This is a genomic window from Sinorhizobium medicae (assembly GCF_007827695.1).
In the GTDB taxonomy this organism is placed as follows: domain Bacteria; phylum Pseudomonadota; class Alphaproteobacteria; order Rhizobiales; family Rhizobiaceae; genus Sinorhizobium; species Sinorhizobium medicae.
On record NZ_VITA01000014.1, the window covers coordinates 1 to 57,671 of the forward strand.

At 59.6% G+C, this 57,671-nt stretch carries 44 protein-coding genes and 5 pseudogenes; 24 read left to right on the forward strand and 25 right to left on the reverse strand.

The features are described 5' to 3' along the window. Positions 1-1,170: 1,170 nt before the first annotated feature. Together FB009_RS21855 and FB009_RS21860 are read right to left on the reverse strand one after the other, a co-directional pair. A complete protein-coding gene (locus FB009_RS21855; RefSeq protein WP_186447674.1) occupies positions 1,171-1,539 on the reverse strand; it encodes a hypothetical protein in 369 nt (122 codons plus the stop codon). A gap of 447 nt (positions 1,540-1,986) precedes the next feature. Then, positions 1,987-2,610, reverse strand: a complete 624-nt coding sequence (locus tag FB009_RS21860; protein WP_231234286.1) for a Crp/Fnr family transcriptional regulator — start codon at positions 2,608-2,610, stop codon at positions 1,987-1,989. Positions 2,611-2,888: 278 nt separating this feature from the next. Between FB009_RS21860 and FB009_RS21865 the strand changes: the two genes are divergently transcribed. The 3 genes from FB009_RS21865 (at position 2,889) to FB009_RS21875 (ending at position 5,977) form a co-directional block, all read left to right on the forward strand. Further along, positions 2,889-3,236: a hypothetical protein gene (locus FB009_RS21865; RefSeq protein WP_011970527.1), complete on the forward strand. Its 348-nt coding sequence runs from the start codon at positions 2,889-2,891 to the stop codon at positions 3,234-3,236. Positions 3,237-3,466: 230 nt separating this feature from the next. Further along, positions 3,467-3,889: a c-type cytochrome gene (locus FB009_RS21870; RefSeq protein ID WP_164820980.1), complete on the forward strand. Its 423-nt coding sequence runs from the start codon at positions 3,467-3,469 to the stop codon at positions 3,887-3,889. 588 nt (positions 3,890-4,477) lie between these two features. Then, a complete protein-coding gene (locus FB009_RS21875) occupies positions 4,478-5,977 on the forward strand; it encodes a gluzincin family metallopeptidase (protein WP_011970525.1) in 1,500 nt (499 codons plus the stop codon). 451 nt (positions 5,978-6,428) lie between these two features. Here the strand turns inward: FB009_RS21875 and FB009_RS21880 are convergent, their stop codons facing one another. Next, complete coding sequence (locus FB009_RS21880) at positions 6,429-9,596, reverse strand: AAA family ATPase (protein WP_011970524.1); 3,168 nt, start codon at positions 9,594-9,596, stop codon at positions 6,429-6,431. Between the two features lie 237 nt (positions 9,597-9,833). Here FB009_RS21880 and FB009_RS21885 point away from each other — a divergent pair, with 237 nt between their 5' ends. Together FB009_RS21885 and FB009_RS21890 are read left to right on the forward strand one after the other, a co-directional pair. Next, entirely contained in the window at positions 9,834-10,415 is a 582-nt protein-coding gene (locus FB009_RS21885) for a hypothetical protein (RefSeq protein ID WP_011970523.1), read from the forward strand. A gap of 33 nt (positions 10,416-10,448) precedes the next feature. Beyond that, positions 10,449-12,329 (forward strand): hypothetical protein, encoded by a 1,881-nt coding sequence (locus FB009_RS21890; protein WP_011970522.1) that lies wholly within the window; start codon positions 10,449-10,451, stop codon positions 12,327-12,329. Between the two features lie 199 nt (positions 12,330-12,528). Here the strand turns inward: FB009_RS21890 and FB009_RS21900 are convergent, their stop codons facing one another. The 5 genes from FB009_RS21900 to FB009_RS21920 all read right to left on the reverse strand — a co-directional run bounded on the left by FB009_RS21900 (position 12,529) and on the right by FB009_RS21920 (position 22,942). Then, positions 12,529-14,826: a glycosyltransferase family 4 protein gene (locus FB009_RS21900; protein WP_011970521.1), complete on the reverse strand. Its 2,298-nt coding sequence runs from the start codon at positions 14,824-14,826 to the stop codon at positions 12,529-12,531. Then, a complete protein-coding gene (locus FB009_RS21905) occupies positions 14,823-18,065 on the reverse strand; it encodes a glycosyltransferase (protein ID WP_127581985.1) in 3,243 nt (1,080 codons plus the stop codon). The genes FB009_RS21900 and FB009_RS21905 overlap by 4 nt, the downstream gene beginning before the upstream one ends. Next, positions 18,062-20,413, reverse strand: coding sequence for a UDP-galactopyranose mutase (gene glf / locus FB009_RS21910; RefSeq protein ID WP_127581982.1), 2,352 nt, complete (start codon positions 20,411-20,413; stop codon positions 18,062-18,064). Before glf ends, FB009_RS21905 begins: the two co-directional genes overlap by 4 nt. A gap of 74 nt (positions 20,414-20,487) precedes the next feature. Continuing rightward, complete coding sequence (locus tag FB009_RS21915; RefSeq protein ID WP_127581979.1) at positions 20,488-21,648, reverse strand: glycosyltransferase; 1,161 nt, start codon at positions 21,646-21,648, stop codon at positions 20,488-20,490. Positions 21,649-22,027: 379 nt separating this feature from the next. After that, positions 22,028-22,942 (reverse strand): hypothetical protein, encoded by a 915-nt coding sequence (locus tag FB009_RS21920; protein WP_011970517.1) that lies wholly within the window; start codon positions 22,940-22,942, stop codon positions 22,028-22,030. 183 nt (positions 22,943-23,125) lie between these two features. Between FB009_RS21920 and FB009_RS21925 the strand changes: the two are divergent. Beyond that, a pseudogene (locus tag FB009_RS21925) lies at positions 23,126-23,989 on the forward strand (transposase); the annotation flags it as partial. Then, a pseudogene (locus FB009_RS21930) lies at positions 23,911-24,185 on the forward strand (type IV secretory system conjugative DNA transfer family protein); the annotation flags it as partial. The pseudogenes FB009_RS21925 and FB009_RS21930, both read left to right, overlap by 79 nt. Here the strand turns inward: FB009_RS21930 and FB009_RS21935 are convergent. The 6 genes from FB009_RS21935 to FB009_RS21965 form a co-directional block, all read right to left on the reverse strand. Then, on the reverse strand, positions 24,170-25,258 hold the full coding sequence (locus FB009_RS21935) for a HipA domain-containing protein (RefSeq protein ID WP_011970516.1): 1,089 nt from the start codon (positions 25,256-25,258) through the stop codon (positions 24,170-24,172). The pseudogene FB009_RS21930 and the gene FB009_RS21935 sit on opposite strands and share 16 nt — an antisense overlap. 119 nt (positions 25,259-25,377) lie before the next feature. Then, positions 25,378-25,650, reverse strand: a complete 273-nt coding sequence (locus tag FB009_RS21940; protein ID WP_011970515.1) for a helix-turn-helix domain-containing protein — start codon at positions 25,648-25,650, stop codon at positions 25,378-25,380. Between the two features lie 495 nt (positions 25,651-26,145). Further along, on the reverse strand, positions 26,146-26,307 hold the full coding sequence (locus FB009_RS21950; protein WP_234887792.1) for a hypothetical protein: 162 nt from the start codon (positions 26,305-26,307) through the stop codon (positions 26,146-26,148). A gap of 1,030 nt (positions 26,308-27,337) precedes the next feature. Then, a complete protein-coding gene (locus tag FB009_RS21955) occupies positions 27,338-27,928 on the reverse strand; it encodes a hypothetical protein (RefSeq protein WP_011970513.1) in 591 nt (196 codons plus the stop codon). 248 nt (positions 27,929-28,176) lie between these two features. Next, complete coding sequence (locus tag FB009_RS21960; RefSeq protein WP_011970512.1) at positions 28,177-28,632, reverse strand: transposase; 456 nt, start codon at positions 28,630-28,632, stop codon at positions 28,177-28,179. 277 nt (positions 28,633-28,909) lie between these two features. Continuing rightward, a complete protein-coding gene (locus tag FB009_RS21965) occupies positions 28,910-29,524 on the reverse strand; it encodes a hypothetical protein (protein WP_011970511.1) in 615 nt (204 codons plus the stop codon). Between the two features lie 273 nt (positions 29,525-29,797). Between FB009_RS21965 and FB009_RS21970 the strand changes: the two are divergent. Together FB009_RS21970 and FB009_RS21975 are read left to right on the forward strand one after the other, a co-directional pair. After that, positions 29,798-30,248: pseudogene (locus FB009_RS21970) on the forward strand (MucR family transcriptional regulator). A 10-nt stretch (positions 30,249-30,258) separates the two neighbouring features. Then, positions 30,259-32,316 (forward strand): putative bifunctional diguanylate cyclase/phosphodiesterase, encoded by a 2,058-nt coding sequence (locus FB009_RS21975; protein ID WP_011970510.1) that lies wholly within the window; start codon positions 30,259-30,261, stop codon positions 32,314-32,316. A 245-nt stretch (positions 32,317-32,561) separates the two neighbouring features. Here the strand turns inward: FB009_RS21975 and FB009_RS32795 are convergent. Both FB009_RS32795 and FB009_RS32800 read right to left on the reverse strand, forming a co-directional pair. Further along, positions 32,562-32,885, reverse strand: a pseudogene (locus FB009_RS32795) (PIN domain-containing protein); the annotation flags it as partial. Then, complete coding sequence (locus FB009_RS32800) at positions 32,882-33,169, reverse strand: FitA-like ribbon-helix-helix domain-containing protein (protein WP_101799467.1); 288 nt, start codon at positions 33,167-33,169, stop codon at positions 32,882-32,884. The pseudogene FB009_RS32795 and the gene FB009_RS32800, both read right to left, overlap by 4 nt. On the opposite strand from FB009_RS32800, the pseudogene FB009_RS33230 reads away from it, so the two are divergent. From FB009_RS33230 to FB009_RS22000, 3 genes and pseudogenes are all read left to right on the forward strand, one after another. Next, positions 33,123-33,375 (forward strand): annotated as a pseudogene (locus FB009_RS33230) (GAF domain-containing protein); the annotation flags it as partial. The gene FB009_RS32800 and the pseudogene FB009_RS33230 overlap by 47 nt on opposite strands. 530 nt (positions 33,376-33,905) lie before the next feature. Beyond that, positions 33,906-35,009, forward strand: a complete 1,104-nt coding sequence (locus FB009_RS21995) for an HlyD family secretion protein (RefSeq protein ID WP_011970506.1) — start codon at positions 33,906-33,908, stop codon at positions 35,007-35,009. Further along, positions 34,999-36,027 (forward strand): DUF2955 domain-containing protein, encoded by a 1,029-nt coding sequence (locus tag FB009_RS22000; protein ID WP_011970505.1) that lies wholly within the window; start codon positions 34,999-35,001, stop codon positions 36,025-36,027. Before FB009_RS21995 ends, FB009_RS22000 begins: the two co-directional genes overlap by 11 nt. A 1,005-nt stretch (positions 36,028-37,032) precedes the next feature. Here the strand turns inward: FB009_RS22000 and FB009_RS22005 are convergent. The 4 genes from FB009_RS22005 to FB009_RS22020 all read right to left on the reverse strand — a co-directional run bounded on the left by FB009_RS22005 (position 37,033) and on the right by FB009_RS22020 (position 42,205). Beyond that, positions 37,033-38,121, reverse strand: a complete 1,089-nt coding sequence (locus FB009_RS22005) for an AI-2E family transporter (protein WP_011970504.1) — start codon at positions 38,119-38,121, stop codon at positions 37,033-37,035. A gap of 107 nt (positions 38,122-38,228) precedes the next feature. Beyond that, on the reverse strand, positions 38,229-38,768 hold the full coding sequence (locus tag FB009_RS22010) for a potassium channel family protein (protein ID WP_018010760.1): 540 nt from the start codon (positions 38,766-38,768) through the stop codon (positions 38,229-38,231). Between the two features lie 480 nt (positions 38,769-39,248). Further along, entirely contained in the window at positions 39,249-40,472 is a 1,224-nt protein-coding gene (locus FB009_RS22015; protein ID WP_011970502.1) for an acyl-CoA dehydrogenase family protein, read from the reverse strand. 98 nt (positions 40,473-40,570) lie between these two features. After that, on the reverse strand, positions 40,571-42,205 hold the full coding sequence (locus tag FB009_RS22020; protein ID WP_011970501.1) for an ABC transporter substrate-binding protein: 1,635 nt from the start codon (positions 42,203-42,205) through the stop codon (positions 40,571-40,573). Positions 42,206-42,582: 377 nt separating this feature from the next. Here FB009_RS22020 and FB009_RS33685 point away from each other — a divergent pair, with 377 nt between their 5' ends. From FB009_RS33685 to FB009_RS33240, 5 genes are read left to right on the forward strand one after another with little or no spacing between them, the layout of a single operon-like run. Next, positions 42,583-43,020, forward strand: a complete 438-nt coding sequence (locus tag FB009_RS33685; RefSeq protein WP_234838678.1) for an LLM class flavin-dependent oxidoreductase — start codon at positions 42,583-42,585, stop codon at positions 43,018-43,020. After that, complete coding sequence (locus tag FB009_RS33690; protein WP_234838677.1) at positions 43,017-43,772, forward strand: LLM class flavin-dependent oxidoreductase; 756 nt, start codon at positions 43,017-43,019, stop codon at positions 43,770-43,772. The genes FB009_RS33685 and FB009_RS33690 overlap by 4 nt, the downstream gene beginning before the upstream one ends. 28 nt (positions 43,773-43,800) lie before the next feature. After that, positions 43,801-44,175: an amidohydrolase family protein gene (locus FB009_RS32805; RefSeq protein ID WP_101798878.1), complete on the forward strand. Its 375-nt coding sequence runs from the start codon at positions 43,801-43,803 to the stop codon at positions 44,173-44,175. Beyond that, on the forward strand, positions 44,175-44,384 hold the full coding sequence (locus tag FB009_RS33235) for a hypothetical protein (protein ID WP_234705099.1): 210 nt from the start codon (positions 44,175-44,177) through the stop codon (positions 44,382-44,384). Before FB009_RS32805 ends, FB009_RS33235 begins: the two co-directional genes overlap by 1 nt. Beyond that, positions 44,351-44,584 (forward strand): amidohydrolase family protein, encoded by a 234-nt coding sequence (locus FB009_RS33240; RefSeq protein WP_234705098.1) that lies wholly within the window; start codon positions 44,351-44,353, stop codon positions 44,582-44,584. Before FB009_RS33235 ends, FB009_RS33240 begins: the two co-directional genes overlap by 34 nt. 78 nt (positions 44,585-44,662) lie before the next feature. Here the strand turns inward: FB009_RS33240 and FB009_RS22040 are convergent, their stop codons facing one another. The 5 genes from FB009_RS22040 to FB009_RS22060 are packed head-to-tail and all read right to left on the reverse strand — an operon-like array spanning position 44,663 to position 49,649. Further along, positions 44,663-45,724: an aldo/keto reductase gene (locus tag FB009_RS22040; RefSeq protein ID WP_011970500.1), complete on the reverse strand. Its 1,062-nt coding sequence runs from the start codon at positions 45,722-45,724 to the stop codon at positions 44,663-44,665. A gap of 14 nt (positions 45,725-45,738) precedes the next feature. Then, positions 45,739-46,683, reverse strand: a complete 945-nt coding sequence (locus FB009_RS22045) for an ABC transporter ATP-binding protein (RefSeq protein WP_011970499.1) — start codon at positions 46,681-46,683, stop codon at positions 45,739-45,741. Further along, on the reverse strand, positions 46,661-47,662 hold the full coding sequence (locus FB009_RS22050) for an ABC transporter ATP-binding protein (protein WP_011970498.1): 1,002 nt from the start codon (positions 47,660-47,662) through the stop codon (positions 46,661-46,663). The genes FB009_RS22045 and FB009_RS22050 overlap by 23 nt, the downstream gene beginning before the upstream one ends. 2 nt (positions 47,663-47,664) lie before the next feature. Continuing rightward, a complete protein-coding gene (locus tag FB009_RS22055; protein ID WP_011970497.1) occupies positions 47,665-48,663 on the reverse strand; it encodes an ABC transporter permease in 999 nt (332 codons plus the stop codon). Further along, positions 48,663-49,649 (reverse strand): ABC transporter permease, encoded by a 987-nt coding sequence (locus FB009_RS22060; RefSeq protein WP_011970496.1) that lies wholly within the window; start codon positions 49,647-49,649, stop codon positions 48,663-48,665. Before FB009_RS22060 ends, FB009_RS22055 begins: the two co-directional genes overlap by 1 nt. Before the next feature lie 298 nt (positions 49,650-49,947). Between FB009_RS22060 and FB009_RS22065 the strand changes: the two genes are divergently transcribed. From FB009_RS22065 to FB009_RS22095, 7 genes are read left to right on the forward strand one after another with little or no spacing between them, the layout of a single operon-like run. Further along, positions 49,948-50,988 (forward strand): ABC transporter substrate-binding protein, encoded by a 1,041-nt coding sequence (locus tag FB009_RS22065; RefSeq protein WP_101798876.1) that lies wholly within the window; start codon positions 49,948-49,950, stop codon positions 50,986-50,988. A gap of 13 nt (positions 50,989-51,001) precedes the next feature. After that, a complete protein-coding gene (locus tag FB009_RS22070) occupies positions 51,002-52,234 on the forward strand; it encodes an acyl-CoA dehydrogenase family protein (protein ID WP_011970494.1) in 1,233 nt (410 codons plus the stop codon). 10 nt (positions 52,235-52,244) lie between these two features. Then, entirely contained in the window at positions 52,245-53,279 is a 1,035-nt protein-coding gene (locus tag FB009_RS22075; protein ID WP_011970493.1) for an ABC transporter substrate-binding protein, read from the forward strand. Next, entirely contained in the window at positions 53,276-54,154 is an 879-nt protein-coding gene (locus FB009_RS22080; RefSeq protein ID WP_011970492.1) for an NmrA family NAD(P)-binding protein, read from the forward strand. Before FB009_RS22075 ends, FB009_RS22080 begins: the two co-directional genes overlap by 4 nt. After that, positions 54,151-55,401, forward strand: a complete 1,251-nt coding sequence (locus FB009_RS22085) for an FAD-dependent oxidoreductase (RefSeq protein WP_011970491.1) — start codon at positions 54,151-54,153, stop codon at positions 55,399-55,401. The genes FB009_RS22080 and FB009_RS22085 overlap by 4 nt, the downstream gene beginning before the upstream one ends. A 17-nt stretch (positions 55,402-55,418) precedes the next feature. Then, the gene (locus tag FB009_RS22090) at positions 55,419-56,069 is read left to right on the forward strand and encodes an NAD(P)-dependent oxidoreductase (protein WP_011970490.1); all 651 of its coding nucleotides are present in this window, start codon (positions 55,419-55,421) and stop codon (positions 56,067-56,069) included. 15 nt (positions 56,070-56,084) lie between these two features. Next, a complete protein-coding gene (locus FB009_RS22095) occupies positions 56,085-57,386 on the forward strand; it encodes an NtaA/DmoA family FMN-dependent monooxygenase (protein WP_011970489.1) in 1,302 nt (433 codons plus the stop codon). Positions 57,387-57,671 lie beyond the last annotated feature (285 nt).

A 57,671-nucleotide genomic window follows, 5' to 3' on the forward strand; every position in this document is an offset into this window, starting at 1 on the left:
ACCCGGGAGCAAAATGAATGAGGCACCGTGGTAACATCGGGGAGCATCGTTAGGTGCGGCAATACGTGATCTCAGCCAGATTGTCGCTCTACACCCCTGAGCAACCGTCGCGATCGAAGGAACGATACCTGAGGCGCATGATGTCACTGACGACACACTGTAGGGTGACGTTTGCTAGAGGTCACTATGCAATGCGCCGAGCCGGAAGTGCGCGAAAAGTCCTGCTCCGGTGTTCTTTGCCGTTGATTGATAACAAACGGCAGCCAGGCTGCGTCGGGGCTGACTCTTAAGAGGTTAGCCTTGATCGTCTCGAAACGGCTTGTTTCCCGCTTTACTACAATCTTTTAGGACGAAAGAAGCCCGGATCGTTGCGACCTGGGCTGAATCAATGTTCAAACTGTATTCTGATTGCAATATCAAACATCGACGCCGCAATACTTCTCCCCCTTCACCAATACAGGAAGCTCTAAGGGCGATTCAGGAAAGATCGGTCGTTGCAACAAGTATGTTACCCATAAGCGGTAGGAAAACAACCAAGATTAACGGGCTTCATGATTAATCATACTTATCTGATCTGATCTGATCTGATCTGATCTGGGCTGGAGATGGAGCCCTGTCGCAACCTCACGGCTCCAGTGTCGTTTACTGCGTGCCTATTGTCGCTGCCGCTTGACGCGCTTTCTGAAGGCTCCCGGCTTATCTCGGCCCGGAGCTTGAACAGACGATGGAGGGATCGGCTTCGGGGCGCAGTGCGTCTGAAATCATGGCCGCGTCGAGATTATGCGCCCCTTGCGTTGCTATGCGGCGACTAGGCTTGTAAAGTTGCCATCGCCTGAGAAGATCACGAGATGATCGGCGGTTACACCAACTCGAGGCGTCGAGGCTGGCGGCCTGCTCAAGGTTGGGGAAAATGCCTTCGACAAGTAAGCGGGGCTTGGTCGAGCCAAGCGGCCCGACCAGCCAATTGCTGCGTCTACACCCTTCAAGGTGCAGCCTAGTCGCTCATGATGCCGGCGTGCAGCGACGCGGTTACCGGGTGAAGCGTTATGCAAGGTGTCATAACTTTATCACGCTGCAGGTCTCGCAAACTTCACCTATGTGAGCGCTCAGCGTCGCCTCCGATCCGTACGAATACTGCGGAGATCGTGTTCTCGCTAGAGCGTGAGACGCCTACGCTGAAAGGCCGCATTCAAGCTCATTTGGCTGAGCACAATTTTGAGAGTTCATATCGCTTGGGCGCTTGAGAAAACTCGTCCAAATGCAAACTGAGGTCTTCGGAGACGCGTTTTCGATAGTTGCCCGCTGGCAGTCTTCGTCGCCGCAAGCGGTACCACTATCGCCCTGTTTTACACTAGCCGCTATCGCGGCTGGCCCGCAGCGGCCCGGTTCAGGAAAGGATACCTGCCCGGTGGATATCTGCTGCGTAGTCCACTTTTCGTTGTCGATAGCCTTTTCATCAAACGTATCGCCGAGAGTTTGCCCCATTGCAGTTCCGGCAAGCACAGTGAGCGATACCGCCACTATTGAAATCTTGATCATGTGTCCCTCCGAAACAAAGATCATCAGTACGGAACATTTGCTTGCTAATTCCGGGTCTCTCTCGAGAGCTAGGGATCGCGCTCCTGTTCTAAAGTTACGCTGCCCGCCAGCCTCCATCGGTCGTATTCGTGTATGGTTATCAGCCTTTACTTACCACGATCTCCTGAAGTTAGCACGGTTGCAGAACGTGTTGGTTACAGTTTGTGATCCGCAAACAAGTAGGCGTTCAATTTTCTCGTAGGTATTAGTTGGGATCACCTCCCGCATGAGCGTCAAGCGTCCCGCCGCCTCCGCGTGTGAGGATGCAGGCAATCCGAGGCGCCCTCATCCGTTCTGCCGGCCACCTTTCCCCGCCTGTGGAGCTGCTCAGCTTATAGCCACGGAACTCTTTCGAGCGGAACAAAGGTGGAGATGTGAACGCCGAAAGCAATGCACTTTGCGACGACGTCACGATTTTTCCCGACGAGAAAAGACCTGCTCCTCCTCATCTCCGGCGAGCAATTCCAGAGCAGTAAGGTCGCACAGCAGGAGCCTGCGTCCGCATCTCTCTATGAGGCCCCCCTTAGCGAGGACGCTCATCTCCCGAGAGACCGCCTCCCGGTGTGTGCTAATTGATGCCGCCAACTCGAAATGGGTGGGCGCCGGGTCAATGAATACTCGGCTGGTGGATTCATCCCGATCGTCCGCACGGCGGAGCAATTCGAGAATGAGACGCCTGCGCACCACTAAGGTGCTGAACTCGTAAACCCGGTCGGTCATATGCCTTATGCCCGACGAGAGGTGTTCGAGCAGGGCCCAGGAAAAATCCGGGTGGTCGGTGACCAGCCTTCGGAAGGCCGGCGCCGGCAATCTTGCTGCACGGGTTGCCTCAAGAGCCACGACACTGGCCGATCGCGCCTTCCCATCGATTGCAGACACTTCCCCGATGATGTCGCCGGGGCCGCGGTCGCCATAGAAGATCTCGCGGCCGTTTTCGGAAAAAAGGGTTACGCGGGCGCGCCCCTCCAGTATGAAGAAGACGTCACGCCCGCTTTCGCCATGCGCGACGATCAGTTCGCCAGGAGTATACAAGCGAACAATCCAATGCTTGAACAAGGCAGCGACGGCTGCTTCACCCAGCCTCGAAAGAAAATTAGGCGAACGCGTCATGGCCGTCGCTTCCGTTCGGACAAATCTACTCCCTTGACGGCAAAAGAAAATACGGACGACCCATCACGACCAGTGGCGCACCGCCTCGTTTAGCCAATTGCGTTACTGAACCTGTGCGAATTCTCACAGACGGCACCCGCCCCCGCCTCCTATTATTGGGGCATGGTCTTATTGGGACCTTTTGGCTGGGGAGAAAAACCATGTACAGATACAAAGTCCTCGCGGCGCTATGCGTAATGGCAGGCAACGCCTCCGCTGATGAACTCAAGGCCTTGCAAGGGGAAAGCATCGATCTCGGCGCTTATCACGGCGTCGTCTACTACACCGAAGGCGATAGGGGTTATCAAGTGGTCACCACGATCGCCGAGAATGCGTCGGGCTCGCCCGTGCGGTGCGAGGCAACGCTCGATGAGGGCCAAAGCCTCACGATTTCGACTCCGGGCGGTTTGAACGAGCCCAGCGAGGCTCTCGAAATCTCGCGTGCCGGCGGCAGGCTCCTCGTGACCAGGATCGATACCGCCCCGAAACTTGTTCGTGCCGGCCAGTGATTTTACGGCCCAAGAGATTGACAACTCGACTCCGGCAATGGTTGGGCGTAGGCAATTCCAGGCCCGGGGGAGTATGCGCGGGATCCTTGATGCCGTTGTGATACCGGCGCCGTACGCAAGAACTACAGGATCCTTTTGGCCGGTCTGGTAGCCTCATGCGGCCCGAGCAGCGACTCCGGCCGTGCCCATCTGGAGATGCCGGGCGAGCAGCCGGCATACGCCTATCTACGATGACAAAGCAAGCATCTATCTGCCGAAGGCTGTTCGCCGTGGTCGCCTGTGGCTTCGCGGTCGGTTCCTGGGAAACTTTGCAGGAGACTTCAGCCGCCGACAAGTTCTACAGGGTCATCGACGGCAAGGCCGATGGACCGACCTACAACGGGTACCGGCGTTATCATGCCAGCTGCAGCCATTGCCACGGCCCCGATGGGGTGGGTTCGACCTTCGCGTCCTCTCTCATCGACCGGCCCCGCGATATCGAGGAGTTCAGGCGCGTCGTCCGGAACGGCCAGAGCAGTAGCGGCACCTCGGTCATGAAGGGGTTCGCTGACGATCCCAATTTCGCTCTTTATATCGATGACATCTACGCCTATCTGCAGGCCCGCGCCGAAGGCGCTCTCGGCCGCGGGCGGCCAAAGAGATTGGAGCCGTAGAACCCGGGACGCCATGGTAGCTTGATGAGCCCAACGAGTAAAAGGCGCATCCGCGCTTCCATCTATCGTCCAGATGCACGATCTACGGATGCTGGCGTAGAAGAGGTATTCGCTCAAAGCCTACCGGCAGGCCGGTTATACCAGGAAGATGGGGGCAGGCGATTCAGCCTTCCGGGCGCGGTTTGTCAGGTCTAGTATGTAGGCGCAACAGGATTGGCATAACCCGCCAAACAGGCGAGAAACGGATCGTCCGCTGGCAAGCTGCTCCGCTTAGGGGGGCGAAGCCGCTTCCCCGTCGCCTGCCCGGTACGCGCCAGCGAGCGGGCAATGTCGATGATGTGGTCACGGCCGGCGGTCGGGCCGTCCCGATCCGGGAGTCGACGTCACTCGCCCGGACAGTGGGACTGTCATCGTCCAGAATAGCGATTGGAAGGCATGGAGCAATGGATTAACGAGGGAAGTGCCTGACCTCCATGCCCACGCGTTGGTACCCGCCGTGAACGCGTCGCCGGGAGGCGCTCATACCGAACCTTCTGCGCCGAATAGTTATGATTCAGATCAAATGCGACATTTGGAAAGGGCATCCGCATGACTGAAACGCCCGCGAAATCCAAAAGAGCTCTGACGAAGCGGGCGACCGCTACCGCGAAGACCAAGACCCGAAAGAAGAATGTGCCTTCCCCCCCTGCGGCGGTGGGCTCATGGGAGGACGATCCCGCAACGGCCGTGGGTCTGACGGTGCCGACACCAGATCTATCCAAGCTTCCCCTCGCGTTCTCGTTTCCAGCAGGAGGGCCGCCGCCAGCCATCTACGCACAAGGGACGTCTCAGTTCCGCTACTGGGCCACGGCAGCCGCGTTGAGGCGAGGCGCCGACTATTGGGCGAACCGGGTACCGTTGACGCAATGGTACGGGGGCCCGAATCTCAACGTCGTGCTCGACATGGGATTCGGTCTCGACGCCAACTACGACCGGACTGCGTTGAATTTCTTCCACGGTCCGGGTGTGACAGGAACGGTATTCACCTGCGAAAGTCCCGACGTAAGCTGTCACGAGGTGGGACACGCCGTGCTTGACGCGTTCAAGCCCGGGCTGTGGGGCGCCGCCAGCAAGGAGGTCTCGGCCTTTCATGAGTCCTTCGGCGACATCAGCGCCTTGATGTCGGCCATCCAGATTCCGTCACTGCGCACCGCGATCCTTTCCGGCAGTGGCGGAAACCTTTACACGACGTCGCGTCTCTCAAGGCTCGCGGAGCAGTTTGGGAGCGCTCTCCGCGCGCAGGATCCCGGCCTGGCCGAGGCGGACTGTCTTCGCAATGCGGTCAACTCCTTCAATTATCAGGACCCGACGACGCTCCCGAGTACAGCCCCCATGTATCAGCTCTCTTCGGAGCCGCACTCCTTCTCGCGTATTTTTACGGGCGCCTTCTTCGAGATTCTCGGGGTTTCGCTCGCCGCCAAGGCGGCCATTCCAGGGGGACCAACAGAGGCGGAACTGCTCGCCGTCGCCGACGACCTTGCCGGATTTCTCGTTCAAGGTGTCAAGTGTTCTCCAATCGTCCCCAATTGGTACGCCCAGGTCGCAGCAAACATGGTGGTCGCTACCCAGACGGACCCGACCTACGCGTCGATCGCCAAGGGCGTGTTCGTAGGGAGGAGCATCCTTTCCCTGCACTCCGTGTCGTCGCTCCCAATGATGTCGAATGTCAAGTCGCTCGCCGCGGCGGCGAAATCGGCGACCGCCGCGCTAGAGCCCCTCCCGTTGGTCGCGCTGCCGGCGTCCCATCATGGCATCGATGGCGTCCTCTTCGTGGAGGCCGCTGCCGAGCCGCTCAATAGTATTGTGAGCGCCGCCGACTTCAAAGCTGAGCCGATCGACCCCCCAAGCGCAATTGCGGCGGCCAAGGCCTTTGTCGACGATCTCTTCATGCGTGGCCAGATCGACTACGGCGCGGTCGTAGACCCGGAACGCCGGCTAGTGCGCAACCACAAAACTAAGACCCACGCGCTCGTCAAGGTCGACGGGGGCGCGCGTCTTGAGCGCCGACTTTTCAGCTGCGGCCTCTGTGCGCGCGGCGTCATTCACTAGAAGGGATAGGCTGGATAAAGCAGAACGAAAAACCCGCCAGACAAAACCGTCGTTGTGGCCAATGACGCGTCCAAGGTGTTCAAAAGGAATCGTCGAGGGGCAAGCAGTGGCGCCCACGCCCCGACGGAAAGCTTCCGCCGCGCGCCGCATCCTCCTCGGCAGCACCCCGAAGGCCTGCCGTTCCTCAAGCGGATGCGCTTCAGCCCCTTCTAGTCACTACAACTCAGACATCGCACTTGCGACCCGATGGGCGGGAGAGCCATCCGTGGAGCAAAGCGAATTGTCGTCTGAACAGGTCGTGGGCCGCTCTCCCCTCGACCCGATCCTCATCGTTTGGCCGGCACGAGATCGATCAATTTCTCAGCGAGCCGGTCGGGTTGACCGTTTGGTAGTCGCCAGCCTGGAAATTGCTTCTGGCGCCGGGGCAGACCGTAGCCCGATGTTACATCCTTTAACCACGCGGCAGCTCCGACGAAAGCAAATCAAGCGACTGCTTGGCCCTCGCCTCCCATGCCTTGGCCCCTTGCTCGCGCGCAAAAGAGATGGCCTCCTGAAACGATTCTTTCGCATCAGAGAGCCGCTGCGTCTGCCTTAGAAGTTCTCCCCGCAGACGAAGCAACTCGGACGTGTAGTAGTGCTCACCAGTACGCGCCGCGAGCTTGAGTGCCTGATCGAGGACCGCCGTTGCCTCGTCAGCCCGTCCCATTCGAAGGTAGCTATCGGCGAGCACGCCTAGATAGCATGTCTTATCGACCTCCTGCTGTCCCATATTGTCGCATATGTGCTTCATCTGCGCGAGGCCGGAGGCGTCTTGGCGACTTGCCACCTTGGCCCACCCGGAAAAGAACGAAGCAAAGTTCAGCCAAAGCTGGAATCCGTTGCGCTTCGCGAGCGGCACGAGGTCGTCCACCAGCCTCTGGAGCGTTGCTACATCCTGACGAAGAGACATCAGTATGCAGCCGTTACCCAGACAGGCAGCGAGGCGGTAGTCCGTTTGTCGGCGGGTCTCCGTTTCGGCCGCGTGAAACAACTCCATGGCCGCGTCGGCATCCCCCAAGATTTGCAGCGTCCACGAGAGATAAAGCATCGACATACTTGGAAAGTCGCTTCCGACCTCGTCGGCATGCTCGCGGTTTTCGAGAGCCTCCAGGAACACCTCTCGCGCCTGCGAAAATCTGCCGCGCGCGAAGGCGCACATGCCTCCGAACTGCAGTCCGAGCACGAGGGCCTTGATGTTGCCATCCCTGCGGCCAATCTCCTTAAGCCGGTTGCTCGCCCATTCCGCGTCCGAGAACCGGGCTGAGTTGAACGAAGTTCCGAACAAGCCGTCCAGGGCCCGAATCGCCGCCTCTGAGTCTCCGGTCGCCTCGCTGAGCCGCATGACATTCCGGTATGCGTCGCTGCCGTCCTCGGTGATATATCCATATGCCGCGTAGAGAACGTCGCCCCTTTCGAGTTCGAGGGTCAGCTCTCTGCTGTCGCGCATCTTCGAGGGCGGCATCCTGCGGACACATTCGATACCTTTCGCGAACATGTTCGCAGCCTCGACCTTTGCCCACGTCGCCCCAAGCTTCCGGCCCGCCCTGAGCCAGTAGTCGGCGGCGAGTTCGAACTGCGTCGCCTCGTCATAATGCTGCGCGAGGATCTCGGGATGCTCCACTACCATTGTCGGCTGGACGACCTCGATTGCCTTGGCGACGAGGGCATGAAGCTCTCGCCGCCTGTCCCGAAGCAGTGCCCCGCGGGCGGCCTCCTGCAGCAGACTGTGAGAGAAGGAGTACCGGGGCCAGTTGCTGAAGGGCTGCGGCGCGACGAGGCCGACGGCGACAAGTCGTTCGATCTGCGGCCGCAGCATCTCGCTCGAGAGACCGACAACATGGGCGAGCGTCTTCAGGTCGAATTCTCGGCCGATTACAGCGGCAGTCTGCGCGACCGTCTTCACGGCGCCGAGCTTGTCGAGACGGGACATGAGCGCGGACTGGAGGGAGACGGGGACGTCGACGTCGCACTCGGCCTTCGCCCCTGACCGTCCCGACGTATAGGGAGCAAGCATGAGGGCGGATCGGGCGAGTTCCTCAAGATAGAGGGGAACACCTTCGGCCTTGCTGAGAAGCGTCGCGACGACGCTGGAAGACAGATGGCCCCCTTCGACGACGTTCTGGACGAACTCGCCAGCCTCCTCGCGGGAGAACCGCTCGAGTGCAAGATGCGCCGCGACGGCGTTGTCGAAGCCAGCCTTCGTCTGCTTCTCGCGCGAGGTCACCAGGAGGAGCACTGAAAATTGCGCGACGTCGTGCGCAAGCGTCTGGAGGAGCTTGCCGGAGGACGGGTCGATCCACTGCTCGTCCTCCACGAAGAGCATCAGGGGTCCGGCGCTCGACAATTGCCGGAGCCAGCCCGAAAACACTTGGCTAATCACGGCTTCCTGCTGAGAGGAGGCAAGCCTGGACGGTTCATAGTCCGGTTCGACTGTCAGAAGGCGTGTGAAGATCGGATACGAGACCGACAAAGGGATGGTGCTCGACGACAGAGCGGCCCGAAGCCTATCAGACGACAGCAGCGCGTCCTCGGTAATTCCAACCTCCTGCTTGAACAGCCTTAGAAACGGATAGAGTGCGCTGTTGGCGAAGGCGGGGGCGCACTGCGCAACAAGCGCCTTCACTCCGGGAAAACTCCTCCCAACCTCGAAGAGCAGCCGCGACTTCCCTATCCCCGGCTCGCCGCTTATCAACGCGACGCGACCATGGCGGTCGGCTCGCACCGCGTCCCAGAGGGCCTCGACTGCCTGCAGTTCGCTCCTCCTTCCCACCAGCGGCGTCGATCGGAGTTCGCCCGCGAAGCGGTATTCTCTTGCGATTGGCTTGAGGGCGCGCCGGACGTGGACGGGATCGCTGAAGCCCTTCAGCGTCTTTTCGCCAATGTCGGCGTAAGCGAAGGCGCTTGCCGTCGCCCGGAACGTGTTCTCATCGACGAAGATTCCGTTTGGCTCGGCGATGGCCTGAAGTCGTTGGGCGAGATTCGGGACATGGCCGAATGCCACCGTCGAAATTCCGGCAGGCGCACCCTCGATGTCGCCCACGACTACTAGGCCGCTGGCAACCCCAATCCTCACCCCCAAGCGCGAACTGTCCGGCGTCTCTATCTGTGGCACCGCTGCCACGATGTCGAACGCCAAATGTACCGCGCGCTCCGCGTCGTTCTCCTCCGCTGCCGGAAAACCGAACAGGACCTGGAGCGCGTCGCCGACATAGTTCGCGACGAAGCCCCCATGGGTCTTTGCAAGCGCGCTGCATCGCGAGAGGAATGTCTGCGTGAGCTGGCTGACGTCTTCGGGGTCGAGCCTGGAGGCATACTCGGTCGAACCAACCATGTCGCCAATAAGGATCGTGAGCTGGCGGCGTTCGACTGGAGTCGGATCACTCCCTTGGGGCCGCACCGACCGGCCGAGCGCAGCGATGGCGGCGAGCAGCTTGCGGCGTGGGCCCAACGGGATGCCCAGCTCGCGCAGATCCTGCTCTGATAGCAGCGCAAGCGTGTCGAAATCGATCTGCGCGTCTGCGAATTTGCCCGCCAAGTGCTGCAATCCGATCTCGGCCAGCCATGTCGTGACGTCACTCATCGCCGGACCCGTCCAGTTAAAATCGAGCCGCACCTCAACTTGCGCATTTCTTCGGTTCAAGCTACTCTACTAGCCGACGTCATTCAACAACTTGAGTTTAGTCTGAGCGCGGTCCACATGGCGTGGCCGCGTATACTTGCAATGCTGCGAGAACGTCTGGTGCGGTCCGTTGGTAGTGCATTGAATGGCGTAAGGGGTCGGACCGGGCCCCCGGTGGGCAGCACGGAGGGGGTCAACATGAAAACATCCGGGATTTTCGGGGCTGCGGCCGTTTTCTTATTGCTTGCGGCATCGCCCGCATTCGCGGCCAATGAGTGCCCCGGGGCTAGCCAGATGCCCTGGAGGGACTACCGCGGCGGGTCATTAGTCGCGCCCACGCCGGAGGAACGGCACGACGTGATAGACCTGCTCTCCCAATATGCATGGACGATGGACAACCGCGATTTCAACGGACTGGCCGCTTTGTTCGTAGACACGGGGCAATACTTTCACTGCGATCCGGGCGATGTGAATGCCGTGCTCGCTATCTCGGCAGGATCGCTGGCCAAGCAATTCCAGACGATGTTCGCTAATCTCGCAGCTACGAACTCCATCGCCACCCGCCTGCTTAGCAACATCCTGATTGGGAAGAGGGAAGACGGCACCTTCGAGGTTGCTTTGACGGTCCAAGTGACAATTCAGACGATCGGGGTCAGCGCGGCACAACTCGACTACATGGCCAAGATATACGCGACTATAAAAAAAGACGGAGATCTGATGAAGTTCCTCACCCTCAAGGTCGCTCCGTTCCAGTCCGGCATACAGGCCAGCGCGCGTTGACCATCTGCGCGGCGGCAAACGAGGGAAGGCAACGTGGGGCGTCTCGTCCATCTCGCCGTAGCGATTGTGGTTGCTCTTTCTCTGCCGGATGGCTGGGAGGTCCCCACTCTGCGGGAGCTGCACGCCGGTCACATCGAGGAAGCCGCCCCCTACTTAATCCCCGACCCAAAAGCCGCAACGGCCGGTAACCGAACCGTGTCACCATACGACCTTCTTCTTCGGTGGAACGGCGACGTTTTGTGGGCTCCGGCGACGGCGAGCACCAATCCGGTGACGAAATTCGGCGACGAAACCAGATCGGTGTTCGGCCCCATGCCGGACGGGGTCTGCACGGGGCCGAACTCGAGGCCGATCGGTCTCGAGGTTGACGGAAACACCATAGGGCTTGAACCAAATGCCTCCAAGGCAGGCGCTCCGCTTGAATTTTCTCACCGTGACGTCGAAGGTCGCCTGGTGAAGTGGACGACTACCATCGAGCGGTGCGACAAGCCTTCGCTCGCAGGGGACGTGACTTTCTGCGCCATGAACTCGCGGGTCGGCCGGGTCGCGCGTGGCCATGTACAATGGCTGTTCCTGTGTCGGAAGTCATCCGAGAGCCTGGAAATCGAGGCGGATTCCTACTGGACAAAAACGGATCCACGGTTCTCCCGGTACAGCGCGATCGGATTCAACGACGTCACGGGTGAAATCGCATTTCTTGACGGCCGGAAGGACCGTTCCGTTTTCGACTGGAGAGGGCGCTTCCCCCCACCCGGCGGAGCGTCCTACGGCGACTTCGTCGCGCGGCGCGCTGCTGAGGACCTGTACGACGGAGGCGCCAAGGTCGATTGCGTACTCTGTCATGACAACAAGAAGCCCACCATTATCGATCCGCACATGCAACAGGCGAGGGTCGGCTTTTTCGAGGGCAGACACGATCCGCGCGCCGTGTTCAGTATGAGCAACTTCCTTCCGGGGCGCATCGCGAGGCAGGACCTGCCATTTCGCGTAATCGGTTCGGGATATGCGGCCGTTCATGCCGGCACGCTACTTGACGCCAGGTCCATCTTGATCGACGGCCATCCGTGCTCGGGCTGCCACAGCCTCACCTCCCTGGAATCGGGGCGCCGCTTCGCCGCCGACGCAACTGGAAAGACGCCTGTCATTCCGAACGCGACGGCGATGCAGAGCGCGGCGCTCTTCGCGCAAAAGGTAGCGCTTGGGCTCGTACAGAACCATAGGACCGAATGGGCCTCCGCGTCTGGAGCGGGCAGGATCAGTCCGTGGATGACACCCGAGCATGGTGGCAACCTATGGAAAGGCGTGCGAGCGCTAAATGACGAAGAATGGTTGCGTCTCAGCCTGTGCGCATGGGGCCTCGGGGGAAGCGAATGTAGATACAGGCCGCTGTTCACGCAGTGCCCGCCCCCGGGCGGTGGCGGTGACACCTTCGTGCCAACAGACCTTTCGGCCGACGTACTTTCCCACCTCGCCACTAAGAGCGGGGCCCAAAAGGTCTTGCGCCTTTCCTGGAAATACCTGAACGGTTACGGCTACGTGCCGGCCCGCGATGACGTACGCTTCAACGTGGCATTCGCGACGACGGACATCCCGCTGGACCGCGGCCCACCGGCCCAGCAGGAATATCCTATGATCGACGAGGCAAAGGAAATGGGCTTCGTCGCAGCGGCAGGAGGCGTCGGCCGCTCAGGATTGGCGACGCTCCTGAAAGACGTTTCGTTCGCCGGACATAAAAAATGGACAGATCCCGTGCCGTCCAACAAGGCGCGATTGTATTGGGTGGATATCCCGGCGGCATGCGGGAAACGATATCTTTTCAGAATTTTGCCCAAGCGGTTCTGCTTCGACAATTCGGGTGTCCGGTTCAGTGAGGCAGAATACCTCCTTCACAAGGACATTGATTGCAGCAGATAGTCCAGACGAGCTTGCTATCACGTCACAGCCTCTTGCCAGGCTTGGATCTCGGTCTTGCGGAGCGCATCAATGCGCGGCTGGCGGTGCCTCCGAAGGACCCTACGCCCGATCCCAAGACTGGCACCGTGAATCACCCGGAAATTGCGGCGTGCTCGCGAGCGAATTGGGGCGCGGGGCAGCTTGCCTCGGAATCTGCAGCTTAGAACTTCGGCGTGGATTGTCGCGGATTGTTTTTGACGCCCGGGACAAGTTCAAGTCTGCGCTGAATCTCTCGCAAAGCACGAGCAAGAGGTGCATATTCTGCACGTCCATCACCCGAAGTCTGCGCCGCAAACAGACCGTTTTCACAAGGCCGCTCGTCATCCCAGCCGAGATGAGAGATAATTGGATAAAGGCATATGCCCTCTACGGGTACTCCGGCGTCCATAGCGGCTCTGACTTCGGCGTAAACATAGGTTATCCAATCGGCGCGTCGTTCCGCCTCTATCCCCGTTTCCGCGAGAAAGAGCGGTTTACCATATCGCGCATATGTTTCGATCAGAATTGTCCTGAGCGGCTTGTAGAGCGGATGATCAATGTCGATCGGCGGCCCGCCGTGGATCCATTGATTGTTATGGTAGTAGTTCACGCCAATGATATCGAGGAACTTATCAGCACCGCCAATCTGCGGCCAGAGCCGTCCAGCAAGTAGATCCCAGCCCTGAAACTGGGATTGACGGTGGCCCTCAGCAGCGCGCCGCTCCCAAGGGCGCGACGGATCGGCGATAACATTGATCACCGGATCGCAGTGGACAAAGCGCGCTCTCGGATCCACTGCAAGAATGGCTTCCATTGCCTCGATAGAAGCACGCGCCAGCTGAACCTTTAATTCGAAGCCACGCCCATTGGCAAAAGGATTGAGGTAGCCGGCGTCGCCGCCGCCCCACGAGAAGAACGAGATTTCGTTGACGGGCGAGTAAAATGGCACGGCGTCGCTTTCCTGCCGTACGACACTTGCCGCAGCACCCGCAAAGCGCGCGAAACGTGTCACAAAATCCGGAGACCAGATGTCAATGTCGTCGGGCCAGCCATAATGCAACAGATCCCAGACCACCTGCGTCCTGGTCTCCTTCGCTGCCCTGAGCATCCACAGGAAACTTGACCAGTCGTACTTCCGGGGGAGCGTCTCGATCCGATGCCAGCGCAATCCGTCGCGCACGGTGCGGATCGCATGGCGAGCTAGCTGCGCATAGTCTTCCGCGGCATAGACATCATGCCCAGTCGCGGCGAGCACATCCAGGCGTTTTCCGGTAATTTCGCCCTCGCGTGGACGCAAGCGATGCGTGGAACACTCGAAACCGCCCTGAAGAAAGGACTGGAATATGCCCGCGGGGCCCGACTTCCGCCTCTCGTCAACAACCTCCTGGATGACGCTTTCCCACTGGGGTACTACGGCCGCCACACTGTAGTGAGTTTCCACCTTTGAACGCAGAGCCTGTCCGAGCTTTCTGCGCAAATCGGCTGACACGATCAGCTTCTTCATCGCCGCCGCGACCGCGACCGGGTCGCTATAGGGCACGAATATGCCAGAAACCCCATCATCGATCTGCTGCAAGGCGCCGTTGTCAGGCGTCGCGATAACAGGCAGGCAGGCCGCGCCCGCCTCCGCTATCACATGCGGCATACCTTCGCCCTTCGACAGCCAGATGAAAATGTCGAAAGCCGACAGAAGCGCGTGAATATCCTTCCGGTCCCCAAGAAAAGTCAGCACATCGCCCAGCCCGCACGAAGCGACTAGCGACTGCAGCTGCACGGCATAGTCCGGCATAAACGCGTCTGGACCACCGACGATCACGAACCGCGCAGACTCATTTTCCGCATGCACGATTGCCGCTGCTTCGATGAAATCCTCAACTTTTTTCTTTGGATCGAGCCGCCCCACCCAGCCGATAAGAACTGTATTTTCTGCCACACCAAGCGACGCACGCGTTGCGGCGCGCTGGGTATCGTCGAACTCCGTCAGATCGACCATCGAGGGGATTTCGATCGCATCTTCTCCGCGCCCCGGCATGACCGAGGCAGCGGCGTCGCGTATAGATCGGCATACGCCGACATAGCGGCTAGTGAAATGCTTCGGCCCTGCCAGCGCTTCGGACACAAGTCCGCCATGCTCGATCAGCGGCGGTCGCAGATGGACACGCTCCAACGCCGGGTAAATATCTGCAACATTCTGACACGCGACCACGACGTCATATCCCGGTATCTTATTTGCAAGATAGGAAACCGTGTCGTCGAAGGAGAGATCGTACGGCGTCGTATCCACGTCGACGCCCAGGGCCGTCAATTGTTCATGCGTCTGGCTAGGCATGTTGGGCTTATGGAAACAGGCGACAACATCTATCCGGTAGCGAACTCGATTGAGACTGCGAGCCAGAAGGCGGACCTCCGTCTCCTCGCCCCCGACCACCAGCCATGCGAAGACGAACAGAATACGGAGTGGTGGCTCAAGCGGCCTCATCCGCTGACCTTGAAGACGATCTGCAGGAATTCCGGCCGGTTCTCCACCAGATCAGCGAGGAATTTTGGCCCATCGTCGAATGGAACGACATGCGTGATCATATGCTCGCGAATGAGAGCTCCGTAGATTTTTAAGAGCTGGACCGTTTCCTCGGCAAGCCGGCGCCTGTTCCACAGCGGCGCCAGTCCTCTGGGTACGCGGTTAATCTGTGCGCAGCGGATGTTGAGGCCATTGTGATGAAACTCTTCGCCTAGCCGCAGCCGCTCGGCGCCGCCCTGATAGAATGCGAGATCAATGACCGTGCCCTGCGGGCGCAGTGCCTTCAGCGCGACGTGGAGGCTCCACGGATGCGCCCGTGTCTGAAACACGACATCGGCGCCGCGATCACTTCCGCCGTTATGCCATCGCGTTTTCGCGTGCTGCCAGACCTCATCCTCGGTCATCGCAATCAAACCCATGCCCCGCGCCTTGTTCCGCCGAAACGCCGAAGGATCGGCAACGACGATTTCCAAGGCCCCCGCCTTCTGCGCAAAAAGCGCCGTCATCAATCCAACCGTGCCTCCTCCGAGCACGACCACGTGACGCCCCGCAACGCCCACTCCGAGACAGGATACATTGCTCCCCAGAGCGTCCGCATCCGCATGTAGAATGCCGTTGGCCGCGATAGGGCCCATTTGCGCTACGAAGACGCCAAGAACGGGATCGATTTCGGCTGGCAAGGGCACCAGCAAGTCGAGGAATGGATCGGCAGTATGGCCGCTTTTGTGCGCGTAGGTCGCGGCAACGACATCCCCTTCCTTGAAGCCTGCAGCCTTCGACTCCGAGACGCGCGCCACTTCCATGTATCCCAGAAAAGGCACCGGGTAGTGAAGATCCGGCTCGTTCTCGAAGAACACGCCACGCTCGCTATCGAAACGGGAGTGGAAGTAAGGATTAGTGTTCTTCATGAAGGTAAGTTCGGTGCCGGCGGAAAAGCCGGTAAAGAGCGTTTCCAACCGGACATGGCCGTCAGCGGGCGGACCCTCTTGATAGTCGAAGAAGAATGCTTTTCCGGGCCCTTCAATGCCAAGAGAGCGAATGGCACGGTGGCCTGGGGATAATCCCTGAGAGGCTTCGGACGACGGTGGATACTGCAGCGTCGTCACAGCGTTGCGGACTATGGCAGGCGGATCGAGCTTTATCGGCTCGCCGCTGCGCGCCGAGGAAGCGACCGCCAGCGCGAGCCGGTGCGTCGCCAGCGCATCCGCGTAGGCACAGCGAATGTTATTATTTCCCCCGCGCACGGCGTCGACAAAATCGCGATCTTCTCGCCAGACGGGATCGCCCTGGGCATGCCGCACTGGTCGACCAGCACCCACATCGATCATGATGTCATGGTCGGTCAGCTCGATCGCAAGTCGGTCGGCGAAGATGTTCAGTCCGACCCTGTGGCTCCAGCCGAGAAGACATGTCGAGGAGATGTTGCCGATAACGCCCGATTGGAAGGTGAGGCTCGCAGTGGTCACCGCCGGCACATCGAGGCCTGGAAATTCGGGGCGGTCTTTGAAGCCGACGCGGCCATAAACGTCGGTGACTTCACCAATGAGGTATCGCGCCAGATCAATGATGTGGGTCGCCTGCTCAACCATCTGGCCGCCTGAGCGGTCGTTCTTCCACCACCATTGCGGCGGTGGCGTCTGGTCCAGCCAATAGCCCGAAAGAAGTTGAGCTGGATTTTCGGCCAGAAGCCGGCGCGCCTCCTCTACTGTATCGAGATTGCGCCAATGATAACCGACAGCCGTGATCAGCTTTGCGGCTTCAATCGCGGCACAGAGTTCCTCCGCCAGCTCGATATCGAGCGTAATGGGCTTCTCGACAAAGAACGGGATGCCACGCGCGATCAGATCCCGTTCGGCGTCGCCATGGGCAAAGGGGGGAATGCAGATATAGACCGCATCCAGCGCCTCTTTCTCCAGCATCGCACTGTGGCTCTCGAACGCCTTCGCACCGAACCGCGACGCGGCATGCTCGGCGCGTGCGAAGTCCGGGTCTGCAAAAGCAACGAGCGCCACGTCCTCGAAACCGGCGAAAATATCAAGATGCCGGTGGGCGATGCCCCCGACGCCAATGAAGCCGACACGTGTCTTGTCCATAAAATGGTGTCCTTGTTTATTCTCCGTCCGCTCGGAAAGAAATCGCCGATAGACAGCCGCGGTTTCGTCCGCCATTCGCCGCGCTGAAAATTCAGTGTCGAACCTGGCCCGGCCGGCCCGGCCGATCGTTTTCGCCCGTTCCGGGTCGCTCAAAGCTTCGATCAGCACGCGAGCCAATGAGGACGGATCTTCGCACTCAGCCAGGAACGGATGTTCCGATCCAAGCGCCTCGACGGTGCCGCCGATCCGGGTTGCGACGACCGGTAGTCCGATCGACATTGCTTCGAGCACTGCTAAGGGAAGCCCTTCGAATCGCGACGGCAGGACGAAAAGGTCGGCGTTGCCCATCAACTGGTCGACCTCGATGCGATGCCCCAGAAATTGGACATGCGGGCCAAGCGACAGGTCTTCGACCAGGGCCCGAACGGCCTCCAATTCCTCGCCTTTGCCTACCAGAAGCAAAACGACCGACGGGTCCGCGGCTAATACTGCCGGCATTGCCTTAATCAGGGTGGCGTGGTCCTTCTGCTTAGAAAAGCGCGCCACCGTAATGAGGACGCTTTTCCCGTCGAGCCCAAGTGCGACTTTGCTGCGACCGGCAATGTCCCGTGCGCCTAGCGGAAAGATTCCATTGCGGACGACCGTCATTCGGTTGCCCTTGACCCCCTTGCTCTCGAAGCTTAACTTCGATGCTTCCGAAACGACAATATGATGCGTAAGAGCATCACTTTCTCTGGCATAGCGCTCCTTCTGCTCGGCATCGGTGAGCAGATAGGGGAGATGCTCCGTACGGATAACCGGGATGCCGCAGGCGACCCCGGCGCGCGCTATCTCATGCCCCTCCCAACCGATGCCAGCGTGAACGTGGAGCAAAGAAACGCCCGAAAACTCCAGCCAATGTTCGAACGATGCATTGTCATCAATGCCTTTGACCGCGACGCCGCAACGCGCAGCCCTTGTCAGCAGAGCGGCTTCGATCCCATCGATGGCGGCAAGCGTCACATCGAACTGGCCCTGGAGCGCCCGACCGAGCGTCAGCATGTGCTCACCCATTCCGGATGGATCCACGCTGTCGGTCGCAAGCACTATGCGCAAACGTTTGTTCATTGAGCGCTTGCAGCCATGGCGTCGCTCAGGACTGTCTTCACCATCCGCCGATAGGTTGCTAACGCCTGACCAACAACCTGGTCCATATTGAAGTATTTGTAGGTTCCCAGTCGTCCGACGAACGTTACGTCCGCGCGCACCCGTGCCAAGGCCTCATACTGCTTGTAGAGTGCCTGGTTTTCAGGCCGCGGAATCGGATAGTAGGGGTCCCCGTCGGCACAGGCGAACTCATAGGAAATGCTTGTTTTCGGGTGGATCTGCCCGGTCAGATGCTTGTACTCGGTAACGCGGGTGTAAGGCACGGCCTCAGACGGATAGTTTACGACGGCTACGGGTTGCATGCGACTGATATCATGCGTTTCGTGCTGGAACTTCAGGCTGCGATACGGCAGCCGGCCAAAGCGGTAACCGAAATATTCGTCGATTGGCCCTGTAAAGATTGTATGCGCTGCCAGGTTGTCCCGTTGGATGTCGGCATACTCGGTGCCGGTCATGACAGTGATGTTCTCGTGATCCAGCATCTTTTCGAACATTTCTGTATACCCATGAAGCGGCATCGCCTGGTAAGTGTCGAGAAAATACCGGTCGTCCGTATTTGTGCGCGTCGGCACCCGCGCCGTTACCGACTTGTCGAGCTGCGTGGGATCAAGCCCCCATTGCTTTCGGGTGTAACCCTCAAAGAATGCACGGTACAAATCACTGCCGATCTGTGACACGACCACATCCTTCGACGTCACGATCGCATCGCACGGCTCGGCGCGGCTGGCCAGAAACAGCGCGGCTTCCGCCTCGTTCTTGAGGTCAAGACCGTATAGGGCGTTCAGCGTCGTTCTGTTGATGGGAACAGGCAATAGATGATCGCCGAGTTGTGCAAGTACCCGATGCTCGTAGGGCCTCCAAGCGGTAAACCGCGAAAGATAGTTGAGGACGACCTCGCTGTTGGTGTGGAAGATATGAGGTCCGTACCGATGAACCAGGATGCCGTCTTCATTGTGGAAATCATAGGCATTTCCGGCAATATGCGGTCGTCGGTCGCAAAGAAGCACGCGCTTATTGCCATCGGATGCAAGTCTCTCTGCCAAAACCGAGCCGGCAAACCCTGCACCGACAATCAGACAATCGTAAGCCAAAGAAACCGCGGCGCCTGATCTTTGACGGTGGCTTCTTTTAGGAGGCAGCTCGGGCACCATCCGCCGTGTCACAGCTTCATCCATCAGAGCATTCATCGCAAGGAACGTCTTGTCCCAAGATGACCCCGCAAGCATAGTATCGACTGATGCCAGCCAATCCGTGCCTGACCTTTTCAAGGTGAGCGCACTTTCGCATGCCGTAGCGAAATCATCGGGGTCTCCCGCCAGAAATACGCCACCCACATCACCATAAAGACGCACCACATCCGTAATCGGCGTGCTGACAACTGGCCGCCCGGCTGCCAGATATTCCGGCGTCTTCGTGGGGCTGATGAACTTCGTTGCCTCATTGAGGGCAAAGGGCATCAATGCCACATCCCATCCCGAAAGATAGGCCGGCAGTTCAGTGTATCTCTTTTGGCCGAGATAATGGATGTTTGGAGCCCTCGGCAGATCGTCCCGCGAAATCTTGGAAATCGGACCGATAAAGATGAAGGAGAAGTTTGGTCTCGCTTTCGCCACCGCATCGATCAGGGCCAGGTCGAGACGCTCGTCAATAACGCCATAATATCCGAATTTCGAACCGGAAATCGTCCGTTGATCGGACGGTTCCTCACAGTTCAGCCGTGCAGCCTGAAAATGGCTTGCGTCGACACTCGATGGAAAAGGATGAATGTTGGCATGGAGATGGCGCTTCGCCTCGTAAAGGCTATGTCCTCCAGTGAATACCGCATCGGCCCGCCCGATAAGCGCAGCTTCCGTTTCCTTCAATTGGGGCGGTGCAAATTTGAAATTCGCCAGTTCGTCCATGCAGTCATAAATGATCGCCGACGCATCCACATGGCTGGCGAAATCATACATCATCGGAGTGTAAAACCACAGAATTGGGCGTGTCGCGCCGCAAAGCCCGAGAAGATCATCTAGCAGTTTTCTCAGCGCACGTTCCCGATCGCCCTCACTCCATCCATGCGGAACCCTAGGGCGAACGGCCTTGACCCCCGTTCCGTCGAATGAATGAATCTCGAGATAGGCAAGATGATGGTCTGTCGGAATAAATTCCTCAAAGAAGAATACCTGCCGATCTTTGGCAAAGCGGTCCATCAGGTGTTGCGGGCGCTGAAACACAAAATCCCAGCGTAAGTGAGAAAAACAAATAAGGGGCGTGTGCTGGGCCGACACGGTATGTGCCGCTTGAGAAAACGAACTGAAGAGATTCATTGCACATCCGCGTTTGAGAGACGGATGCAAACTAAGATTTCATTGGTTTGTTCCGCGCATTACCTTCGAATTATCTAATATGCTGAAAAATCCATCAGTGTTCTCAGCTTTCGCACCGAGTGCGGCCAGGTCCAGTTGTCGAGCACCGTTTGCCGGGGCGAGAATTCGGGAAGGGTCGAGAGCATCTCGAGAATCCCTTCGTGAAACGCTCCAGCTGCTGCGACGCGCCCAGTCTGTGACGTAATATATTGAAGACCGCACCGAAGCGCGCTGTTGGCAAGGACGGGCAAACCGGCAAGCATGTATTCGGTCAGGATCGCTGGCGCCCCATCATCGACGCCGCAAACGACGCCAATCTTGGCCTGGTTCATTAATCGGTTTATCTCGGTAAATGGGACAGAGGGCGGACCGACGAAGTCAACGTTGATCTGCAAGTCACGAGCTTGCGCACGCAAAGTTTCGCTCATCTCCCCATGACCAAAGACGCACAACGCGCGATAGGAGGGCGGGAGTTTCGCCAAAGCTTCGAAAAGAATGTCGTGACGCTTGTAGCTCTGCGCGGCGGCGACATAGATGACGTCATACGGCTTCGGGCTCTGGTACGGATAAAACATACTGTCTGAAGCGAATTCCGGGCCGATGGGCAGGATGGCAGTTTTCATTCCGGGATGCCGGTCGGTCACCTCGTCTGACTGCCACTTAGCTCCGGTGAGCACGAGATCGAAATGCCGGCTAATCTCAGGCGGGATACGCAACGCTGGCGCATCAATGGAATTGTAAATCAGGTAACTGCCTTTACAAGCGGCGAGTATGTCTTCGGAAACGCCAAGGCCCCATACGCAAAGAACGTCAGGCGGACCAAATGTGAGAATGTGGGCCAGCATGTCGTTTGACGCAAACGGTACTTCCGGACCATTCATCTGAAATGAACGTCGCAAGAGAGGTCGCACTTCCCCTAAATCTGTCTCCGGCGGATCGTCCCCGCGCCAATGTGTCCAAATCTCCGCAGCATCGACTATGCCCACTTTCAAGCAGGCCAGAGGAAGACGGTCGATATATCCGCCCTCTACCACAAAATCGCGATGTGCCCGTTCAACTACCTTAGGCTGTTCGCGCGCACGCTTTTCCCACTGCTTCTGGAAATACTTAACGGAGCGTATCCGGGAGGCAAATGCCCGCCCGGCCTGAGAATCGCTGATGACGGCAAGGCGTCGATGTATTGGATGCGAGGTCATGCTGTAGACGGAAGAACCATGCCGTTAGTTCCTGTATGCAGGCCTTTGAGAAACTGATGCATAGTTCGATCCGCCTCGATGGTGATTGTTGCGAATTTTGACCTTCCGACGGTAACCGCCGCCGGACCATAGCGCCGGACCGAAGCCGCACTGGCCGTCAGACAGTTCAAGCGCACTTCAAAATCGCGGCGACCGGCGACGGCTATAATTTGTCGAGAAAAGGCACGCCACGCTCAATGGCCCCAAACGGCACGGCACGCTGATAGACTATCTACGACCCCTCGCCTGTTATCAACCGGATACAGTGAACCCGCGCGGGCGCTCCTGCCGTGGATCCGGGCTCCCTAATAACCAAATATTTTCGCCTTGCCGCACCCAGTCAAAGCCGCCGTCGACCTGGAAGCAACCGATCCACTATGACCGGATGGGCAACGCCCGAATGACCGCCAAACCACCCTGCGACTGCACCCAACACGAGGGCGAGGAAAGCAACCAATGCGCCGGCTGAGACAGCCGATGCAGCGGCATCGGCGGCGTCGATCGCCTCCTGCTTCGTCCGCTCAACCGCTTGGGTATACTGCTCCTCCATCTGCGTAACCTGTGTTCGCGCTTCTTCGACCGGAATGTTGCGCGCGCTAGCTAGAGCCTGTGCAGCTTTCTCCCGCGCAGCCTCTGCCTCGCTTTCGTTACCCGTCACCAAGGCCCGGATCGACGTGATTGCGGCGTTGTTGAGGGCTTCCGCATCGGTTCCAGTCGAACGAACCTGCCGTTCGATGGCGTCGAGCGGGTTTGCCTCCGCGATCATAGGCGCCGCGGTCTGCGCAACAGTCTGACCGAGCCCTCCAACCGCGCTGGCAACCCCACTGAACGCTCCCCCGACGATGCTCCCGACAGCGGTTGTCAAGAGGTAGAGAACGAGTAACGTGGTGAACGCCCATGTTGTGAGACCGTGTAGCGCTCCAGCCGTTTCATCGGTCTTTCCCGACATACGGGCGGCGATATAGCCGCCAGTGAATGCCGAAACGATCCCGGAAAGCAGATACCAGATGCCCGCGACGATCGAGAATGTGCTTGCCGCCGGGTTGTCGCCGCTCTGCGGATCAAGCGTAGCTACGCCGATCCCGACCCCCAGCATTGTCAGCAGGACCTGAATGACAAGAGCTACCACCACACCCGCAAAGATAGCGCCCCAGGACACTTTGTTGACGAGAATGGTGTGTGCGTTCTCGACTGGCGTGATGTCCGTGCGAACGGCCTCATCTCTGGTCGAAGGCCCTTCGGAGTAATCGCTCATGTTCCCGCTCCTATTCGAGGGGCCGATTTATCAGCCGCCGCGGATGATTTTTCCGCGATTCAAACTTCAGAGCTGAACAATCGTTCCCTAAGGCCCCTTAACGGGCAGATTGAACTGCCTCCCATTTCGACCGAACAGTCGGCACAAGCAGAAGGGCTCAAGCACAGGCTTGAGTATAGGCTTATGTCCAACGACTTCAGACGCATTGAATTGCTGACGGGTGATGCCCGCCGGAGGCGGTGGACAACCGAGCTGACGATCATGGAGCAGAGTTTCGAGCCAGGCGAGACGGTATCTTCGACCGCTCGCCGCCATGGCGTTGCGCCCAATCTGTTTTACGGTGGCGCAGGCTCTTGAGTGAGGAGGTGCTGCCGCCGTGGATTCAGACGAGCCGGTTGCCGTCAATTCGGAAGTGAAGAAGCTTGAAGACCGCATCCGCGAGCTGGAGCGCATGCTCGGCCGCAAGACGATGGAGATCGAAATCGTGCGCGAGGTTCTTTCCAAAGCAAGCTCAAAAAGACATATCGCGGCCAATCTTGTTGCCGAAGGACGGTTCCCGATGAAGACCGTCGCCAACACGCTGGGCGTTTCCCGTTCCAACCTCGTCGAGCGGTCGAAGGGCAGATCGGAGCCGCGCGGGAGTTGCCACAAGGCAGAGGATGCCGATCTTCTGCCTGCCATCCGCAGGCTGGTGGATCAAAGCCTACCTATGGCTATCGGCCGATCGCCGCGCTCCTCAATCGCGATAGGCGAGCCGCCGATAAGCCTGTCGTCAACGCCCAGCGGGTCCATCGCATCATGGCCAACCACGCCATGCTGCTGGAAAAGCATACGGCCCTTCGCAAGGGTCGCATCCATGACGGCAAGGTCATGGTCATGTGCTCCAACCTGCGCTGGTGCTCCGATGGACTGGAGTTTGCCTGCTGGAATGGCGAGGTGATCCGTCTCGCCTTCGTCATCGACGCCTTCAACCGCGAAATCATCGCCTGGACGGCCCTCGCCAATGCAGGCATCTCCGGCTCCGACGTGCACGACATGATGTTGGAGGTAAGCGCAACCGCGCGACAGTGTTCCTGTTGCTGCCGCCGGATCGGCTCTCGACCTATTCCAGATGGCTGCGTCTGCTGGTCACCCAAAGCCTGGCGGACATGGCGCGTCGATCGAACGCGCCATGGGCCTGATGGCCGGCGATGGCGTTCAGCTCTGGCCAATCCTGCAGGACATCCATCAACTGCGCGCCACGTAAAGGTGCCGTTGAATTCGCCTGCATCGCTTTTGAATTTGGTGGGTGACGCGCTCCAGAATCCTTGTGGGATCGCCAACGATTTCAGAAGTCCGCTTCGTAACATCTTCGCAGGCGTCTGCGACCACAGCGGAAAGTTCTCCGACCCTTCTGACAGTTGATGCGCAACTCAACCCAATCTCCTCAGCTACTGCTTGCCAATCGCGTCGCCCCAAGTCAGCCGCGATGAAGCGCCCGGCAATGCCTTGAGGTAGGCTCTGATCGACCTGACGGTAAACAGCAGCACACATTAAATCGTAAAGTGGCGCGATCTTCGCAGATCCCGCCGCACCGATCAGGATGGAATAGTTCTTTGCGTGCGAGTCGGAGTTGCAGATCAGCACGTTGGAAATCATCGCATCCAGAAGCTTCACGCGCTCGCCGGGGGAAACCAGATCACTGACGGCATCGAACATCATCTTCAACGTCACGCCGCCACCTGTCGAGGATCGCTCGTATTTCTGTAATGGAAAATGTCCTTTCAGCTGGCAAAGGTCTTCCTGGTGCAGCCTGCGGATCTCGCCCTGCGGGGCCGCGAAACGGTCATCTCGCTTCACCAGCAAATAGCGCCTTTTACCGGCTACGCCGATCGAAGCTTCGGCCGCTTCCAGTCCACATGCCCGTGCAAGGGCCAGACGGGCGTTATCCGGCTTGATGATTTGGGTCGATGGCGTGCCGTCTACCGGTATCGAGATGATGCGATCTCCATCGACAAATACGGGCAGCTTCTCCTGCACACCTGCAAGCGACATCGAGACCCCTCGTTCTCCCACCAGAAAGGGTTTCGCTGGAAGCTCGTTGAGGATGCGCTCCAGCGTCACCTTGTCCAGAATAGGCTCCAGGCTGACGCCTGCCTTTCTTGGTTCGCCGATCGACAGCGCTCCCGCCGTGTCTCGGCCGATGTGGCCGAGCAGGCCCACGATGTCCTGAGGAGATACTTTCAGCCGTTGACCGATTTCTGCGAGATGGGTTTCCGGAAGCAGGTTTGCGAGCCACGGCAGCAGCCTGTCTGCACCGACCGTTCCTGAGCGCAACCATGGTCAGCGAAATTGGGAAAGCCGAGCGGCGCGCTTCCCAGATCGATCGTAGTCAAGACGCCATTCCCCTTCGAAAGTCATCTCAGCGACGGGCGAAGTTTCGTAGAAGATGGTTGTCATCGACCATCCCCGAAGGTCGGCAGGAAGCCGAGGTCATCGTCCAACGCAGCTGAAGGCGCTTGGGCTGTTTTGAGGTCGCCGATCTCGATGCCGACTGTTCGTGCAACGATCAGAGCTTTTTCGAGCTGGCAGCTTCTTTTGCCAGATTCGAGCTCGACGATGAAACGTTCACCCGTACCCGAACGGGTGGCAAGCTCTGCCTGGGTCCAGCCGAGGACTTTCCGTTTCTCCCTGACGGCATCGCCGAAATCGCGTGCGGACCTGAACATCGAGCATCTCCCAGCAACGGCTTACCGTACAGGAAGACTCGCTCGCTTTCGATGCAAAACTTACCGATCGGGAAGCTTAAACGAGTGAGGCGCACATTCTTCCCGACAGGGTCGAACGTGCCATGGGAAACTTCAGTCCGGTGCGGACAATTGATTGACGCGCGTCAATGTTGACGCATCATAGATCTGACGCCAACACAGACACCTTTCTAGACGCCCGCCCGATGCATCAGCTTCTGCAAAGCCGCGGGATACGACATCCGGTTCATTTCACAAAACTGAAGAAAGCGGTTGAAGGTCGTAACAGGCGGCCGAATGTTGAGGTTGGCAGATGGCGCGGAAGGTTTTCGATGAGTCAGCTTCTGGATTGGTTCGCGAGGAACAAAACCGTGGCGGTCAACAATCTCGTCGACCTTGGCGTCCGGAATCCCGGGGCGTCATCCTTGTCTGGAGTGATGTTGGCGAGCTTACCGCCGAAACCTAGATCCTTGCCACTCATGCCACGGCCCTCGCATCGATTACAAGATTGACGAGTTCTTCTGCCATGCGGAAGGCATTGTCCTTTGCCGCCGGCAGTCCACTCACTTCCTTCGGCTCAAGCGAGTTGAGCTCCTGTTGGTAGAAGAACATGGCTTCGTTGAGGTGGTTGCGAAACATCGGCACTTCGCTTGCCGTCAGTTGGGACCGTTCCCGGGCGGATTTGATGGTCGGTGCTCGGCTGAGCCGTTCTGGCAATTTGGCCTCTCACGAGACATTGAGAGGGGCCATACCAAGACGGAAGCAAGTCGATTCCGGTGGCCGAAGCTCTTCGTCGTCGCGATATACCCTTCGTGTTCACCATCGGTACGGCAGCGGGGGCATGGCGGAGTTTAGCAACGAACTCGCTTTGCAAAACCGTACGAACTTTGGAACTGAAGGGCATGCTCGTGGACTGAGTTGACGGAAGCCTGCCGTCTGGCGCCAATTTCCAACATGCCCGAAAATCGTCGATTGGATGAAGAACGACAGTTGCCTGGCGCCGTGCATGCGTGATCCGCGGTTCCAAGCGCTCATTGAATTGAAGCGAGGGCTGACGCCACGGCCATTCAGCTATTAAAGAGTCCTTGATTTCGCTTCACGGCCGACGAGGAACTAGACCCGTCGGCAAATATGCTTTGGCGCGCGTTCGCAGCCCATTTGAAACAAACCGCCGCCTGCAGGGTTGAGCGCGAAAGATAGAGGCAGCCCGAATGCACTCGCTCAACGTCGCTGGTATCGTAATTCTCCTTACGGTCATTGCGCTGTTCGTCCTGGCGTGGATCGTAGTTTGATGAGTAAGTCTGGGAGCTGGGGCTCGTTGACTTGCTTCATGGTGACCGCCGTCAATCGGCCTCACGCTCTCTCTCGACGGTTCCAATATGCGGTTAGATTAGCTGTTGAATCCCAAGAAAGCCGTAGAGCGCGATCACGAGCAGGACGAGTACCAGCAATAGAATGATCATCGTCAATCTTCTTTTGGTCATTCCGCGGGAAATAAGAGCCTACGACTCGTTTGGAATAGGACTGAAGTCTTACGCCTAACGAGTTGCAGCGGAGATGGCCCCGTTGTCATCCTCCATGAGCTCTGTCGACGAGGCGGTATGGGAAATTGAAGCCGCTGCCGATCCTCATGCGAGCGGCCCACTGCGATGCCAGTGTTGCGACCTTGCTATTTGGCGTCAAAGCGTTCAAGCATCTTCTTCAGCCGAAGGTTCTGTTCACGAAGCTGTTCAGCCAGTAACCGCTTGAGGCGCTTGTTGTCTGCGTCCAGCGTGGCAAGCTCGTCGACGGAGATCGGATTGTCGACAGTCCCGTTCTGCGGCTTTCGAGCCTCGGTCCCAAGCTCCGAATTGTGCGCAATCGCCTGGGCGGGGGCGCGCTTTCGACGAGTGCCGGTTGTCGTTCGACGCTGGGATGCTGGTTGGCTCTCCGGCACTTGAGCCACAGCTTCGGCCGCCACCGAAAGATCGGCAGCATGCTTCAGGATTTCAGTCTCTGCACCTTCGGAGGACGGCACAACTGCGACATCGCCGCCGTCTTCGCTGGCAGAAGCCGCATTTGACGAATCAGCCAGCCCCATTTCAGCTGAATCAGGGGTCAACGGTGCCTCATTTGAACTGAACAGATGCGACGCCTTCTCTTCCACTTCCCGGGCCAAAGCCCTGAGATCTGTGTCTCCCCAGATTGAGTTTGCTTTGGTTTTTGGCTGTCGTCGCCCCGACTTGAATTCAACAACGAACCTTCGTTGTGGCGTCTTCATCTGCTTTTGATCCCACGAGTCGTGTAAAAATGAACGCCGATTGGCGCCGCTGCATTCCTGCTGGCGCACCAATACAGCCATTCGTAACGTGGTTCAACCGCTCGCCAACCTCGCAAGCGGGCACGCCTTTCACCCGGCAAGAACGGTGAATAGCACAGCTTCGTCTGCCGCGGCCAGAGGCGAAAACAAGCTTTCGGCTAAAACGAAACACGCCGAGGAAACGCCGCCCGGCGGACTCCCGGTCCCGGTTAGTCCAGACCGAGCCTCTTGCGCAGCTCGGCATTTTCCGCACGCAGCTTCTCCGCCAGCAGCTTGCGGAGCCTCTGGTTTTCCTCTTCGAGCTCTACAAGAGCTGCCAGGTCATCGCCGGCCGGGAGGGGCCCAGGGTCCTTGGTGCCCTTTTGCTCGCCAGGCTTCGCAGCACTTTTCCAATGATAGTAGGTTTGCTCTGATATGCCGGCGCTCTTGATGGCATCCTTTAGGGTGCTGCCTTCGCTGACTTGTGTCTCGATCTGCTTGAGCTTCTCGCTCTTTTCTTGCTCGGTATACCCCCTGCGTTTAGCGGCGGGCGTCTTTGCTTGAGCTGGTTCGGCAGACGCCTTCTGAGGCCGTGGCGACCTCCGCTTCTTAGTCGTTGATGGTTTCATCTCTGTGTCCGTCACTACAGCCGCAGCAACTGGTCCCGTATTACTCTCGTCAGCCATCAGCAATTCCTTCCTTTAGTACATCGCCTGTTTTCGGCTGAGTGCTCCACAAAGTCAACACAACCAGCAGAGTCCTGCTTTACAGATAGTTGATGTTTGACTAGTGCGTAGAGGCCGTCCTGAGGCGCAGCACCGGCACGGCAATATACGCTCGAATCTATTCCAACAATGGCCGGCGGCTCAGCAGGCTCTCGAACTGATGCAATTGAATGGCGGCAGGGCTTTGGCGCCGAGCAAGGACGGCGCAAGTTTGCACTTATCGGGACCGACGCCAAGCTCAGGAAACTTCAAATCGCTCAAGCATCTTCTTAAGCTGAACGTTCTGAAGATGAAGCTTTTGGGCGAGCTGGATCCTCAGAATTTTGATTTCTTCGTCGAGACTTGCCACTTCATCGAAAAACAAGTCACTCGAAGACGAGGGTGGCAAGCTTTGATGATACTTTGGAGCGACAGCGCGCTGCTTAGCCACGTTGAAGTTGCCTCTCTTCCCACGGTCTCGACGCTTGGTCTGCTGCTTGCTCTCCAACTTCGTGCGTGCAGCGCTTTGCGGAACCAGCAAATTCGCTTCGGCACCCAAATGGTTAGCTTCATAGGGCCCCAGTGTTTGAGCCTCTTCAGCATCGATTGGCGGTTCCAGATCCTGTGAGACAACGTCATCGCCTATTGTCTTATCCGAATGCCCGAATGCGACCGACCCTTGATCAATCGAGACGTCCTCCTCGCGAGCAGGTGGGCTGGCAGCGATCGTCGAATTGTGCGGAAGTGCGGACGTATGCTCCACTTCGCCCCCGTGAGCCTTGGGATCAGCGTCATTCCCAAGCGAACTCTCTTGCGCTTTCAACGATGGTCGACGCGACGTCAATTGCGCGAGGAACTTCCACGGTGCTTTCATAGTGTTCCTATCTTCAGGCAGCCGGACCCGGCTCCCAGTCCTCGAGTTCGGTGCACCAGCGGGTGCGGATCATGCGTCAGGATAGAAACCCAGTCAGACCCTGGCAATGAGAATGAGGTCGGTTGTGTAGGACACACCCGGAATTCCGTCAGAAACAACCGTCCGCGCCTTCCTTGCGGCCGAAATACCTGCACATCGACCAAACTGGGCTGAGCGGCAGCAAGCAAAGGAGACGATTTTGAGCAATCGGTTTCGAGCAATGCGGAGCGGAAGCTGGAGCTGACAAGCCGGATCGTCGCAGCCTCTCTAAGTGGCAATGCGGTTCCTGTCGGCGATTTGCCGGATCCTATCCAGCAGATCTTTTCCTCTCTGAGCGGACCATCTCCGCGACATCAGGCTGAGCCGGCCGTTGGAGAACAGCGCCCGCCGTTCCGATCAAGAAGTCCGTGACAGTCGATTTCATCATCTGCCTAGAGGATGGTGAAAAGTTCAAGTCCCTGAGGCGCCACCTGATGGACAGTACGGCCGCACTGCGGAGCAATACCGGGAAAAGTGGGGCCTCCCAGATGACTACCGCATGATTGCTCCTAGCTATGCTCGACAACGAATCTGTCAATCCGGCCATACTGGCCTGTATTCACCTCTTGCGACCTTGCCAAGGGCACCTTTCTTAACCTCTGCAGGCTATTTTCTTACACGTTTCCGCAAAGAAAACGGGGTTTAGGCGTCCACCGATGATGACCGTAATGAGCTGCATCACAAACGAACACAACCTGCTATTGGTCTCCGTGGCGGCGCTAATTTGTCTTTTTGGCTCGGCAATAACTCTGAGACTGCTGAACCGTGCGGTAAGCGCCTCTGGTGGGCAGAGGTTCGGCTGGCAGTTTCTAGCGGCGGTCGCTGGCGGTGGCGGCGTATGGACAACCCACTTCGTCGCCATGCTGGCATACGAACCTTCCGCGCCCGTTTCATTCGATCCAGTTATGACTTTGCTGTCATTGGTGATCGCCATGGGTGGCCTCGTTGCCAGTTTCTCCATCAGTGGCATAAGAGCGAACCGCATGTTCGCCCCGCTTGGAGGCGCTGTGGTCGGGCTGTCGTATTCAGCAATGCACTACACCGGAATGTTCGCCTTTAGTGTCATGGGGTTGATTGAATGGCAGCTTGGTTACGTCGTCGCTTCGATACTGCTCCCGGTGGTATGTTCAGCAGTGGCGGTAGCCCTGGTGTCGCGGCCGGATCTGCGGGCGCAACGTTTCTGGATGGCCGTGACGCTCTTTGTCATGGGCATCGTGGGTCTGCATTTTACCGGAATGGCGGCGTATCGTATCACGCCCCTGACAAGCAATTTTCCTGAGGTCTCCCCGGCCGCCGCTCTCGCCCTCGGCCTCGCTATTGCGATTGTGGCTCTGATCGTCGTCGGTGCCGGTATGGCGAGCTATCTAATCGACACCGATGTTCGCGCACACTCGCAGCAACAGCTTCGTTACATGGCCGCCCACGACGCACTCACCGGTCTGCCCAATCGCATCAGCTTTACAGACCGACTGATTGAGGTTCTTCATGAAGCTCGAGGGTCCGGCCGCAAGTTCGCGGTCATTGGCATCGACCTCAATCGCTTTAAGGAAATCAACGACACGCTCGGGCACAGCGCGGGCGATGAAGCGCTTCGCATCGTCTCGCGTCGCATGGCGCAATCCCTCGATAGCGACGAGTTTGTGGCGCGCTTGGGCGGCGACGAGTTCGCAGCAGTGAAGACATGTGTAACAAAGAAAGAAGTCTCCGCATTTGCCGACCGGCTTGCGGAGATTTTCGGCCGGCCCATCCGTGTTGGCAACATAGAGGTGACGGTAGGTGCAAGCATGGGAGCTGCCATCTGGCCGGACGATGCCGAAGCTCCCGACGAGCTGGTCAACAATGCTGATCTCGCTATGTATCACGCAAAGCACACCTTTCTGGACGTGCCATGCTTCTATGACTCGGGGATCGGCGCGTCCGTGCGCAAACGACGGCAGCTGGGCGAGGCACTGCGGCACGCGCTGGAGCAGGACGAGCTCGCCATTCACTACCAGGTGCAGAAGTCCCTCTCAACCGGCGAAGTCCAGGGCTACGAAGCGCTTTTGCGCTGGACCCATCCGCAGCTCGGGCCCATTCCGCCATCCGAGTTCATTCCGATTGCCGAGGAGAATGGATTGGTTCGGTCCCTCGGGGTCTGGGTACTTCGCCGGGCCTGCATGGACGCTGTAACGTGGGATAAGCCTTGCCGTGTGGCCGTTAATGTCTCAGCCGTCCAATTCATGGATGCCAATTTGCCTCGGCTGGTACATGAGGTTCTGATTGAAACCGGCTTGCCTCCCCAGCGGCTGGAACTGGAGCTTACCGAAACCGCATTGATAAAGGACAAGGGTCGCTCGCTGCATATCATCGGCCAGATCAAAGCACTGGGGGTCGGCTTGGCCCTGGACGACTTCGGAAGCGGCTATTCTTCGCTCGAAACATTGCGATCTTTTCCCTTCGACAAGATCAAGCTCGACCGAGCCTTTGTTGACGGCATTGAATCAGACCGCCAGTCCAAGGCTATCGTAAGAGCAGTGCTAGCCCTCGGCAAAAGCTTGGATATTCCCGTCCTAGCCGAGGGTATAGAGACCGACGAGCAGATGTCGGTTTTGCGCTTGGAAGGATGCGACGAAGGGCAAGGCTATCTGTTGGGAAGGCCATCACCGATCGGCGATCTCGCGCAAAACCGCCAGCCGGCGCAGAGTGACACTCCGCGACATCAGCGCGTCGCTTGATAACAGGGAGCAAAACAACGGCAACGGCGGGCAACGCATTCTCCCACCATACGACAAGAGCATGCGAACGGCAGGAGCGTAGCGTCGACGCAATTTCGCGGTTGTTCCTCGCTGGCCGCAACGATCCCTCCCAAAGAGCCTCGGATCGCTCATGCGCTTGCCACTCAGCGGCAAAATCTCATCCCGCTTCAGAAAACGAGAGCCGCATCTCAGAAGACTGCAGATTACTGCGTGCGGGCACATCAGGCGGCAATATATCCGTCGGACGTCGGGAACCCCTTGCCGGCCGCTCGGGCCTTCACGGCTAAGTCCGCAAAATTCCCAGCAGCTCCGATGTCGAACGGCAACACGCGATCGCCAAACAGTTCGAGCACCCCGTAGAGCGTTTCGGTCAGAGCTTTCTTGCGCCGGCCATCCGGCAAAGCACCGATGCCAAACAGCAGTTCGCCCACGTCACACTGGACAGATACAGGGTCTCAGCGACCTGATCGTTCAGCCAAAAGTGGCACGGCCGGATGGGGGGCTGGTTTCATCGCCTCGGAGACGACATTTGTATCCAAGACGATCATTTAAACCTCATTGGCTCTGCCGGCGACTTGTCACGCACCTCATCAAACACTGCGAAATCATCATTGGTCAGTCCCAGCCGCCTGCCGACCCCAGCCAAGGCATCCCCCATGCGAACCCGCTGCTCCGGCCTTACCGCACTTTCCAGAATGTCGCGGACTTCCGCCTCGGTGCTGCGGCCGTGCATCGCCGCCCGCACGCGCAAAGCGCGATGCACCTCATCAGGAACATTCCGTACTGTCAGGATGGCGCTCGGCGTGCCGCTCTTGCGCGAAGGAAGTCCAATCGGCGTGCTGGCATTGTCCCGCTCAACGGTACGTCCCGTCACAGGGAAACAAGTCGAGCTGGCATCGACTTTCGCTGACCCTGGCAGCGATCGCGATCGAAAACGTACGTTTGTTCCAGGAGGTGCAGGCAAGAACCGAGGAGCTGTCGCGATCACTCAAGGATCTGAGGACGGCGCAGGATAGGTTAATCCAAACGGAAAAGCTGCAGCTGAGTCACAAGGCCGCCGGCGACGGTCGGCGGTCCTATTTTGAGAAGTGCTGTCGCAAACGCGCGTCCTGAATTCGAATTCGAAGACGGAGAAAACGTCACCTACGCCGGACCAGACTCGATAGCTGAATACTCACAATGGCGAGCGCATCAGAATAGGCGCACCGGTACCGAATTCGATTTGGCACAATGCGGAAACGACGTTCTCAAGACTTCGGACGATGCCGAGTTTTCACACATCCTCATTAAAAAAGCTAACCTCGTCACATCCGAAGCAAGCTCCAGAGCGCTCGCGAAAGCCTCAGAAGATCCGGCCTTATACATGCACGACACCCGCCGTCTAGCCGGACGACTTCTCTGCTAACAAAGTGTAGTATGCAAGGCTACAGCGCGCGCCGGCTTCTTATTGGACGCACAAGCGTCGCTGTAGCACTTTGAAACATGCAGTCATCCAGTTCGGCCCCGGTGGTGCCGCTCCGCAGTACGGTTCGCACGCTGAACAGCGTCTTTCGAAGGAAGCAGCGGTCGTGGATACAACCCCGCATTCAAACCGACCCGCAGCTGTCGCTGCCGGTCGCAATCCGTTGCGCAGGACGGCGCTTATCATAGTGCTCCTGGCGCTCATCCTCTTTGTCCTGTCGGTCTTCATGGAGAGGCGGACTCCTTCCACTTCCCAGGCACAGTTCCAGGCCTATGTCGTGGGGATCGCGTCGGAAGTGACGGGGCGGGTGGTCGAGGTTACCGTTTCCGACAATTCGTGGGTGGAAGCCGACCAGGTCCTCTTCCGCATCGATCCTGAGCGATACCGGCTCGCCGTTGAGGATGCAGAAGCCGCGCTGGAGAGCGTAGGGCAAAGTATTGGCGCGTCGACCGCGACGGTCGATGCCGCGCAGGCCAATCTCGTGCAGGCGAAGGCAGACCGGGACCATCTGCGTGACGAGTATGCGCGGGCTTCAGAACTGGTAAAGCGAGAAGTGTTCTCCAGAGCCCAGTATGACGCGGCCAAGTCCGCTTACGATCAGGCCGAGGCGTCGGTCACGGCGGCCGAGGCGGAGCTTGCCAGAGCCAAGGAGGAGCTTGGTCCCGCAGGCAGGGACAACCCGCAGATTCGCGAGGCGCTTGCAGCACTGGAGCTCGCGCAGCTCGATCTGTTGCATACGATCGTCCGTGCGCCGTCGGCGGGCGCCGTCACCAATCTGCAGCTCTCCATTGGCAAGGTTGTCTCGGCTGGCCAGGCGGCGATGACGTTCATAGACATCGGAACGTTCTGGATCTACGCCGCCTTCAAGGAGAACAGCCTGGAGAATGTAGTCGCCGGCAACCGGGCCGAGGTTCTTTTCGATGCGCTCCCGGGGCGGCTCTTTCCTGCCAAGGTCGAAAGCGTCGGCGCTGGAGTGTCGCAGGAGGGATCCGATCCGGGGACGGGTCTGCCGACGATCCGAAACGACAGCGGTTGGGTCAGGGAGGCGCAGCGCTTTCCCGTCCGATTAGTCATGGATGGGGAGCGGCCGCAAGGTATCCGCTATGGGTCGCAGGCAACCGTCGTGATCTACACCGGCGAGCATCCAATAACCAATGCCTGGGGCTGGCTTTGGATCCGCATCGTCTCGGTGCTGACCTATGTGGGCTGATCGCGACGATCCGTTTGCCGAGCAGCGTCGAAAGGGACTGCGGGTGACATTTGCGGTCACGCTGGGGTTCACGTCCGCCGTCGCAATGGGTGCGATCGTGCCGTTCCTCGTACCCCTGTTTGCCGCACAGTTCCTGTTGGGAAGCACTGCTCCGATGCCTCTTGTGAAGACATTGGGGGCGGCCTTGCTGATCTTTTTCACAGGGGTCGGCATGATGCTGCTGACCAAGCTGTTCGGCGATCGCCCCGCGCCCTTCCTGATCCTGCTGGCGCTGATCTACTTCTTCTGTTTCCTGGCCCAGTCTGCGGGAAAAGGGGGGCCTGCGATCTTCCTTATACAGGTGGTCGCAATCATGGTTCCTTTGATCGGCATCCTGAACGAAGACCTCGCGAATTCGATCCTGTCGATCCTTGTAAGTGGCATCCTCGGCGGCACGCTTCTGATGTGGCTCGCCCATGCGGTGATTCCGGAGCCAATTTCGACGCGCGCCTCGGCAGCTTCGGCAACAGTCAGGCCCCCTTCCTATTGGCGAGCACTGGCGAATACTGCGATATTGGTGGTGGCGGTGGCGGTCTGCCTGATCAACGATCAACTGTCCGCTGCGATGGTGATCCCCATTACCATCGCATCGCTGCTCGGCCAACTCGACGTCGGTGCGAGCGGCCGCGTGGCAATCGGCCTTGTGATCATCAATCTGTTCGGAGGGATACTGGCATCCATTGCCTATGCCATACTTACTTTGCGTCCAGAACTGTTCTCGATCTTCCTCATGGTCCTCGTGGTGTCATTGATCCTCGGCGGACGCGCCGCTGCAAGTTCGCAAGACGCCAAGATGTTCGCAGGCGCTCTCACGACATTCCTGATCCTGTTTGGACTTGGCGTGTCACCGGTGCCGGGCAGTGCCGCCGAGTCCTTCGCGACCCGCATTGTATTTGTCGGCGCGGCTTTGATCTATGCGCTGCTGATGGCTCTCATCTTCTGGCCGCAATCGGAACCACGAGAAAGTCACGCCAAATGACGTGCGAGATCTCTCCGAGATTCCATTCTCGATGGCGCTTCGCGCTTGGACGCTTCTTCTCGCCTTGTTCCAACCCACCAGAGCAATTGGATTTGGCGGCCATTGAGCGTAACCCCAAACCGGCGCGGCTCAGCAACATAATCAGAAGTTGTTATTTGCAGCGATGCGCGTCATTGACCGACAATGCGTCTGCGATGCCTTTTGTCAAAGGCACGATAGACCCGCATTGACTGACCATTCGAAGACGCTGCAGACGCCACGCCCAGCGCTCCAGGAGGAATTCGAAATGACACTGCGCGGCTCATTTTCTGTTTCGATAGTTGAGTTCGCACAAGCCGTCGCCGATCGAAGGGTAAATGAGCTATTCGCCTGTCCGCGGCAGTGCTCCCCAAGACAATTTCGGCGACACTCATCCGCATGTCGCATATTCGATGAACGCTCGTTGGGTCGGGCCGCACTTCGCCGAATGAACGAACATCGCATTGCGCGGCGAGGCGGTAGGGGCCGGCAAGGTGCCCGCATGCATCTCAGATTCCTTTGTCGCTGACCGCTCGGAGAATACTGGGACTAGCCAGCCGCGTGGAGCCGAACGGCCAATGGGCAACAGGGAGACGATCTCATCGAGTCTAAGCCGTAGCGCAGCATCAAGGCCTGCTCCTGCCAAGAAGAAGACGCTGACGATCACGCCTGAGGGGTGTGATCCATTCGCGCTGAGTCCTGCCGGAACGGACGGTGCCATGCAGGCCACGCGCGCCTGTCGGGAGCCTAACTAAAGTAGATATCCCCTGCGAACTGCCTGCCAGCCGACACCGCAAGGCTGTGTAGGGCGCCGATTGGATGACACTGGGCGGTCGGGGTGGAGCGTAGAGAACGCGAAGCTCGAACGGAGCTTCACCGCGGCCGACGCGTTGAGTTTGCGTCTGGTGATCGGAGATCAGAAGATCTGGCCTGCTGCCTTCGACCACCAACACGCTAACAAATAGCATCAAAATCGTAGGACACGACTCAGGAGGTGGCAGAGACTGGCCCCTTGTTAGTGCCGAGCCAAGCCTGCAACACAGTCCAAAGCACTGCCAGCGTCGTCGCGCCGATAAACATGCCGGTAAAGCCCCATGCTGCCAGGCCGCCGATGACCCCGATGAACAGCACGAGCATCGGTAACTGGCCGCTACGCGCGATCAGCATGGGCTTGACGATATTGTCTGTGCCCATGAGCACAATGATCCCCCATGCAACCATGAAAATCGCCCAACCGGTCTGTCCCTCGGCGCCCAGCCAGATCGCCACCGGCAACCACACCAGAAGCGGTCCAATCTGAATCACCGCCAGAAAGAACGTTGCGGCGGCCAAGGCAACCGCTCCAGGAACGCCGGCGATTACGAAGCCGATCCAGGCCAACACGCCCTCGAGCAGGGCCGTTCCAATTACGCCGATTGCAACGCCGCTTATGGCCTTTCCCGCGGCACTCAGCAGTTCCGGCCCCTTTGGCCCGACGATGCGTACCATGATGGCCGATACAAAACCCAACGCCCAGGTGCGCGATGCGTGAAATATCGCGGCCAACACGACACCCACGAAAATTTCAAGGACAGCCAGCAAAAGACCCGTCCCGAGATTGAGGAGCCAGCGCCCCGCAGCGGCGAGCTGGGGTTGATACCGCTCCAACAACTCCAAGCCTTCGCGCTGCAGTTCCTGCCACGCTGCCGCTGCCTTGCTTCCGACCAGCGGAAGTCCTGCAACCCACTCGGGCAGGTTGGGGATTCCGCGGGTGCTCGCTGCACTCAGCCACGCTCCGGCAACGCCCAACTGGCTGGCAACCGAAGAACATAGGAAGATCAGCGGCACGACGGTAATAGTCGCGGCGACAGCGCCGAATATCACCGCAGCCAGGCGGCGCCTTCCGTTCAGCAGGTCAACCATGCGATCAAACAACCCAGCCGTGGCTGTGGCAAGAATGACCGCATAGGTCAGGACCCCGACAAAGGGTAGCAATACCCAGAAGGTCGCGGCAATCAGTATGGACACCAGCAGCAATGCCAGGGCGATCTCGATGATTTTCTGGTGCTGACCGTGATCACTACGCATTTCTTGCATAACGCACCTCCTGGTTTGGATCAGAAGTCAGTGAGGCCCGGCAGACGCAAAGGTCGAATACATGGCTTTCATGCACTCGGAGCGGTTTCGCACCGCAAGCCATTGTTTCACGGTTGGGCGACATCTAGTTGCGCAGCGCGCCGCGAGAACCATATTTCCGAGACTTTGAAAAGAAATGCCGTGGTCCAGCCGAACAACAGTATTCCGTTTACACCTTCAATGGCACTGGCGAGCCGCCACTCGGGCGATAGCGTTATGTCGCCGTATCCAATCGTGGCGAAGGTAATCGCCGAGAAATACACGGCTTCCTCAAAGTTATGCAATTCGCCTGCCAGCCGATATGCCGTCGCCCACACTATGATCTCGATTATGTGCGCAATCACAAAGCCGGTCACAAAAAAGCAACTGACACCCAGCCGCATGTACGCGGGAAGTTTGCCGGTATCGGTAAGGGGGCCCCGTCCTATACGGAACAATAGCATAACTGCCACGCCGTGAATAAAGATCGTGGTGAGCAGCACGCCAGTGGCCGTGACAAGCTGATGTAACATCTTTGTCCGCCCTTTTGGCAACAAATGCCATGTCATCCCGTTTTCATCGAACGAAGCTGCTTGCCAACTCCAGTCGCGCTGGACGATCACCCTCATCCAACGGCGTGACGTAGCAACTCCGATGTATGGTCGCCAGCCCCTTCGGAACCCCTGTTCTCCAATAAGTAATTGACTCGAAGTGATCGCCGAGTGGCTTTAAACCTATGCCCGCTGGGTACTTGTTCGAACCCTCGTGTCGCTTCGAACCGATTTGATCTGGTGAAGCTTTGTTTAGAGGCCAAGATCAATATGTGAAATCCATGGGAAGCTTCGCCCCGATAGGGTCTCCCAGAAAACTATCTACCATGCTCATCGGATTGTCTACCGCTCGGGGACGCTATAGTTCGGATTATACTCTCGCTTGGCGGCTGCCGCGAAGTAGCGTGTCGTCGACGCATCTCTTCATCGGGCGAAATGCTCCCCCATCATAACCAGCGGGCCTCCTGTTGGCTGAACGCGTGTGTTCAGTTCCTTGCCGACTGCGCTTGTTGTCTTGGTCTCGTTCGCCCCACCAGAGGTGGTGCTCGCAGGGGTTCCTCAAAACACCTTCCCTTCCCTCAGATGCGTGGTCGTGCCGTTCAGCAGGTAATCGCCCAGCACACGCGATTTGTGCAGCAGCGGGTTGTGGTTGAGGATCGTGCGGATATTGCGCCAGTGCCTATCGAAGTTGTTGTTGCGGGAGGTCGCCGACCCGCCCCCCAGCTCGAACATGCGCCCGGCGCTTCGCAATCCGAGCTGACCAAGAACCAGTTGCGTTCGCGCCGTCGCAAGCGCGCTGGCGATCAAGGCATCCTCAATCTCGACATCCGTCCCCACACCGAGTGCGGCAGCCGAGCGGTCCAGCGCCTCCGCAGCTGTTGCGACTGCCGCATCGATAGCAAAGGAATTCGCAGCGATTTCGCCGATGACCTGCTGGACGAAAGAATCGTCACTTGCCGTTTCGGCGTTGCTATGGGCGGCGGAGCGCGCCTGTTTCCGGACATAGGCGAGCCCATCCGACAGAACATTGCGCACCGCGCCGGCGGCGCTCGCCGCCAGATGCAACTGGCGCAGCGTCGAACAATGGCGACCAACGAGACTGTCGAGGGTTCGGCGGGCCAGTTCGTGCGGAAATACCTCGACATTGTCGAGGATTACACTGCCGCTTGCCGTTAGTCGCTGCCCCATGCCATCCCAATCATCGAGAATGGTGATGCCTTGCCTGTCGACTGGCAGCAGAACACCGACTGCCTGCCCTTCCTCATCCAGCGCACTGAACGAAGCAAAATCGGCGAAGGCCGTTCCGGTGGCGTACCATTTCCGGCCATTGAGCCTATAGGTTTCACCCTGCCTGACAATCGTCGTCGTCACCTGTCCAGGACGGGCGGTGCCCTGCTCGGTGTGGGCACCGCCGAAGAGCTTTCCAGCGAGGATCAATTCAATCGCACCGGCATCGCGTTCGCTAGGTTCGCTTAAGATGACGTTTTCGACATAGTTGAAATGCGATCTCAGCGCATGTGCGACGTTCGAATCGGCGGCGCCAATCGCGGCCATCATCTCGATATAGTCGGCAACCGAACCGCCGGGTCCACCGAGCGAAACCGGGACACGGAAGGTCCCAAGTTCCAGTTCACGGAAAAGCTCAAAGGCTTCGAAGGGGAGCTTACGCGAGAGATCTCGCTCGGCCGCACCCTTGGCGACTTCGGACACGAAGACAGGAATGCGCGCAAGAAGTTCCGCGCGTGTTGGGCGGGACTCGGTCAGCGCCTTGGTTATCGTCACACGTCAACTCCGAAAATGAAGAAGAAAATGAAGAACAGGAGAGTGCAGCCGGTCCGCCCGCGCTGCACTGGCGCCTCCGACGATTACGCCGGGATCATTTACGATTGTCCGTCGAGATAGATGTCCGCCCCGTTGCCCCAGAGATGCTCGACACCAAGTTTCAGGTTCTTCAACCGCTTGTCGTAGACGGTGATCACCGCCGGCGTGACGATATCGAGCGTCGGCAAGTCCTCCACCACCAGCTTTTGGAACTCGTTGAAGAGTTCCAACCGCTTCTTCGGGTCGATCTCGACGGCGGCCGTTTCGAGCAGCCGGTCGACTTCGGGATTCGAATATTTGGAACCATTGGTGAAGGGGACGCCCGGCTTGAAGTTTTTCGACCAGTAGAGGCGCTGGACGCCGACGGTCGGGTCGTAGAGATTGCTCATGCCCTCGATGGCGATGTCGAAGTCTCGATCAGTGAAGACGCGCTTGACGAAAGTCGCGAAGTCCTGCGTTCGCAGTTCCACCTTGATGCCGACCTTGGCAAGCGCCTGTGCGATGTATTCCGCGGTCTGCTTGGGAGGACCGGACGGCTGGGTCGGATCGATGAATAGCTTGAAGCGAACACCATCGGCGCCGCGCGAGTAACCTGCCTCATCCAAAAGCTTCTCGGACTTCGCCGGGTCGAACTCGTACTTGGGAAGGTCCGGCGAGTAGAACTTCGCAAGGTCGGGGCTGACCGGTCCGTCGAGGCGGGTGGCGTAGCCGAGGTAGACGGTGTTGACGATGAAATCCTTGTCGATCGCATGCGCGATCGCATGTCGCACCTTGATGTCGGCCAGATACTTGTTCTCAAGGTTAAACTCCGCGCGGGCAATGCTCGGTGAATACGGCGCCGGGTCGGTATCGACGACGAGGTTCGGATTGGCCTTCAGGCGGTCGATATCGGTCAGCGGCAGGTTGGCCGTCGAGACCTGCACCTCGCCGGTCTCAATCGCGGCCACAGCTGCGGCGGGATCGACGATGAACCGGAAGATGATCTGGTCGAGGTAAGGCTTGGGCGAACCCCAATAGTCTTCGTTGCGCACGAAAAGTGCGTGGCTGCCGCGAACCCATTCGACGAACTTGTAGGGGCCGGTGCCAATCGGCGCGACGTTGTGCGGGTTCTCCGCAATCTGCGTGCCCTCGTAGAGATGTTTGGGAACGATCGGCGCCTCAAAGCTTGCAAATGCCGTCAGCAGGTAGGGTGCCGGCTTGGCAAGGACCAGTTCCACCTCATGCGAATTGAGAACATTGGCCTCTTTCACATGGGCAAAGGTCGCGCGGCCGCGCGGATGGTTTTCCTTCAGCGCCAAGATCGAGAAGGCGACGTCTTCGGCGGTGAAATCCTTGCCGTCGTGCCAACGAACGCCCTGGCGCAGCTTGAACCAGTAGCGCAGGCCGTCTTCGCTCACCGTCCACTCGGTGGCGAGCAACGGCTGAGGATTGAACTCCTTGTCATAGGTCAGCAGGCTCTCGGTTGCCTTGCCGCTAATGTAATAGGCAGCGCCGGCACTGTGAGCGATGAGCACCAGAACCGGCGGCTCGGTGCCAATATTGATCGACACGCTGCCGCCGCGCGCCGGCTCTTCGGCGGCGGCGAACGAAGGTACCGGCAGCAATGGCACGGCAATAGCGGTCGCGAGTGCAACGGAGGAAAGCAAAAACGCGCGGCGCGTCGGCTTCAAAGTACCAGTCTGTCTTGATGTCATCTGAGTATCCCCAAGCAGGCGAAGCAGAGGCAACGCCGATTTTCCGGCACCCGGACAGGGTGTCAGCCAGACTATATAAAATCTACTATATCTGTAGATAGAGTGTAATTCCAAAGTCCGAGGCTTTTCTGAAAAAAGCTACTCAGGACACTCCGTTTGCCGCGTCCCCCGGGCTCCCCATGGAGAGGGTGACACGACGACAAAACTGGTTCGATGGAGGAAAAGTTCTCGTTTGGACGTGAGCGCGACAATCCATCCCAATATCCGCCGGCAAAACGCAATCGACAAAATAGATTATCTACATGCTTGCTTATCGAATGAGTTCTCCATGCGCCCCGAATTCATCGGCCATACATCCAACCGAAGGGTCAGACATTGTGCCCGCCTCCGGGCCGGTCATCGACAAGGCCTATATCCGCAATCATGTTCAGCCGGCGGAAGCGGCGGGCATCGACCGTCTGCTCATCGGTCAATTTGCGCAATGGCCCGACAACAACCAGATCGCGGCCTATGTCTTCGGCCAGACCGCGCGGCTCGGGGGCGCTGCTTGCCCACCGGCCTGCCTGATGGCCCCAACGCTCGACGCGCGCCAGCTTGCCACGCTCGATCAGTTCTCCGAAGGCCGCTTGTGGGTCCATATCATCACCGGCGGATCGAACGCGGAGCGGGCCCGCGACGGCGATTTCGAGGATCCCCACACTCGCTATGCCCGCACCGATGAATATCTGCAGGTACTGAAGAAGGTCTGGGAGAGCGACCGGCCTTCGATCATGAGGGGCGCTTCTACAGGTTCAAGGGTGCCTTCAGCCAGGTGAAACCCTACCAGAAGCCGCGCATCCCGATCTCTTTCGGCGGTTCGTCAGACGCGGCGATCGCAGTCGCCGGCAAGCATGCGGATATTTACGCGCTCTGGGGCGAACCCCTCGACGGCGCGAGGGAAACCATCGCCAAGATGCGGGCCGCGGCGCTCGGCAACGGTCGTGCCGCCGAGGATATCCGCTTCACCCTCGCCTTCCGCACCGTCGTGGCTGATACCGAAAACGCCGCTTGGGCAAAGGCCGTGGATATCCTTGAAAAGATCAAATCGCAGGTTGCGCGTTCTACCGGTGGCAATGGCGAGAAACTGCCGTCAAATGTCGGTTCCGTGCGCCTGCGGGAGGCCGCAAGCCGCGGCAAGGTTTTGGACAAGCGGCTCTGGACCGAAGTCGCGGAAGCAAGCGGTGCCGGCGGAAACTCGACGACCCTAGTCGGCACACCCGAACAGGTCGCCGACGCCATCCTCGACTACTGTGACGCCGGCGTTACAAACTTCCTTGTCCGGGGTTTTTACCCGACGGAGGATACCGTCACCTATGGCCGCGATGTCGTGCCGCTCGTCAAGGCCGGGATCGCCGAACGCGAAGCCAGAAAGGTTGCCGCCGATCGACCGCGCCGCTCGATATCGTCGACATCCATGCCCATCTCTGGCCGCCCGCCTGGCGCTCGGGCGGCAGATACGAAAAACCTGCTGGCGCATTTTCGCCGGAGATCCATCGAAAGATCGCCACGCCCCGGCGCTCGTCGATGAACTTGAGCAAAGCGGCGTATCGCTTGCCGTGGTCAGGGCGACGATCGAAAGCCTCTTCGGAATGGAAGGAAACGTACCGCTAACGGCCGTCAGGGAGGCCAACGACTGGCTCGCAACGCTTTCTCGCGAGCATCCGACGCTCACTGGGTTTGCCGTCGTCGATGCCTTCGCCGGCGAGGAAGCGGCCCGCGAGGCCGAATGGGCGATCGTCGACCTCGGTCTGACTGGCCTGGTGATCGACAGTTCGCGCGACGGCAAGCTCATCGCCGATCCCTCAGCCCGACCAACCCTCGACGTCGCGGCACGGCACAAGGTTCCAGTTTTCGTGCACCCGGTCGCCCACCCAAACGCCGAGGTCCTGAACGGTACCGGCAATCTCGGCAACTCGCTCGGCGTGGTTTGATGAACGGCGTCGCATTCCTGTCGGTGATCCAGTCGCCAATTCTTGACGAACTGGCGGACCTGCATCTGGTCTTTGCGACCCTCGGTCTTGGCGCAATCGTGCAGGCGGCGCGCGGCGGCATCTACGCTCGCGCAGAGCGGGCCCTGGGACGGCGGCCCAACACTACTTCGATACGATGGGGCATGATCCGGACATCGTCCGAACGCTGACCGGTTTCTTCGGTGCGGAACGGGTGCTTGCCGGTACGGATTGGCCGATCCTTGCAGTGCTCAACGGACACGAATTGCGACAGAGCCTGGCGCAGGCCGGGTTGAACGAGCGCGAGGCGGGTCTCGTTGCCGGCGGCAATGCCCGGCGCCTCCTCGGCTGCGGCACGATCAAGCGGCGTCTGCTGAATAGGCCCCGGTAAAACGAAGCCCCGGATCAACGATCCGGGGCTTTTTGCAATTCGATTTGCCGTTGGCCGGCCGACGCCGGCCGGGACCCGTCAGGCGACGCGCTGCGAACGGGCAAGCGGAATGATCTCGGCTTCCGCCGCTCCGAAATGCGGTTCGCGGCCCTCGAGCGGGTGGCCTGGATCGGTGAAGCCCGGAGTCGACGGATGGCCGGGCGCGACCAGCCGATCGACCAAAGCCTCGTCTTCCGCATCAAGCTTGACATCGAGGGCGCGGATATAGGCGTCCCAATGCTCTTCCGTGCGTGGTCCTGCGATTGTCGAGGTGATCAGCCGGTTGTTCAGCACCCAGGCGAGCGCGAAATCGGCGGAAGCAATGCCCTTGGCTTGAGCGTGCGCGGCAATCTGCTTAGCGATCGCGATCGATTCTTCGCGAAACTCGACGTCATGCATGCGCTTGTCGCCACGGCCGGCGCGGGTATCGGCGGCTGGGGCTTCGCCGGGATTATACTTGCCCGTCAGAACGCCGCGGGCGAGCGGGCTGTAGGACACAGCACCAAGTCCATAGGCGGCAGCTGCCGGCAACTGCTCCGCTTCGGCGGTGCGGTTGACGATGTTATAGAGCGGCTGGCTGGCGATCGGCCGGTCAATGCCGAGCCGGTCGGCGAGATGGGCGACTTCCGCAATGCGCCATCCCCGGAAATTCGAGACCCCGAAGTAGCGCAGTTTGCCGGCCTTGATCAGGTCGGCGATCGCCCGTACCGGCTCTTCGAGCGGCGCATCGAAGACGGCGCGATGGAAATAGAGGATGTCGATATAGTCGGTGCCGAGATTGCGCAGCGAGTTCTCGATCGTCTGATACACCCACTTGCGCGAATAGCCGCCTAGGTTCGGTCCCTTCGCACGCGAATTGACGAACTTCGTCGCCACCACCCAGTGGTCGCGGTTGGACTTGATACCGCGCCCGACCACCTCTTCCGACTTGCCGTCGTGGTAGACATCCGCCGTGTCGATGAAGTTGATGCCCTGTTCGCGCGCCTTGTCGATGATGCGGAAGGCGACGTCGTCCGGCGTTTGGTTGCCGAACATCATGGACCCCAGTGTCAGCGGCGACACTTTAAGGGCGCTGCGCCCAAGATAGCGATACTCAACCATTCAAGTTCTCCATTTCAATTGGTCTGGTCCGCGACATGACAGGCCACCTGGTGGCCGGGCTTGATGGAGCGGAATTCGGGATCGGCGACACGGCAAAGCTGGGTCGCCAGCGGGCAGCGGGTGTGGAACCGACAGCCCGACGGAATGTTGCTCGGGCTTGGCAAATCGCCGCCGAGGGGAGCCGCCTGCCGCGGCCGCGACGGATCGGGAACGGCGGCCATCAGGGCGCGCGTGTAAGGATGGCGCGGGTCCGACCACAGCGTCTCGTTGTCGGCGCTTTCGACGATCCGGCCGAGATACATGACCAGCACCCGGTCGCAGAAATAGCGCACCACCGACAGGTCATGGCTGATGAAGAGATAGGAGAGACCAAACTCCTTCTTCATCTCCACCAGAAGGTTCAGGATTTGTGCCTGGATCGACAGGTCGAGCGCCGAAACGGGCTCGTCGCAGACGATCAGATCCGGATTGAGCAGAAGCGCGCGGGCGATGCCGATCCTTTGCCGCTGGCCGCCAGAGAATTCGTGGGGATAGCGATTGATGGCGTCGGCAGGCAGCCCCACCTTGGCAATGATGCCGGCGACGGTGCGACGGCGCGCCGGCCTATTGCCGGCCTTATGCACGATTAGCGGCGCTTCCAGGATTTCACCGATCGTATGTCGCGGATTGAGCGACGCGAACGGATCCTGGAAGATCATCTGGATCGACTTGCGAACGTTTCTGAGCCGACCCTGATCGAGTGTCGTGATGTCCTCGCCCTTGAACTCGATCCGCCCCTCGGTCGGATCGACCAGGCGCAGAAGCGTCTTGCCGAGCGTCGACTTGCCGCAACCGCTTTCGCCGACAAGCCCGACCGTCTCGCCACGCTCGACCACGAGATCGACGCCATCGACCGAACGCAGCAGTCCGTCGCGCGTCTTGTAGTGCGTCTTGAGATCAGAGGCTAAGATGAGCGGCATCAGGGACGGCCTTGAGGGACGAGGTGAACGGGCAGGCAACAAGGCGATCCGGCGTTTGAGCAATCAAGGGCGGCACCTGATGGCCGCAGCTCGCGCGCGCCTGGCAACAGCGCGGCCTGAAGGGACAGCCGACCTCGCCTGCCGCCGAGACGATCGAACCCGAGATCTCGGTCAGCGGACCTTCCAAATAGTGAAAGTCGTGCTTCAAGCGCGGCGAGGCCGAAAGCAGCCCGCGCGTATAGGGATGCAGCGGATCGTTGAAGAGCTCGCCGGGCAAGGCCTGCTCTACCTTACGGCCGGCATACATGACGACGACCCTGTCGGCCCATTGTGCGACGACGCCGAGATCATGGGTGATCAGCACGACCGCCATCTGCAGTTCACGTCGCAGGGTGTCGAGCAGGTCGAGCACCTGCGCCTGGATCGTTACATCCAGCGCCGTCGTCGGTTCGTCTGCTATCAGCAGTTTCGGCCGGCAGGCAACTGCCATGGCGATCATGACCCGCTGCCGCATGCCGCCCGACAGTTGGTGCGGATAGTCGTCGACGCGTTTTTCGGCGGCCGGTATGCGCACGAGCTTCAAAAGCTCGATCGCCCGTTCTCGCGCCGCCCTGCCAGACAGCTTTTCATGCGCCTTCAGCACTTCACCGATCTGGCGACCGATCGACATGACCGGATTGAGGCTCGTCATCGGCTCTTGAAAGATCATTGCGATGTCGCGCCCGCGCAAGTGTCGCATCTCGCGCGCATCGAGACCCAGAAGATCGCGGTCATCGAAGATAATTCGGCCGCTGATGACAGCTGCTGCACGCGGCAGCAATTGCATCAAGGCGAGTGCCGTCAGCGATTTGCCGGAACCGGACTCTCCGACGATCGCCAGCGTCTCGCCTGCCCTTACCTCAAAAGACAGGTTGCGGACCGGTTCGGCGCGCGGAAAGCCAATAGTGAGGTTCTCGACCTGAAGCAGCAGCGACGTCATCGTCAACGATCCTGCGTGAAGCGGGGGTTGAGGGCGTCGTTCAGCCCATCACCGATGAGGTTGAGCGCAAGCACCGTGAAGACGATCGCCAGACCCGGAAGGGCTGTCAGATACCAGGCGGTTCGGACCAGTTCGCGGCCAGTGCCGATCATCGAACCCCAGCTCACGACGTTCGGGTCGCCAAGCCCCATGAAGGACAGCGCCGATTCCATCAGGATCGCCGTTGCGACCATGACCGATGAGGTGACGATGATCGGGGGCAGCGCGTTCGGCAGGATCTCGCGGAAGATGATCCGCCCGTGACCAAACCCGAGACTGCGGGCGGCCATGACGAAGTCCTTCTCGCGGATCGTACGAAACTCGGCCCTGGTCAGTCGCGCGACCGTCGGCCAGGAGATGACGGCGATTGCAAGCGTCACCGTGGTAGCCGAGGGCTGGACGATCGCGACAAGCACTACGAGAAGCACGAAGCTGGGCAAGGTCTGGAAGATTTCGATGAGCCTGACCAGGAGATCGTCGACCCAGCCGGCGAAGTAACCGGCGATCGCGCCGACGAACACTCCGAAGGTGAGACTGAGCGCTGTCGCCATCAGCCCCACGAACAGGGAGATGCGCGAACCGTGCAGAATGCCGGCCAGCACGTCCCGCCCGAGCGAATCCGTGCCGAGCGGGAAGGTCGGATCCTGGCCCGGCCACAGGAACGGCTTTCCGACCATCGAAAGGGGGTCGTCGGGATAGAGCACTGGGGCCAAAAGCGCGACAGCGATGACGAGTGCAAGGAATGCAGTGCCAAACAGCGCGTTGGGGTTGGCGAGGAAGACCTTCAGCGCCCGTCGCCCATTCGTAAAAGCGACCGCAGCGGTTGGCTGGGAACGCGCGTCGGGCGCCTTCACGTTGGACCAGGCTGGACGTTCCGGCGCGGTCGCCTGCTCGCTCGTCGCCGGAGCAGCATAGGCGCCGCCCGTGACAGCCGGAAAAGCCCCGAAGTCGGTGGTGGACATCAGCGCGCTCCAATTCGAGGGTCGAGCCAGGCGTGGACGAGGTCCACTGCGGCGTTCGCAATGATAACAAGAAGAGAGGACAGGAGCAGGATGCCGAGCAATACGGTGAAATCTCGGCCCATGACCGCCTCGAAGGCAAGCCTGCCGAGACCCGGCCAACTGTAGACTGTTTCCACCACCACGGCGCCGCCGAGCATGCCGCCGATATGCATCCCGGCCATGGTCGTGATCGGGATCAGCGCATTGCGCAGAATGTGCCTCGCCGTCACGCCAAACGGCGTCAACCCCTTGGCATAGGCAGTGCGCACGAAATCCTGGCTTTTGACTTCGAGCATGGCTGCACGGGTCAGCCGCGCATAGATCGCAACGTAGAACAGCGCGAGCGAGGTCGCCGGCAGCACCATGTAGCGTGCCGTGTCGAAGAGCGCCGGCAAGCCTTTCAGCTGGGAACCGATGGTGCCCGCGCCGCCGCTCGGCAGCCAGCCGAGCTTGATCGAAAAGAGCACGATCAGCATCAGACCAATCCAGAAGCTCGGGATCGAATAGAAAAGCAGCGAGAACACCGACAGCACGCGGTCAGGGATCCGCCCCGCAAAGTTTGCCATCAGCGATCCCAGGACGATGCCGAGAAGGATCGCGATCAAGAGGGCCACAGCCATCAGGGTCAGTGTGCCCGGAAGGCGCTGGGCAATCAGGTCAGCGACCGGCATGCCGTAGCGCGGTGAAAATCCGAGGCTGAACTGGGCGAGGTTGCCCAGATAGGTCGCCAATTGCTCGAGTACGGGGCTGTCCAGCCCGAAGCGGGCTCTTAGCGCAGCGACACTCTCTTGCGTCGCCGATCCCGCCTCGCCGGCCAGAACATCCGCCGCGTCGCCAGGTGCCAGCTGCAAAAGGAAGAAATTCAGGACCACAATTCCGAGAATCGTCGGAACCGCCTGCAGAAGCGTTCGTCGAAGCGTTCGCGCAATTCTGATTAGCACCGGCATCGATGTCGCCTCTCCGTTTGGCTGTCCGCAAACAGCGAACCTTCACCTCGGCCTGACGTTTCGCCGCGGATGATTTTTATAGTTGACTAATTACATAGTCTTTGTCAAATTTATTTTGGTAATTTCACCCTGCAACTTGCCAGATCCAGGAACTGCATTTCCGTATTTTACGAAATCCGCTCACATTGTGGAATAGTAATCCTACCTTAGTACAGCCCATTGCAATGACCGACTAAGAAGCGGCGCTCGAACGAAAAACGCTTCCCGGCACACCCCATCAGAGACAGCGGAGAAAACTGTGACGCGTAAAAATGCCATCTCACAAATCTGGTACACCCGCTGCCCTGTCCCGACACCAGTGGGCCTTGCCACCCAGCTTGGTCTTCTCGACACGGCATTTGCCGCCGAGGGCATCACGCTCAACTCCATCATCGACAGCAAGGATCGCTCCATCCGGTCCAGCCACTTCGATCACCATCTCGACTATTCGTTTCGCCATGGCGGCAATGTCCCGCCGGTCCGCGCCCGCTCGGAAGGCAACCCGACGCGGCTTGTCGGCATCACATGGACCGATGAGTTCCAGGCCATCATCACGTTGCCGGGCACCGGCATCAAAACGACACGCGACCTTTTTGGCCGGCGCTTCGGCATTGCGCGCCGTCCGCCAGGCATCGTCGACTTCATGGCCGCCACCGCGCTGAAAGGCCTTGTTTCCGCACTGTCGCTCGAAGGGCTCGCACCCTCCGATGTCGAGATCGTCGATATCCCGCTTTCCGAAAGCGTGCTCGATGGCAGAGAGGGTCCCCAGCTCTACGGCCTGCGCAACCGTCAAGCCTATGGCCCCGAAATCGCCGCGCTGCTGCGCGGCGAGGTCGACGCAATCTATGTCAAAGGTACGCCCGGCATTGCCGTGGCCAATCTCTTTGCGGCCCACATGGTCGCGGAATTCGGCTTTCACCCCGACCCGAAGATCCGCATCAATTCCGGCTCCCCACGGGTGTTGACCGTCGATGAACGGCTGGCGCAAGACCGCCCCGATCTCGTCGCCAAGCTGATCGCGACTTTGAAGCAGGCTGGCGCCTGGGCCGAAGAACATCCGGACGAGGTGCGCCGCTTCGTTGCCCGCGAGGTCGGCGCATCCGAAGAGGTCGTGGCTGCGGCCAACGGTCCGGATCTCCACAAACATCTCGGCATCGGCCTTGAACCGACACTCGTCGAGGCGATCGGGCACTACAAGGACTTCCTGCATGAATGGGGTTTCCTGGCGAGCAACTTCGACATCGACACATGGGTCGACCACCGCCCCTGGGCGGAACTCGACATCCGCGCTGTCGCTTGAACGAGAGCAACAAATGACCGATCCTACACGTTTCGAGGCGGTGATTGCCAAGGCCGAAGAGCTTGGAAACCGCTTCTCCCTGACTGCGCGCCACTACGATGAAACCGGCGAATTCCCTTTCGCCAATTTCGACGCGCTCCATGAGGCAGGCCTGCTTGGCCTGGTGACGGCGCCCGAACACGGCGGTCTCGGAGGCGGATTGACGGAGGCGCTCGCCGTCGTCTCGGCAATCGCCCGCGGCGAGCCCTCGACCGCCCTCGTTCTTTCAATGCACTATAACCAGCACTACTCGGTGCGCACGTCAGGCAAATGGCCGCCGCACCTTGTCGAGCGTGTTACCAGGGCCAATCGCGAAGGTGTCGCGCTGATCAATGCCGCGCAAGTGGAGCCGCGCGTCGGTTCCCCATCGCATGGGTCGTTGCCGCAAACCATTGCGCGGCGCGTTGGCGACCAGTGGCGCATCACCGGCCACAAGACGTATGCGACAGGCATCCCGCTCTTGCGCTGGGTGGCGGTGCTCGCCGTGACCGACGAGCCGGAGCCGCGACTGGGCTCGTTTCTCGTGCCGACGTCAGCCGATGGCATCCGCGTCGAAAAGACGTGGAACGCAACGGGCATGCGGGCAACCAACAGCGACGACCTGATCCTCGATGACGTCGCGATCCCGCTCGAAGATGTTCTCGACATCGCGCCTGCGAGCGAAGGCCTGAAACGCGATGAGCGCATGGGTGCCTGGTACTTCAGTCTCGTTCCAGCGATCTACGACGGCGCGGCGCGCGGCGCCCGCGACTGGCTGATCGAGTTCACCACCTCGCGGGCACCGGCGAGCCTCGGCGCACCGCTTTCGACCGTCCCCCGCATCCAAGACGGCCTTGGCGAGATCGAGGTGCTGCTGACCGTCAATCGCAGGCTCCTGCGCTCAATCGCCGAGGATTTCGACAGCGGACGCGCCTTCGGCGCCGACGCCGCGGCGGTCAAGCACACGGTCATCGCAAACGCGATCACTGTGACGACCCTTGCACTGGAACTCGGCGGCAACCCCGGCATCAGCCGCGACAATCCGCTGGAGCGTCACCATCGCGATGCGCTTTCCGGCAAGGCGCACGCTCCACAGAACAACCTCATCCGCACGATGCTCGCCAAAGCCGTGTTCAGCCGCCACGCCGAAGCACCTGCTGTTGCGCTTGAGCCGGTGCCGGTTCGGCCGCACCAGCAGCCCCGTCTTGCCGTCGTCGGCCGCAGCTAGGAGTTTTACGATGTCTTCCCCCGGTTCCGTCTGGTACACGCGCTGCCCCGCCCCGACCCCGCTGTCGATCGCCTATCAGCTCGGCTGGCTCGACAAAAAGTTTCTGAACGCCGGCGTTGCCGTGCGCTCGATCCGCGACAGCAAGGATCCGTCGGTCCGGCAGAGCCACTTTACTCATGCGCTGGATTACTCGTTCCGGCAGGGCGGCAACATTCCACCGATCTGGGCGCGATCCGGCGGTCGCGAGACACGCGTCGTCGGCATCACCACGACAGACGAGTTCCAGGCAATCATCGCGCTCCCAGGTTCCGGTATCGCTGTGGCGAAAGACTTAAAAGGGCGCCGCATCGGCGTGCCGCGCAAGCCCAATTCCGACGTCGTCGATTTCCAGCGGGCCACCGCATTGAAAGGCATCGTCTCGGCGCTTTCGCTCGGCGGGCTCGATCACCGAGATGTCGAACTCGTCTACCTCGACACCAACGAAGGCGATCTGATCGAACGCGGCAATGGTGCCTTCCTGGGCTTGAAGCGTCGATATCCCTATGGCGACGAACTTTTGGCCCTGGCCTCCGGCAAGATCGACGCCTTTTTCGTCAAAGGTGCCGAAGGCATCGTGCTCGCCAATCAGATCGGTGCAGTGGTGGTGGCAGAATTCGGCTTCCATCCGGATCCGACGATCCGCATCAACAATGGCACGCCGAGACCACTGACGGTCGACGCCCGCTTTCTTGACGAGCATTTCGATCTCGTCGTCGATCTCGTAGCGACGGTTGCGGGCGTCGGCGACTGGGCGACTTCCAACCCCGATACCGCGGTTCGGTTCATCGCCAACGAGATCGGCGTTGGCGCGGATGCCGTCTGGGCAGCAAACGGCCGCGACGTCTATCGCCATCTGGCACTGAAGTTGGATCAGGACCAGATCGCCGCCTTCGACCACTTCAAGCGCTTCCTTCTCGATTGGAGCTTCATTCCTGCCGACTTCGACGTCTTCGGCTGGATCGACGGGCGGCCGCTGGAGGCCGCATTGCGGCGGTCAGCCGCATGAGCATTCGACCGAGCCTCGTGACCGGCGCCACAGGCAAGCTTGGGCGGCTGATCGTCGAACGACTGGTCGCGCTCGGGCAGCCGGTCCGCGTCTTCACCCGACGCCCTGAAACGGCCCGTAGCCTGTTCGGCGAGACCGTGCAGATCGCCACCGGCGACTTCGGTGACCGAGCCTCGCTCGAAGCGGCTGTTGGCGGCGTTGGACGCCTTCTCCTGCTGTCGCCTATCAGCACGAGGCTCGTCACCGATCAGATCGCCGCCGTGGATGCCGCGGTCGCCGCAAACACTAAGCGCATCGTCAAGATTTCGGGCTCCGACTGGACGATCGAACCGGCAGGCAATTCGATATCGGGTGCCGCACACGCGGCCGTGGAGCAACACCTCAACAGCCTTCCCGTCGAAACGGTTTCGCTTCGGCCCAATGCCTGGATGCAGGTCTCGCTGGCCAACACAATCACGCGGGCCATAACGAGCAGCCAGGTCATCGCACCCAACCTTAGTGCCGGCATTGGCTATATCGATGCGCGCGACATTGCCGACGTCGCCGTGCATCAGCTGCTTGCCGACCGTATCCGCGGTCGCACGCTCAACATTACTGGCCCGGACATCGTATCGTTCAAGCAGATCGCTGCCCTGTTAACGGCGGCGTTGGACCGGCCGGTTGCCGCACTCGAGAAGCCGCCCCAGGCCGCTTCTGGCGATGGTGACTTCGAGCATCGCGCCGTTGCGCAATTCGTAAGGTTGATCGCAGCCGACCGCGCCGCGGTGACGACCGACGTGGTGCCAACGCTTCTCGGCCGTTCGCCCCGTACCGTCGCCGACTTCATACTGGAACAGGTCGCCGCAGCGACGGCGATCCCGGAGTATCAGCCGTGAACATACCCTTTGTTGACGTCGCCATTATCGGTGGAGGTCCGGGTGGGCTCGCCCTGGCGCAGGGCCTGAAGAAGAACGGTATCGACACTGCCGTCTTCGAGCGCGACCCTATCCGGGCGGACTATGTACAGGGTTTTCGCATGCGCATTCGCCAGCGCGGCATCGATGCCCTCAGAGCCAACCTACCACCGCATCTCTATCAGGCGTTCCTCGACACGCTTGGGATTGCTCCGACCGAGAGCCTGATCCTCGACGAAAGGTTCAACCGGCTGGAGGACGCGGGCCAAACACCCCGTGAGCCCGAGGATACCCATATCGAGAAGTCGGTCAGCCGCATCACGCTGCGGCAGATCCTTTTGTCCGGGCTCGACCGCATCTTCCAAACTGGCAAGCGGTTCGAGCGATACGAAACGCTCGCGGACAACACTGTAGTCGCGCATTTTTCCGACGGCTCGGCCGTGCGTGCTAATTTGCTGGTCGGCGCCGACGGCGCCGGATCGGCGGTCCGCCGCCAGCTCCTGCCAGACCTCAGGAGCATCGACACGGGCGTCCGCCGGCTGGCCGGCAAGATCACGCTCGACGCAGCGGCGCGCCATAACATTTCGCCGCTGCTGACGGAATTCAACACGAATATCCGCCCGCGCGACGGTCGTGGCCTGATGATCACGAGCCATCGGGTCGATCCATCCGCCTACGCCCGTCACGATCTCATCGGCAGCGAAGATCCCGGCCATGCCGACATCTCCGGCTTCCACTTCAACAATTCCACCAGCTACACCTGGTGGAACACGGCCTACGACACGGATGAGCTCGGGCTGGACACTGTTCTCGAAACGCTCGATGGCGCCGCCCTGCTCGCAACGCTCCTTCGCCGTATCGGTCACTGGGACGAGCGGATCCTAAAGGTCATCCGCTACAGCGACCCATCGACGGTCGCTTTCCTCAGGGTCAAGAGTTCCACTCCTGGGGCCGTATGGCAAAGCGGTCCGGTGACACTGCTCGGCGACGCGATCCACGCGATGACCTATTTCCGCGCGCTTGGCGGCAACACCGCCCTCTATGATAGCGGATTGCTCGTTCGCGAGCTTGTCGCCGCACGGCGCCATGGCAAGCCACCGCTTGCCGCCGTGAACGACTACGAAAAGGCCATGCGCGAGCACGGCTACGAGGCCGTGCGTTCCTCCCTTTCAGCCATGCAACGCAATGTCGGCGCCAATCGGCCGCTGAAGTCCATACCTGCCCTCTAGCCTCAGGAAAAATGATCATGTCCATCGTCGTCTTCGGCGCTTCCGGAAACATCGGCAGCGACATCCGCAAGGAGGCCTTGTCGCGCGGGCACCGCGTGACAGCCGTGACGCATTCCTCAGAGCTGGAGCCTGCCGAACGCCTCACGGTGCTGAAGGCGGATATCGCCGATCCGGAGGAGGTGGCAGGAATCGTCGGCGGTCACGATGCGGATATCAGCGCCTACGGCCCCGGTCTGCGCAGCCATTCGGCGGAGAATGCCGCTGTTCTCATCGAGAAAGCCCAAGTTTCCCTGTTCGAAGGCGTCAAGCGCGCCGGCGTCCGCCGCATCATCATTGTCGGCGGGGTCGGTAGCCTGAAGGCAAGCCCCGGCGTCGACGTGGTCGACAGCGATTTTTACCCCGCGGATCACAAGGCCCACACACTGCGCAACCGGGAGATCCTGCGCAGCCTGAAGCGTGGAGACCATGACCTCGACTGGACCTATGTCTCCCCGCCTCTATCCATCAAGGCGGGCGAACGAACCGGCCGTTTCAGGCTCGGCGAAGATGCGCTTCTGCGTGACGAAGCAGGTGAGAACCGCATCTCCGAAGCCGATTTCGCCATCGCCATACTCGATGAACTCGAGAAGGGACAATCCATCCGCCGCCGCTTCACCGCGGCCTATTGAAGGACCTTCAATCGCATGCCCCGCAAGCTCAATCTGAATGTCGGAATCAACACTACCGGTTATCTGCCGGCAGCGTGGAAGTATCGAAGCGGCAACCGCCACGACATCTACGACCCCGGCTACTACAAGCGCCTGACAGAACTCGCCCATCGGGGTCTGTTCGACGCGGTGTTCTTTTCCGATCATCCCGCATTGATGACCGATCCGAATAGCCGTCCATTCCATACCATTGACCCGCTGATCCTCTGTACGGCGCTCGCAGCGCAGGTGCCCGATATCGGCTTCGTCGCAACGATGTCCTCCACCTACAACTCGCCGTACAACCTGGCCCGCCGGACCCAGTCGACGGACATCGTTTCGGGCGGGAGGCTGATCATCAATATCGTCTCGTCCTTCAACCCGAACGTGGCGGCTAACTTCGGCTCCGCACCGCTGCCTTCGCGCAGCGAGCGCTATGCGAAGGCCTCCGAATTTCTCGACGTGGCCAAGAAGCTCTGGGCGAGTTGGGACCCGTCTCGGGAAGGCCCAGTGCCCAACGAGCAGTTTTGGGATGCAGCAAGTGCTCATGCGATCGACCATGTAGGCGATCATTTCACGGTCAAGGGACCGCTGAATGTTCCCCGCGGCCCGCAAGGCCATCCGGTCGTTGCGCAGGCAGGCGCGTCCGAGGGCGGCATCGAACTCGCCGCCCGCCATGGCGAGATCATCTATTGCAACATCCTCTCCCGCCCAGCCGGCCAGGCCTTCGGCAAGAAGGTCAGGGATCGCGCTGCACGCCTCGGCCGCGACCCCAAGGGCATCCGGATCGTGCCCGGGGTGGTAGTGATCCTCGGCGAGACAAAAAAGGAAGCACTGCGTAAACACGAGCTCTTCAGCGGCGCAGGTTCGGAAGACGGTCTGATCGCGCGGTTCATAAAGGAGAACGGCATCGATCCGGATGGTTTCAATCCGGATGCAGTGCTCGACGCCGAACGCTTCATCCCGGATCCCAACCGTCTGCAGGCGGTCGGAATGGGGTTGGGGCTTTCCGATCTTCTGACGCATGAGAAATTGACGACAAGACAGGTGGTACGTCGCTCTGAGGGCCATCATCGGCTACTGCTCGGGACCGCAGAAGAGGTGGCTGATGCGCTCATTGATTTATGGGACGACGGCACCGTCGACGGCTACACGCTTCAGCCGCCACGAGCACCCGATGATATCGAGGAATTCGTGGACAAAGTAGTCCCGATCCTCCAGGACCGCGGAGTTTATCGCAGCCGCTACGAGGAGCGCACCGTCCGCGAACGCTACGGGTTGCCTTTTCCTGCACATTAAAGATCCGCGCACTTCGACCTCCCCAGTTTCGCTGACCATGGCGAGGGGCGCTCCGTTCCAGTCGACGCATTATGCGATCTTCGACGCGCGAGAAGGGAACTTCTCTTTGGATCGGGTAGATGCTTAAGGGCAGCTATATAGGGCTGCTCTCAACTTTTGCAGAGACGGTAGCCATCGGCTCAGCAATTGCTCATCATAGATTATGCGTGCGGGCAAGTGCCCATATTGGTCTTGATGGGATATAATACTTGCTAGCAGTCTTTGGCCGTTGGACGAATTGACCAC

Coding starts and splice junctions, on each gene's coding strand:
- FB009_RS21855 (WP_186447674.1), bottom strand. CDS start 1,539: ATGATCAAGATTTCAATAGTGGCGGTATCGCTCACTGTGCTTGCCGGA.
- FB009_RS21865 (WP_011970527.1), top strand. CDS start 2,889: ATGTACAGATACAAAGTCCTCGCGGCGCTATGCGTAATGGCAGGCAAC.
- FB009_RS21870 (WP_164820980.1), top strand. CDS start 3,467: ATGACAAAGCAAGCATCTATCTGCCGAAGGCTGTTCGCCGTGGTCGCC.
- FB009_RS21875 (WP_011970525.1), top strand. CDS start 4,478: ATGACTGAAACGCCCGCGAAATCCAAAAGAGCTCTGACGAAGCGGGCG.
- FB009_RS21880 (WP_011970524.1), bottom strand. CDS start 9,596: ATGAGTGACGTCACGACATGGCTGGCCGAGATCGGATTGCAGCACTTG.
- FB009_RS21885 (WP_011970523.1), top strand. CDS start 9,834: ATGAAAACATCCGGGATTTTCGGGGCTGCGGCCGTTTTCTTATTGCTT.
- FB009_RS21900 (WP_011970521.1), bottom strand. CDS start 14,826: ATGAGGCCGCTTGAGCCACCACTCCGTATTCTGTTCGTCTTCGCATGG.
- FB009_RS21905 (WP_127581985.1), bottom strand. CDS start 18,065: ATGAACAAACGTTTGCGCATAGTGCTTGCGACCGACAGCGTGGATCCA.
- glf (WP_127581982.1), bottom strand. CDS start 20,413: ATGAATCTCTTCAGTTCGTTTTCTCAAGCGGCACATACCGTGTCGGCC.
- FB009_RS21915 (WP_127581979.1), bottom strand. CDS start 21,648: ATGACCTCGCATCCAATACATCGACGCCTTGCCGTCATCAGCGATTCT.
- FB009_RS21920 (WP_011970517.1), bottom strand. CDS start 22,942: ATGAGCGATTACTCCGAAGGGCCTTCGACCAGAGATGAGGCCGTTCGC.
- FB009_RS21940 (WP_011970515.1), bottom strand. CDS start 25,650: ATGTTCAGGTCCGCACGCGATTTCGGCGATGCCGTCAGGGAGAAACGG.
- FB009_RS21950 (WP_234887792.1), bottom strand. CDS start 26,307: ATGTTTCGCAACCACCTCAACGAAGCCATGTTCTTCTACCAACAGGAG.
- FB009_RS21955 (WP_011970513.1), bottom strand. CDS start 27,928: ATGAAGACGCCACAACGAAGGTTCGTTGTTGAATTCAAGTCGGGGCGA.
- FB009_RS21960 (WP_011970512.1), bottom strand. CDS start 28,632: ATGGCTGACGAGAGTAATACGGGACCAGTTGCTGCGGCTGTAGTGACG.
- FB009_RS21965 (WP_011970511.1), bottom strand. CDS start 29,524: ATGAAAGCACCGTGGAAGTTCCTCGCGCAATTGACGTCGCGTCGACCA.
- FB009_RS21975 (WP_011970510.1), top strand. CDS start 30,259: ATGATGACCGTAATGAGCTGCATCACAAACGAACACAACCTGCTATTG.
- FB009_RS22000 (WP_011970505.1), top strand. CDS start 34,999: ATGTGGGCTGATCGCGACGATCCGTTTGCCGAGCAGCGTCGAAAGGGA.
- FB009_RS22005 (WP_011970504.1), bottom strand. CDS start 38,121: ATGCAAGAAATGCGTAGTGATCACGGTCAGCACCAGAAAATCATCGAG.
- FB009_RS22010 (WP_018010760.1), bottom strand. CDS start 38,768: ATGAGGGTGATCGTCCAGCGCGACTGGAGTTGGCAAGCAGCTTCGTTC.
- FB009_RS22020 (WP_011970501.1), bottom strand. CDS start 42,205: ATGACATCAAGACAGACTGGTACTTTGAAGCCGACGCGCCGCGCGTTT.
- FB009_RS33235 (WP_234705099.1), top strand. CDS start 44,175: ATGAACGGCGTCGCATTCCTGTCGGTGATCCAGTCGCCAATTCTTGAC.
- FB009_RS33240 (WP_234705098.1), top strand. CDS start 44,351: ATGGGGCATGATCCGGACATCGTCCGAACGCTGACCGGTTTCTTCGGT.
- FB009_RS22040 (WP_011970500.1), bottom strand. CDS start 45,724: ATGGTTGAGTATCGCTATCTTGGGCGCAGCGCCCTTAAAGTGTCGCCG.
- FB009_RS22045 (WP_011970499.1), bottom strand. CDS start 46,683: ATGCCGCTCATCTTAGCCTCTGATCTCAAGACGCACTACAAGACGCGC.
- FB009_RS22050 (WP_011970498.1), bottom strand. CDS start 47,662: ATGACGTCGCTGCTGCTTCAGGTCGAGAACCTCACTATTGGCTTTCCG.
- FB009_RS22055 (WP_011970497.1), bottom strand. CDS start 48,663: ATGTCCACCACCGACTTCGGGGCTTTTCCGGCTGTCACGGGCGGCGCC.
- FB009_RS22060 (WP_011970496.1), bottom strand. CDS start 49,649: ATGCCGGTGCTAATCAGAATTGCGCGAACGCTTCGACGAACGCTTCTG.
- FB009_RS22070 (WP_011970494.1), top strand. CDS start 51,002: ATGACCGATCCTACACGTTTCGAGGCGGTGATTGCCAAGGCCGAAGAG.
- FB009_RS22075 (WP_011970493.1), top strand. CDS start 52,245: ATGTCTTCCCCCGGTTCCGTCTGGTACACGCGCTGCCCCGCCCCGACC.
- FB009_RS22080 (WP_011970492.1), top strand. CDS start 53,276: ATGAGCATTCGACCGAGCCTCGTGACCGGCGCCACAGGCAAGCTTGGG.
- FB009_RS22090 (WP_011970490.1), top strand. CDS start 55,419: ATGTCCATCGTCGTCTTCGGCGCTTCCGGAAACATCGGCAGCGACATC.
- FB009_RS22095 (WP_011970489.1), top strand. CDS start 56,085: ATGCCCCGCAAGCTCAATCTGAATGTCGGAATCAACACTACCGGTTAT.